The sequence below is a fragment of the Pseudomonas sp. 10S4 genome, assembly GCF_034344865.1.
Lineage (GTDB): Bacteria > Pseudomonadota > Gammaproteobacteria > Pseudomonadales > Pseudomonadaceae > Aquipseudomonas.
Map to the genome: position 1 here is coordinate 3,506,037 of NZ_CP133774.1, position 57,421 is coordinate 3,563,457.

The 57,421-nt window shown below is 59.4% G+C and carries 48 protein-coding genes, 1 tRNA gene and 6 pseudogenes (2 of these 55 only partly in view); 33 read left to right on the top strand and 22 right to left on the bottom strand.

Annotation, left to right across the window (positions count from 1 at the left end; genetic code table 11):
- Positions 1 to 738, top strand: a pseudogene (locus RHM58_RS16265) (DegQ family serine endoprotease); it begins 688 nt to the left of the window's first position.
- Between the two features lie 78 nt (positions 739 to 816).
- Here RHM58_RS16265 and RHM58_RS16270 read toward each other — a convergent pair.
- Positions 817 to 2,250 carry a M48 family metalloprotease gene (locus RHM58_RS16270; protein WP_201201492.1) on the bottom strand — a complete coding sequence of 478 codons (1,434 nt, stop codon included), beginning with the start codon at positions 2,248 to 2,250 and terminating at the stop codon, positions 817 to 819.
- A 98-nt stretch (positions 2,251 to 2,348) separates the two neighbouring features.
- Between RHM58_RS16270 and RHM58_RS16275 the strand changes: the two genes are divergently transcribed.
- Together RHM58_RS16275 and RHM58_RS16280 are read left to right on the top strand one after the other, a co-directional pair.
- Positions 2,349 to 2,588 (top strand): sulfurtransferase TusA family protein, encoded by a 240-nt coding sequence (locus RHM58_RS16275; RefSeq protein WP_201201494.1) that lies wholly within the window; start codon positions 2,349 to 2,351, stop codon positions 2,586 to 2,588.
- A gap of 31 nt (positions 2,589 to 2,619) precedes the next feature.
- On the top strand, positions 2,620 to 3,690 hold the full coding sequence (locus RHM58_RS16280) for an AI-2E family transporter (RefSeq protein ID WP_201195256.1): 1,071 nt from the start codon (positions 2,620 to 2,622) through the stop codon (positions 3,688 to 3,690).
- A gap of 93 nt (positions 3,691 to 3,783) precedes the next feature.
- Here RHM58_RS16280 and RHM58_RS16285 read toward each other — a convergent pair whose 3' ends face one another.
- Together RHM58_RS16285 and RHM58_RS16290 are read right to left on the bottom strand one after the other, a co-directional pair.
- Entirely contained in the window at positions 3,784 to 4,257 is a 474-nt protein-coding gene (locus tag RHM58_RS16285; protein ID WP_201201496.1) for a peroxiredoxin, read from the bottom strand.
- Between the two features lie 10 nt (positions 4,258 to 4,267).
- A complete protein-coding gene (locus tag RHM58_RS16290) occupies positions 4,268 to 4,828 on the bottom strand; it encodes a glycine cleavage system protein R (protein WP_017336973.1) in 561 nt (186 codons plus the stop codon).
- A gap of 328 nt (positions 4,829 to 5,156) precedes the next feature.
- On the opposite strand from RHM58_RS16290, the gene dapA reads away from it, so the two are divergent.
- From dapA to RHM58_RS16315, 5 genes are all read left to right on the top strand, one after another.
- On the top strand, positions 5,157 to 6,035 hold the full coding sequence (gene dapA, locus RHM58_RS16295; RefSeq protein ID WP_201201498.1) for a 4-hydroxy-tetrahydrodipicolinate synthase: 879 nt from the start codon (positions 5,157 to 5,159) through the stop codon (positions 6,033 to 6,035).
- A gap of 17 nt (positions 6,036 to 6,052) precedes the next feature.
- Positions 6,053 to 7,168, top strand: a complete 1,116-nt coding sequence (gene bamC / locus RHM58_RS16300) for an outer membrane protein assembly factor BamC (RefSeq protein ID WP_201201505.1) — start codon at positions 6,053 to 6,055, stop codon at positions 7,166 to 7,168.
- Positions 7,169 to 7,172: 4 nt separating this feature from the next.
- Positions 7,173 to 7,931, top strand: coding sequence for an MBL fold metallo-hydrolase (locus RHM58_RS16305; RefSeq protein WP_123406244.1), 759 nt, complete (start codon positions 7,173 to 7,175; stop codon positions 7,929 to 7,931).
- 28 nt (positions 7,932 to 7,959) lie between these two features.
- The gene (gene purC, locus RHM58_RS16310; RefSeq protein ID WP_123507616.1) at positions 7,960 to 8,673 is read left to right on the top strand and encodes a phosphoribosylaminoimidazolesuccinocarboxamide synthase; all 714 of its coding nucleotides are present in this window, start codon (positions 7,960 to 7,962) and stop codon (positions 8,671 to 8,673) included.
- Between the two features lie 84 nt (positions 8,674 to 8,757).
- A tRNA-Ser gene (locus RHM58_RS16315) sits at positions 8,758 to 8,847 on the top strand.
- Positions 8,848 to 9,070: 223 nt separating this feature from the next.
- Here RHM58_RS16315 and RHM58_RS16320 read toward each other — a convergent pair.
- The 3 genes from RHM58_RS16320 to RHM58_RS16330 form a co-directional block, all read right to left on the bottom strand.
- Positions 9,071 to 9,808, bottom strand: a complete 738-nt coding sequence (locus RHM58_RS16320) for an SGNH/GDSL hydrolase family protein (protein WP_322270752.1) — start codon at positions 9,806 to 9,808, stop codon at positions 9,071 to 9,073.
- Positions 9,809 to 10,003: 195 nt separating this feature from the next.
- Entirely contained in the window at positions 10,004 to 12,142 is a 2,139-nt protein-coding gene (gene mtlD, locus RHM58_RS16325) for a bifunctional mannitol-1-phosphate dehydrogenase/phosphatase (RefSeq protein ID WP_322270753.1), read from the bottom strand.
- A 679-nt stretch (positions 12,143 to 12,821) separates the two neighbouring features.
- Positions 12,822 to 13,013 carry a YegP family protein gene (locus tag RHM58_RS16330; RefSeq protein WP_201255769.1) on the bottom strand — a complete coding sequence of 64 codons (192 nt, stop codon included), beginning with the start codon at positions 13,011 to 13,013 and terminating at the stop codon, positions 12,822 to 12,824.
- 278 nt (positions 13,014 to 13,291) lie between these two features.
- Between RHM58_RS16330 and RHM58_RS16335 the strand changes: the two genes are divergently transcribed.
- The 7 genes and pseudogenes from RHM58_RS16335 (at position 13,292) to RHM58_RS16365 (ending at position 20,117) form a co-directional block, all read left to right on the top strand.
- A complete protein-coding gene (locus tag RHM58_RS16335) occupies positions 13,292 to 14,260 on the top strand; it encodes a glycosyltransferase family 2 protein (protein WP_201255768.1) in 969 nt (322 codons plus the stop codon).
- 3 nt (positions 14,261 to 14,263) lie between these two features.
- Positions 14,264 to 14,973: pseudogene (locus tag RHM58_RS16340) on the top strand (class I SAM-dependent methyltransferase).
- Positions 14,970 to 15,356, top strand: a complete 387-nt coding sequence (locus RHM58_RS16345; RefSeq protein WP_322270754.1) for a GtrA family protein — start codon at positions 14,970 to 14,972, stop codon at positions 15,354 to 15,356. Before RHM58_RS16340 ends, RHM58_RS16345 begins: the two are co-directional and overlap by 4 nt.
- Positions 15,353 to 17,449, top strand: a complete 2,097-nt coding sequence (locus RHM58_RS16350; RefSeq protein WP_322270755.1) for a DUF6311 domain-containing protein — start codon at positions 15,353 to 15,355, stop codon at positions 17,447 to 17,449. Before RHM58_RS16345 ends, RHM58_RS16350 begins: the two co-directional genes overlap by 4 nt.
- Before the next feature lie 86 nt (positions 17,450 to 17,535).
- Positions 17,536 to 18,474, top strand: coding sequence for a LysR substrate-binding domain-containing protein (locus RHM58_RS16355; protein ID WP_201255766.1), 939 nt, complete (start codon positions 17,536 to 17,538; stop codon positions 18,472 to 18,474).
- A 16-nt stretch (positions 18,475 to 18,490) separates the two neighbouring features.
- A complete protein-coding gene (locus tag RHM58_RS16360; protein WP_322270756.1) occupies positions 18,491 to 19,681 on the top strand; it encodes a low temperature requirement protein A in 1,191 nt (396 codons plus the stop codon).
- Positions 19,682 to 19,751: 70 nt separating this feature from the next.
- A complete protein-coding gene (locus tag RHM58_RS16365; protein WP_322270757.1) occupies positions 19,752 to 20,117 on the top strand; it encodes a 5-carboxymethyl-2-hydroxymuconate Delta-isomerase in 366 nt (121 codons plus the stop codon).
- 3 nt (positions 20,118 to 20,120) lie between these two features.
- Here RHM58_RS16365 and RHM58_RS16370 read toward each other — a convergent pair whose 3' ends face one another.
- Both RHM58_RS16370 and RHM58_RS16375 read right to left on the bottom strand, forming a co-directional pair.
- Positions 20,121 to 21,056 (bottom strand): LysR family transcriptional regulator, encoded by a 936-nt coding sequence (locus RHM58_RS16370; RefSeq protein WP_322270758.1) that lies wholly within the window; start codon positions 21,054 to 21,056, stop codon positions 20,121 to 20,123.
- Between the two features lie 268 nt (positions 21,057 to 21,324).
- Positions 21,325 to 22,260 carry a LysR family transcriptional regulator gene (locus tag RHM58_RS16375; RefSeq protein ID WP_322270759.1) on the bottom strand — a complete coding sequence of 312 codons (936 nt, stop codon included), beginning with the start codon at positions 22,258 to 22,260 and terminating at the stop codon, positions 21,325 to 21,327.
- Between the two features lie 173 nt (positions 22,261 to 22,433).
- Between RHM58_RS16375 and RHM58_RS16380 the strand changes: the two genes are divergently transcribed.
- The 6 genes from RHM58_RS16380 to RHM58_RS16405 are packed head-to-tail and all read left to right on the top strand — an operon-like array spanning position 22,434 to position 29,342.
- The gene (locus RHM58_RS16380) at positions 22,434 to 23,051 is read left to right on the top strand and encodes a thermostable hemolysin (protein ID WP_201255762.1); all 618 of its coding nucleotides are present in this window, start codon (positions 22,434 to 22,436) and stop codon (positions 23,049 to 23,051) included.
- Complete coding sequence (locus tag RHM58_RS16385; RefSeq protein ID WP_201255761.1) at positions 23,048 to 24,613, top strand: AMP-binding protein; 1,566 nt, start codon at positions 23,048 to 23,050, stop codon at positions 24,611 to 24,613. The genes RHM58_RS16380 and RHM58_RS16385 overlap by 4 nt, the downstream gene beginning before the upstream one ends.
- Positions 24,588 to 25,469, top strand: a complete 882-nt coding sequence (locus RHM58_RS16390; RefSeq protein ID WP_201255760.1) for a TauD/TfdA family dioxygenase — start codon at positions 24,588 to 24,590, stop codon at positions 25,467 to 25,469. The genes RHM58_RS16385 and RHM58_RS16390 overlap by 26 nt, the downstream gene beginning before the upstream one ends.
- A 9-nt stretch (positions 25,470 to 25,478) precedes the next feature.
- Positions 25,479 to 26,606, top strand: coding sequence for an aminotransferase class III-fold pyridoxal phosphate-dependent enzyme (locus RHM58_RS16395; protein WP_322270760.1), 1,128 nt, complete (start codon positions 25,479 to 25,481; stop codon positions 26,604 to 26,606).
- A complete protein-coding gene (locus tag RHM58_RS16400; protein WP_201255758.1) occupies positions 26,584 to 27,924 on the top strand; it encodes an aspartate aminotransferase family protein in 1,341 nt (446 codons plus the stop codon). The genes RHM58_RS16395 and RHM58_RS16400 overlap by 23 nt, the downstream gene beginning before the upstream one ends.
- A 2-nt stretch (positions 27,925 to 27,926) precedes the next feature.
- Positions 27,927 to 29,342 (top strand): amidase, encoded by a 1,416-nt coding sequence (locus RHM58_RS16405; protein WP_201255757.1) that lies wholly within the window; start codon positions 27,927 to 27,929, stop codon positions 29,340 to 29,342.
- 100 nt (positions 29,343 to 29,442) lie between these two features.
- Here RHM58_RS16405 and RHM58_RS16410 read toward each other — a convergent pair.
- Positions 29,443 to 30,352, bottom strand: a pseudogene (locus RHM58_RS16410) (DMT family transporter).
- Positions 30,353 to 30,546: 194 nt separating this feature from the next.
- Complete coding sequence (locus RHM58_RS16415) at positions 30,547 to 31,734, bottom strand: cyanate transporter (protein WP_322270761.1); 1,188 nt, start codon at positions 31,732 to 31,734, stop codon at positions 30,547 to 30,549.
- 695 nt (positions 31,735 to 32,429) lie between these two features.
- Between RHM58_RS16415 and RHM58_RS16420 the strand changes: the two are divergent.
- From RHM58_RS16420 to RHM58_RS16445, 6 genes and pseudogenes are all read left to right on the top strand, one after another.
- A pseudogene (locus RHM58_RS16420) lies at positions 32,430 to 33,813 on the top strand (glutamine synthetase family protein).
- A 168-nt stretch (positions 33,814 to 33,981) separates the two neighbouring features.
- Entirely contained in the window at positions 33,982 to 35,631 is a 1,650-nt protein-coding gene (locus tag RHM58_RS16425) for a phosphoethanolamine transferase (RefSeq protein ID WP_201255753.1), read from the top strand.
- A 73-nt stretch (positions 35,632 to 35,704) separates the two neighbouring features.
- A complete protein-coding gene (locus RHM58_RS16430; RefSeq protein ID WP_201255752.1) occupies positions 35,705 to 36,367 on the top strand; it encodes a class I SAM-dependent methyltransferase in 663 nt (220 codons plus the stop codon).
- 123 nt (positions 36,368 to 36,490) lie between these two features.
- Positions 36,491 to 37,624, top strand: coding sequence for a ribonuclease D (gene rnd / locus RHM58_RS16435; protein WP_201201528.1), 1,134 nt, complete (start codon positions 36,491 to 36,493; stop codon positions 37,622 to 37,624).
- A complete protein-coding gene (locus RHM58_RS16440) occupies positions 37,621 to 37,914 on the top strand; it encodes a YcgL domain-containing protein (RefSeq protein WP_007898694.1) in 294 nt (97 codons plus the stop codon). Before rnd ends, RHM58_RS16440 begins: the two co-directional genes overlap by 4 nt.
- Positions 37,915 to 38,035: 121 nt before the next feature.
- Positions 38,036 to 38,968, top strand: a complete 933-nt coding sequence (locus RHM58_RS16445) for a D-2-hydroxyacid dehydrogenase (RefSeq protein WP_322270762.1) — start codon at positions 38,036 to 38,038, stop codon at positions 38,966 to 38,968.
- A 90-nt stretch (positions 38,969 to 39,058) separates the two neighbouring features.
- Here RHM58_RS16445 and RHM58_RS16450 read toward each other — a convergent pair whose 3' ends face one another.
- Complete coding sequence (locus RHM58_RS16450) at positions 39,059 to 39,652, bottom strand: nitroreductase family protein (RefSeq protein WP_201201530.1); 594 nt, start codon at positions 39,650 to 39,652, stop codon at positions 39,059 to 39,061.
- Positions 39,653 to 39,931: 279 nt separating this feature from the next.
- Between RHM58_RS16450 and RHM58_RS16455 the strand changes: the two genes are divergently transcribed.
- Positions 39,932 to 40,381 (top strand): YcgN family cysteine cluster protein, encoded by a 450-nt coding sequence (locus tag RHM58_RS16455; protein ID WP_201201531.1) that lies wholly within the window; start codon positions 39,932 to 39,934, stop codon positions 40,379 to 40,381.
- Positions 40,382 to 40,496: 115 nt separating this feature from the next.
- Complete coding sequence (locus RHM58_RS16460; RefSeq protein WP_322270763.1) at positions 40,497 to 41,726, top strand: hypothetical protein; 1,230 nt, start codon at positions 40,497 to 40,499, stop codon at positions 41,724 to 41,726.
- Positions 41,727 to 41,843: 117 nt separating this feature from the next.
- On the opposite strand, the gene RHM58_RS16465 is transcribed toward RHM58_RS16460, so the two are convergent.
- The 5 genes from RHM58_RS16465 to RHM58_RS16485 all read right to left on the bottom strand — a co-directional run bounded on the left by RHM58_RS16465 (position 41,844) and on the right by RHM58_RS16485 (position 48,767).
- Entirely contained in the window at positions 41,844 to 42,221 is a 378-nt protein-coding gene (locus RHM58_RS16465; protein WP_322270764.1) for a DUF2892 domain-containing protein, read from the bottom strand.
- Positions 42,222 to 42,298: 77 nt separating this feature from the next.
- A complete protein-coding gene (locus tag RHM58_RS16470; protein ID WP_201195200.1) occupies positions 42,299 to 42,769 on the bottom strand; it encodes an RNA methyltransferase in 471 nt (156 codons plus the stop codon).
- Between the two features lie 212 nt (positions 42,770 to 42,981).
- Positions 42,982 to 44,394, bottom strand: a complete 1,413-nt coding sequence (locus RHM58_RS16475) for an efflux transporter outer membrane subunit (protein WP_322270765.1) — start codon at positions 44,392 to 44,394, stop codon at positions 42,982 to 42,984.
- Positions 44,378 to 45,544, bottom strand: coding sequence for an efflux RND transporter periplasmic adaptor subunit (locus RHM58_RS16480; RefSeq protein ID WP_201255748.1), 1,167 nt, complete (start codon positions 45,542 to 45,544; stop codon positions 44,378 to 44,380). The genes RHM58_RS16475 and RHM58_RS16480 overlap by 17 nt, the downstream gene beginning before the upstream one ends.
- The gene (locus tag RHM58_RS16485; RefSeq protein WP_322270855.1) at positions 45,534 to 48,767 is read right to left on the bottom strand and encodes an efflux RND transporter permease subunit; all 3,234 of its coding nucleotides are present in this window, start codon (positions 48,765 to 48,767) and stop codon (positions 45,534 to 45,536) included. The genes RHM58_RS16480 and RHM58_RS16485 overlap by 11 nt, the downstream gene beginning before the upstream one ends.
- A 225-nt stretch (positions 48,768 to 48,992) precedes the next feature.
- Between RHM58_RS16485 and RHM58_RS16490 the strand changes: the two genes are divergently transcribed.
- Positions 48,993 to 49,397, top strand: a complete 405-nt coding sequence (locus RHM58_RS16490) for a hypothetical protein (protein WP_322270766.1) — start codon at positions 48,993 to 48,995, stop codon at positions 49,395 to 49,397.
- A gap of 154 nt (positions 49,398 to 49,551) precedes the next feature.
- Complete coding sequence (locus RHM58_RS16495) at positions 49,552 to 49,962, top strand: hypothetical protein (protein WP_201255746.1); 411 nt, start codon at positions 49,552 to 49,554, stop codon at positions 49,960 to 49,962.
- Between the two features lie 205 nt (positions 49,963 to 50,167).
- On the opposite strand, the gene RHM58_RS16500 is transcribed toward RHM58_RS16495, so the two are convergent.
- The 4 genes and pseudogenes from RHM58_RS16500 to RHM58_RS16520 form a co-directional block, all read right to left on the bottom strand.
- Positions 50,168 to 50,851 (bottom strand): response regulator transcription factor, encoded by a 684-nt coding sequence (locus tag RHM58_RS16500; protein ID WP_201255745.1) that lies wholly within the window; start codon positions 50,849 to 50,851, stop codon positions 50,168 to 50,170.
- Between the two features lie 373 nt (positions 50,852 to 51,224).
- Complete coding sequence (locus tag RHM58_RS16510) at positions 51,225 to 51,977, bottom strand: hypothetical protein (protein WP_322270767.1); 753 nt, start codon at positions 51,975 to 51,977, stop codon at positions 51,225 to 51,227.
- Positions 51,978 to 52,310: 333 nt separating this feature from the next.
- Positions 52,311 to 52,676 (bottom strand): annotated as a pseudogene (locus tag RHM58_RS16515) (YajD family HNH nuclease); the annotation flags it as partial.
- Positions 52,677 to 52,725: 49 nt separating this feature from the next.
- Positions 52,726 to 53,412, bottom strand: coding sequence for a spermidine synthase (locus RHM58_RS16520; protein WP_027925870.1), 687 nt, complete (start codon positions 53,410 to 53,412; stop codon positions 52,726 to 52,728).
- A gap of 88 nt (positions 53,413 to 53,500) precedes the next feature.
- On the opposite strand from RHM58_RS16520, the gene RHM58_RS16525 reads away from it, so the two are divergent.
- Positions 53,501 to 53,788 (top strand): hypothetical protein, encoded by a 288-nt coding sequence (locus RHM58_RS16525; protein ID WP_201201535.1) that lies wholly within the window; start codon positions 53,501 to 53,503, stop codon positions 53,786 to 53,788.
- A gap of 66 nt (positions 53,789 to 53,854) precedes the next feature.
- Here the strand turns inward: RHM58_RS16525 and RHM58_RS16530 are convergent, their stop codons facing one another.
- Positions 53,855 to 54,328 carry a cyclic nucleotide-binding domain-containing protein gene (locus tag RHM58_RS16530; RefSeq protein ID WP_201201537.1) on the bottom strand — a complete coding sequence of 158 codons (474 nt, stop codon included), beginning with the start codon at positions 54,326 to 54,328 and terminating at the stop codon, positions 53,855 to 53,857.
- Positions 54,329 to 54,635: 307 nt separating this feature from the next.
- Positions 54,636 to 56,691, bottom strand: a pseudogene (locus RHM58_RS16535) (S9 family peptidase).
- 316 nt (positions 56,692 to 57,007) lie between these two features.
- Here RHM58_RS16535 and RHM58_RS16540 point away from each other — a divergent pair.
- Positions 57,008 to 57,421, top strand: partial view of an MFS transporter gene (locus RHM58_RS16540; RefSeq protein WP_201195182.1) — the 5' portion only. Its footprint extends 84 nt past the window's final position; 414 of the gene's 498 nt are visible here — the first part of the coding sequence; its start codon is at positions 57,008 to 57,010; its stop codon lies beyond the right edge, outside the window.

Sequence of the window (57,421 nt, forward strand, 5' to 3'; positions counted from 1 at the left end):
GGGATCAACTCACAAATCTACACCCGTTCGGGCGGCTTCATGGGTGTGTCGTTCGCGATCCCGATCGATGTCGCGATGGACGTATCCAATCAACTGAAAAGCGGCGGCAAAGTCAGCCGAGGCTGGTTGGGTGTCGTGATTCAGGAGGTGAACAAGGACCTGGCTGAGTCGTTCGGTCTGGAGAAGCCGGCCGGTGCGCTGGTGGCTCAGATCCAGGATGACGGCCCGGCGGCCAAGGGTGGCCTGCAGGTAGGCGACGTGATCTTGAGCATGAACGGTCAACCGATCGTCATGTCTGCTGATCTGCCACACCTGGTTGGCGCGCTCAAGGCAGGCGCCAAGGCTAATCTTGAAGTGATCCGCGAGGGTAAGCGCAAGAACGTCGAGCTGACCGTCGGCGCAATCCCGGAGGAAGGCAAAGAGCTGGGTGCGCAGGCGAAATCCGGGGTTGAGGGCAGCAGCAACCGCTTGGGTGTTTCCGTTGCCGAGCTGACCGATGAGCAGAAGAAAGCCAACGACCTCAAGGGCGGCGTGGTGATCAAGGACATCCAGGACGGTCCTGCTTCGCTGATCGGCTTGCAGCCAGGTGATGTGATTACTCACCTGAACAACCAGGCGATCGGCTCCACCAAGGAGTTCACCGAGATCGCCAAGGCACTGCCGAAGAACCGCTCGGTGTCGATGCGGGTTCTGCGTCAAGGTCGTGCCAGCTTCATCACCTTCAAACTGGCTGAATAAACCGGTTGTTGGCCGAATAAAAAACCGCCTCGAAAGAGGCGGTTTTTTTGTGTCTGAAGTTTTTGTTCCAGGAGCAGATCAGCCCATCATGTCCTTGACCATGCGCTCCTGCTCCATCAGCTCTCGTTGCCGTGCATCGATCCGTGACGACAATGGGAAGTTGCTTCCGGCCTTGCGCTTGGCAAAGTCCAGTTGCTGAATGGCCTGGCGGTAATCGCCGACCAGAGCGAAGTACTCGGCGCGAGCCTGGTGCAAGCCAATGATGTTGCCCGACAGGCCGCGAGTCTCCGCCACCATGTACCAGACATCCGGATCGTCCGGACGAGATTTGAGCAAACTTTCCAGGGCTTTTTCCGCGTCCGCAGTACGGTTTTGTTTGAGTAGCAAGTCGACACGGACCTGGTTCAGCGGGTAGTTGCCCGGATACTGAGTCAACAGTCGATCAACCCGCGTTTGGGCCTCCGGCAGGCGATTGTTGGTGATGTCCAGATCGACCTGAGCCAGGTTGTAGATAATCTCGTTCGGCGCCGTGGCCAGCAGTAGCTTGAGATTCTCCCGTGCCTCGTTCAATTGGCCACCCTTGATCTGGGCAATGGCCAAGCCGTAGCGCGCGACGTCGTTTTTCGGGTTCTCATCCAATTGGGCGCGGAAGCGTTTGGCGCCCAGGCCGGGGGTTTCTTCGTAGATCAGTTGCACCCGTGCGCGAATCAGCTGGTAACGCATGCTGTCTTCGATGCCGCCCGGTTTGGACTGTTCGGCACGGTTACGGGTGTCGGCGATCCGTGATTCGGTCACCGGGTGAGTCAGCAGGAATTCCGGTGGCTTGGCATCGAAGCGGTACTGACGCATCAAGCGCTCGAACATGTTCGGCATCGAGCGCGGATCGTAACCGGCCTTTTCCAGATTGAGGATGCCGATCCGGTCGGCTTCCTGTTCGTTCTGGCGCGAGAAGCGCCGTTGTTCCTGGATCGCTGCTGCCTGGGTACCGGCAATGGTGGCGATCCCGGCATCACCGGCGCCAGCGGCGGCAATCACGATCCCGGCCAACAGAGCGGCCATCATCGGCACTTGCATGCGTTGCGAGGCTTCGACGCCTCGGGCGAAGTGGCGTTGCGACAAGTGAGCCAATTCGTGAGCCAGCACCGAAGCATATTCACCTTCGGTCTGGGCATTGAGGAACAAGCCGCCGTTGACCCCGATGATCCCGCCCGGCGCGGCAAAGGCGTTGAGCTGCGGGCTGTTGATCAGGATGAACTCCAGGCGTCGGTCAGTGACCTGACTGGTTTCCACCAGTTTGTAGACGCTGGATTCGACATAATCCTTGAGCTGCGGATCATTGAGCTGCAATACCTGGCTGCGCAACATTGCCAGCCACGCGCGGCCCAATTGGTATTCCTGTTGCGGCGAGACAATGGCAGAACTGGCGTCACCGAGTGATGGCAGGTCGTCGGCGAAGCCTGGTGAGGCAAGCAGGCAAGCGAGCGTCAGCAGGGTAGGGCGCAAAAAAGTCATGCACAAAGCCTTAGTCGACAAAGACCTTACTGTAGCCGGACACTGGCCTTCGGACCAGATATTCTAGGCCGCTCAACCACCTGATCCGGAGTGATGCAATGACCGACGCTGTAGCCCATGACGTGGAACTGGACGCCAGTGGCCTGAATTGTCCGTTGCCGTTGCTCAAGGCCAAACTTGAGCTTAATCGCATGGCCAGCGGTGCGGTACTCAAGGTCATCGCCACGGACGCGGGTTCTCAGCGCGACTTCCGCACCTTTGCCCGATTGGCCGGTCATACGCTGCTGCTCGAAGAAGACGAGGCGGGTGTTTACCGCTATTGGTTGAAAAAAGCCTGAAACCGGCTGCGTTCGTTCTTAAGGATTATTGATGTTCAAAGTGTTACGGGACTGGATTCAGCGCTACTTCTCCGACGAAGAGGCCGTGGTGCTGGCGGTGCTGTTGATTCTGGGGTTTACCGCGGTGCTCACGTTGGGCGGCATGCTCGCGCCAGTGCTGGCCGGGATGGTGCTGGCGTATCTGATGCAGGGGCTGGTCGTCACCCTTGAGCGCCTGCGCGTTCCCGGTGGTGTGGCCGTGGGGCTGGTCTTCGCGTTGTTCATGGGGTTGTTGCTGGTGTTCATCGTAGTGGTGGTGCCGTTGCTCTGGCATCAGTTGATCACCTTGTTCAACGAACTGCCCGGCATGCTCGCCAAGTGGCAGTCGCTATTGTTGCTGTTACCCGAGCGCTATCCGCATCTGGTGTCCGACGAGCAGGTGCTGCAAGCCATTGAAGTGGCCCGGGGCGAAATCGGCAAGTTCGGTCAGTGGGCGCTGACATTCTCGCTGTCGAGCCTGCCGCTGCTGGTCAACATCATGATCTATTTGGTGTTGGTGCCAATCCTGGTGTTTTTCTTCCTGAAAGACCGGGAAATGATCGGGCAGTGGGTGCGCGGCTACCTGCCGCGTGAGCGGGCGCTGATCACTCGGGTTGCGCAAGAGATGAATCGGCAGATCGCCAACTACATTCGCGGCAAGGTCATTGAAATCATCATTTGCGGTGGCGTGACCTACATCGCGTTCGTCGCTTTGGGGCTCAATTACGCGGCGCTGCTGGCGTTGCTGGTGGGCGTTTCGGTGGTGGTGCCTTACGTCGGGGCGGTGGTGGTGACGGTGCCGGTGCTGCTGATCGCGTTGTTCCAGTGGGGCTGGAGTGATCAGTTCATCTACCTGATGGCGGTCTACGGAATCATTCAGACGCTGGATGGCAACGTGCTGGTACCGCTGCTGTTCTCGGAGGCGGTCAACCTGCACCCGGTGGCGATCATCTGCGCGGTGCTGTTGTTTGGCGGGTTGTGGGGCTTCTGGGGGGTATTCTTTGCGATTCCCCTGGCGACACTGTTCAAGGCCGTGCTGGATGCCTGGCCGCGCAAGGAGCCGGTGGTGGCTCCGTTGCTCTAGAACGATGGTGATCAAAAAGATCGCAGCCTGCGGCAGCTCCTACAGAAGCTCCGCGATCGGCGTAGCTGCCGAAGGCTGCGATCTTTTTCGGTATCAAGCCTTGTTCAAGGTCTGAGCCGCAGCCAATACCGCATCCACATGCCCCGGCACCTTCACGCCGCGCCATTCCTGACGCAACACACCGTCCTTGTCGATCAGGAAAGTGCTGCGATCAACGCCCATGTATTCCTTGCCGTAGAGCTTTTTCAGCTTGATCACGTCGAACAGCTGGCAGAGCGCTTCTTCCTTGTCGCTGATCAGCTCGAAGGTGAATGCCTGCTTGGCTTTGAAATTTTCGTGGGATTTCAGGCTGTCACGGGACACACCGAAGACTTCGGTGTTGGCAGCCTTAAAGGCCTCAAGCTGATCGCGAAAGCCCTGGCCTTGGGTCGTGCAGCCCGGGGTGCTGTCCTTCGGATAGAAGTAAATCACCACTTGCTTGCCTTTGAGGCTCGCGAGGCTGACGGTCTGCCCGCTGGTGGCGGGTGCTTCGAAGTCGGTAACCGGTTGGTCGATAGCAACGGCCATGAAAGCTTCCTTACATTGGGTTTTGTGGGCGCCACGGTTCGATCAGGGCGTCCAGGTTCAGCGCATCGGCGAAATCCAGGAACTGATCGCGCAGCCAGCTGATTTGCACGCCGGCCGGCAGCGTCACGGTAAACGTGGCGTTGAGCATGGTGCCGCCGGTTTGCGGCGCCTGATACGTGTCGCAGGTCAGGTTTTCCAGCTCGACGTTGTGGTCCATGAAGAACTGGCACAACTCGTTGATGATGTCCGAGCGGTAAGCGGAACTGACATAGGCAACGTAAGGCAGGGCTTGAGGACGGTTCTCCAGTGCCGCACTGCGCACCACGTTGACCGTGAAGGCGTGCTTCTTGGCGAGGGTTGGCAGGCTGCCTTCCAGGCGGGCCAGAGCGTCCCAGCTGCCGGAGATCTCGAGGATCAGGGCACTGCACTCGCCATGACGGGTCAGGCGAGAGGTGACCACGGCGCAGCGGTTTTCATGGCTGGCGCGGCACAGGACGTTAGTCAGCTCCATGGGGTTGGCGCCGAGGGCACTGATGACAAGGAATTGTTCGCGAACTGTGGGGGTGGACATGCAGCATTCCTAAAGCGATGAGCGGTCGATACTTCTACGGGCTTTTTTAGCCGGGGGCGACCCTGCGCAGACGAATTCAGAAAACCCGGGCCGAAGGTTGCAACGTGCTCCAGAGTGGCCGGAGCGAGGGGTGGCAACGCTGGATCGGGGCTTGTGATGCCGAAAATGGAGGCTGGAACCCGGCGTACGAGCTTATCAGTACCGATCAAAGTCTGAAGGGTAGCGAAAAGCAGCGCCAAGGGGAATGGCAGCAGCGCAGTACTTCGCTTGTACAAGCATCTTGGCGCCAGTACCATTACGGCTCTCTTTTTCCGGCAGGAGCGGTTGCATGATTGCGGGCAGTATGGTGGCACTGGTCACACCCATGGATGCACAAGGTCGTCTCGACTGGGACAGCCTGAGCAAACTGGTGGACTTTCACCTGCAAAACGGCACCCACGCCATCGTGGCGGTCGGCACTACAGGTGAATCGGCCACGCTAGACGTGAACGAACACATCGAAGTGATTCGTTACGTGGTCAAGCAGGTTGCAGGGCGCATCCCGGTCATCGCCGGTACCGGTGCCAACTCGACGCGCGAAGCCATCGAGCTGACCACTAATGCCAAGGTCGCTGGCGCCGATGCCTGCCTGCTGGTCACGCCTTACTACAACAAGCCGACCCAGGAAGGCTTGTACCAGCACTTCAAGGCCATCGCCGAAGCGGTCGATATCCCGCAGATCCTTTACAACGTGCCTGGCCGCACCGCGTGCGACATGCAGGCCGAGACTGTGATCCGCCTGTCGACCGTGAAAAATATCATCGGTATCAAGGAAGCCACTGGCGACCTGGACCGTGCCAAGGCGATCATCGACGGTGTCAGCAAAGACTTCCTGGTGATCTCCGGTGACGATGCCACCGCTGTCGAGCTGATCCTGCTGGGCGGCAAAGGCAACATCTCGGTGACCGCCAACGTCGCCCCGCGTGACATGGCCGATCTGTGCAACGCCGCTCTCAAGGGCGACGCCGTGACTGCTCGTGCCATCCACGAAAAGCTGATGCCGCTCAATAAAACCCTGTTTATCGAATCCAACCCTATCCCCGTGAAATGGGCGCTGCATGAAATGGGCTTGATGCCGGACGGTATCCGTCTGCCGCTCACCTGGCTCAGTGCTGCCTGTCACGAACCGCTGCGGCAGGCCATGCGCCAGTCCGGCGTCCTGGTTTAATTGAGGAAGTACAACGCATGAAGCGAATGGCCGGACTTTCCGCACTTGCCTTGATTATCTCCAGCACCAGTGGCTGCGGATGGATCTGGGGCCCGGAAGGTTACTTCCGTGACCGTGGTAGCGATTACCTGGAAGCGCAACAGACTGCACCGATGCAACTGCCCCCGAATGTCAGCACCTCCAAACGTCTGGATCCGCTGTTGCCGATCCCGCGTAACGTGGCCGATGACACCACCAAGGGCGAATACATCGTGCCGCGTCCGCAGCCGCTGTCGGCGATTGCTGATGCCAGCGACTACACGCTGCAAAAAAGCGCTGGTTCGAGCTGGGTCATGGGTCAGCACCCACCGGCCGAAGTCTGGCCAGTGGCTGTCCAGTTCTTCCAGGACAACGGTTTCCGTCTGGACGAACAACGCCCGCAAACCGGTGAGTTCACGACCACCTGGCAGCATTCCGACGAGCTCTCCGCTGCCATGGCCAAGCGCCTGAGCGCGGCTGGCATCGCCGCCGACAGCGAAACCCGCGTGCGGGTCCGCATCGAGCCAGGCGTGCAGCGCAACACCAGTGAAATCTACGTGGTCAGCGCCCAGCGTCCTGCTGGCAGCACCTCCGACGTCGATTTCACCAACCGTTCGGTCAACACTGGCCTGGACGCGGCACTGGTGGACGACATGCTTGCGAGCATGAGCCGCATCTCCGAGAAGGGCGGTTCGGTCTCCATGCTGGCTTCCCAGGACTCCGACAAGCCAAACCGCGTCAGCCTGAGCGAAGACGGCAGCGGCAACCCGATCCTGAACGTCGGTCCGGACCTGGACCGCGCCTGGTCGAGTGTCGGTCGTGCGCTGGAACAGGGCGAATGGCGTGTTGAAGACATCAACCGCAGCCTGGGCCTGTACTACATCAACTTGTCGGAAAAAGCCGAGAAGAAAGACGAGAAGCCTGGTTTCTTCAGCAGCCTGTTCGGCAGTGCGCCGACCAAGGAAGAAGTTGAAGCCCGTGCCGACCGTTATCAGGTTCGTCTGAGCAAGGTGGGCGAGAACGTCCAGGTCACCGTCGAGAAAAACATCAACACCGTGGCGCCGGCAGAAGTGGCTCGCAAAGTGTTGAGCGTGATTCAGGACAACCTGGGCTGATCACATGCGTTTTGCCGTTCTCGGCAGCGGTAGCCAAGGGAACGGCACGCTGATAGCCAGCGCTGACACGTATGTGCTGGTGGATTGTGGTTTCTCCCTGCGGGAAACCGAAAAACGCCTGCTGCGCCTGGGTGTAAACCCGGCGCAGTTGAGCGCGATACTCGTGACCCACGAACATGCCGACCACGTGCATGGCGTGGGTTTGCTGTCTCGGCGCTACAATCTGCCTGTCTACCTCAGTCGCGGCACCCTGCGCGGGATGCGCAAACCGATTGAACCCGCGGGCTTCCTGGCCGGCGGCGAGCAATTGCAAATCGGCGCCCTGAACATCGAAGTCATTGCCGTGGCCCACGATGCACAGGAACCGACGCAATACGTCTTCAATGACGGTGAGCGGCGCTTCGGCCTGTTGACCGACCTGGGCTCGTATTGCAACAAGGTGCTGGACGGCTATCGAGACCTCGATGCGTTGATGATCGAGTCCAACCATTGCCGTGACATGCTGGCTCGCGGTCACTACCCGTACTTCCTGAAGCAACGGGTGGGCGGTGAACTGGGACATTTGAACAACCACCAGGCGGCATTCCTGGTGTCCGAGTTGGGCTGGCAAGGCCTGCAACACCTGGTCCTGGCCCATCTGAGCAGCAAGAACAACCTGCCGCAGCTGGCCCGGCAATGTTTTGTCGACACCCTCGGGTGCGACCCGGACTGGCTGCAACTGGCCGATCAAGATTCAGGGCTCGACTGGCGACACATCGCCTAGCCCACCTACTTAGCAAGCGGAGCCCATCATGGAAAAACGTGAAGAACTCTACCGCGGCAAAGCCAAATCGGTTTTCAAGACCGATGACGCTGACCGCTTGATCCTGCTGTTTCGCAACGACACCTCGGCGTTCGACGGCAAGCGTATCGAGCAGCTCGACCGCAAAGGCATGGTGAACAACAAGTTCAACGCCTTCATCATGCAGAAACTCGAAGCGGCCGGCGTGCCGACCCAATTCGACAAACTGCTGGGCGACAACGAGTGCCTGGTGAAGAAGCTCGACATGATCCCGGTCGAGTGCGTCGTGCGTAACTACGCCGCCGGCAGCCTGGTCAAGCGTCTGGGCGTCGAAGAAGGCCTGAAGCTCAACCCTTACACCTTCGAACTGTTCCTGAAGGACGACGCCAAGGGCGACCCATTCATCAACGAATCCCACGTCGTGGCGTTCGGTTGGGGTACCGCCGAGCAACTGGTTCGCATGAAAGAACTGTCGCTCAAGGTCAACGAAGTCCTGAGCAAACTGTTCGACGACGCCGGCCTGCTGCTGGTCGACTTCAAACTCGAGTTCGGCGTGTTCTCCGACGGCTCCATCGTCCTGGGCGACGAATTCAGCCCGGACGGCTGCCGTCTGTGGGACAAGGCTACTGGCAAGAAAATGGACAAAGACCGCTTCCGCCAGGGCCTCGGTGACGTCATCGAAGCCTACGAAGAAGTCGCCAATCGTCTGGGCGTACCGCTTTAATCGACGCAAGCATCTGATAGCACGGAAAAAATTTCGCTTAGGGGGTTCGCTTCCGGCAAAAGTGTTGTTATGATGCGCGCCGTTGGAGAGATGCCAGAGTGGCCGAATGGGACGGATTCGAAATCCGTTGTACCTTCACCGGTACCTAGGGTTCGAATCCCTATCTCTCCGCCATTATTGAACAAGACGAAGCCCCCGTAATCATTGCTGATTACGGGGGTTTTTTCGTTTCTGGCGTTTTGTTTAGGGCATTTCCAAGAGCTAAACCGCACCGTTCCAGTCCGCTCTAAAGCCCCTCATTTTTGACACGATACCCGTCGCCATATTTTTGGTGGCCTTCGGCATCACCTTCCGAAACGATCCGCTGAAAATCCTCGTACATCCAGGTATCCCTTGATTACTTAAGGGGATTGCGCGCTACAAGACGGGAAATAAATTTCCCCAGCTGTTTTATTTTTCCTTCCTGTTTGGAGGGTCCATATTGAGCGTGAAGCGCTTCTAGCAAGGGTGCCGCTAGCAGTTTTACGTGCTCAGCCGGATTGTAATGATGGTCGAGTTTGTTGGGGTTTAGCAGGGACTCTCTTAATTTGCCATCTGGCGTTGTTGAGCCGGCATCAAGTGCAATGTAGGTAATGCCAGCTTCAGCACAAAAAGCATTCATGAACTTATTAAAGCTGATCGTCAGGGCTGTGCGTTCTGCCTGTGTTGCCTTGACTTCTTTTCTTAAGTTGGCAACCTCGCCCCATTGCATGTCATCTTGTATGGTCGGCAGCGGGGTGCTTATACAGATCGCGTTAAACTTTTCAGAGATTTTAGATAGAAAACTTTGGTAGTTCTCTAATGCCAGGTTCAGCATGTCGTCTACCGAGATTCCGTGTTTTTGAGCTCGGTACCAAATGACAAAGCCGGTGTCGACTTCGCCCAGCATTACAACGACTGTTTCAGCCGAGGTGGCATCAAGAGCTTCGACGTACCGGGGCATTGCCTTTGTGACTGAATTTGGGTTTTCCAAGCCGGAAACCGTTGCGCCACCCACCGAAACAATCTCGAATTCAAACTCTGGAAATGCTTCTTTCATAGGCGGGGCGTTGAACACTTCGACATGCGAATCGCCTAGTACCAATACTTTCTTCATGAGATCCAGGTCGTTCCTTTCCGAGTTGCCCGCTGTGAATGTCGGATTTGCGTGTTTGAAGATTGCAAAAACGGATGATATCGAAAATCCACGAGATCGGTCATGTCAATCAAAACGCAGCAACATGCTTGATCCTGGAACAGGCTTACACCTGTTTCGGGGCTGGACATGTTGCTGCGACTAGTCCTCTTCCAGTTATTCCTGCACCGGCCATCCCCAATGCCCGGAGTCGGGCTGCACCAGCCGCTCGAAGTGCCCGGCAACGCCCTCGATCAACCCTGCATCCCTGATCGGGTCCAGTCCCGGATATGGCTTGCCGTTATAACTCCCCGTGTACGTCAATACCGCCTCTACACTCCCGCTCTCCTCGTAAAGCGTTCTCATCAACTGGCTCTCCTGATCCTTGCTGTCCGTCGAGCGCAGGGCGTAGTGCAGCGCCAGTGCTGTGCCGAATTCCAGGCCGGTGGAGTCGATCCCGTGTTTGCGGGCCAGGTCGATGCTGCGCAGGATGCGTTCGTTGCGTTGAAGTTTGCGCAAAGGATCGCGGCCGACTCGCGCACATGGGTCCTTGAAGGACGTGTTGCAGCGCTCGAGAAAGGTTTTGGCGAAGCCCGCGACGGCTTCGCTCATTTGTGGGTTCTCGGCGACCAGGGCCGGGCCGACTTCTTCTCGGATCAGGCGTTCGGCCAGGGCGCTGACGCGTGGATCGCCCATGCCCTGGCCCAGCCATGAATAGCCCAACAGACTGGCGTACCAGGCAATGATCGCGTGGGGGCCATTCCACAGGAGGTTTTTGATCACCTGGGTCTGGGTGATGTCCTCCACGGTTTTCACTTGGCGCAGTCGCTCAAGCAGGTTGCTACCGCGCTCGACGTACAGGGGCATGTCCGGTTCGCTGTTGAACAGGATCAGGTGCATCTGGCTAAGGGCGTTACTGGACTGGGCAAAGGGCCGGAAGCGACCGATCAACCGTTCATATTCGGGCGCCTTGGCGGTGGTCGGTACCTGTGGGGCGGCCGGTTCGTCGCTTAGGCTGTTTTGGAAGATCTTTGATTTGATCCGCAGCTGTCTGAGCAGGGCCTCGTTGGAGATCTTCGATACGATGCGGCTGACGACCGTTTCGGCAAAGTGGGTTTTTTCCAGGATCTGCTGGCAGGTCTCGGGTGAAACCAGGAGCAGCAGTTGCGCTTCGACATGGCGGCGCACGAAAGCAGCGCCGCCAACCTTGTTTAGCACGATCAGGATGGTCAGCTCGCGTCGACGGCGTTCAAAGCGGCGAATGAGGCCCTTGGCGATCACGTCGGCCTGTTTGCGGATCGCGGGTTCAGGCAGGCTCAGACCGACGATCTCCGCGACGTCGTACATATAGATCACTGCTTCGGCGTCGTCCATGTCGATCATCCGCAGGTTTTCGATGGTCTGGTCGAAGGACGTTGCGCCGTAGCGCACGCTGAAGCGGCCGAAGGCCTCGACCGTTTCGCGCAGCATGCGTGAGCGGGTGGCGCCGATGATTTCGCAGGGGCGGGTGTAGCCGTCCCAGTGGGAGAAAATCTGCGTCAGGTAGCCACCGCCCATCGCGCCGAAGCCGTGGATGCCCACGCGAAACTGGTTGAGCGCCTGGGGGAAGGTTTCGGTCAGCTCGGGCGTGCCGAGGTCGGGCATGCATTCGGTCAGGTCACCGAGAAACTCCTGCATGTTGCCGTAAGCCTTGAGCGCGCCGGCCTTGACCTCGGGCGCAGGAGGCTTGATGTCCTCGATCAGGATCGGCTGCCCTTCGGCACGGATGGCTGAGAGCAGGCCGTTTTCCGAATCTTCGACCATGAAGCAATGGCCCGGCTCGCAATTGAGCGCACTGGCGGCCCGCAGGAAGATCTCTGGATGAGGCTTGCCCTGGCTGACTTCGTCGCCACACACGGTGATGTCGAAATACTTGAGCACGTTGGCATTGATCAGGTATTCCTCGGCGATCGCCCGACGGCTTGAGGTCGCGACCGCCATGGTCAGGCCGTACTTGCGCAAGCGCTCCAGCACTTCCAGCAGGCCTGGCTTGATGGGGACGCCTTCATTGCGCACAAACGCCAGCTCCAGTTCATCGGCACGCTGGCGGATCTCGGCATAGGGGAAGTCTTCACCGTTGTGGGCCTTCGCCAAGGCTTCGGCCTTCTTGGCGCTCAAGCCCAGCGAGCCGATCAGGGTTTCCTCGCTCAATGGCTTGCCGAAAATCTCGCTGGAAGCCTGCTTGAGGGTTTTGAAACGCAGGCGTTCGGTGTCAAACATGGTGCCATCCATGTCGAAGATGGCGCTGAATATTCTTTTTCCCTGGAAAAAAATCATCGATTGATACTCCTTGTACCGTGGGGTGGCTCGACGCAAAGCCGCCTCATGAGGGGCACTGCGCCTGCAAAATCGGGTGACCTGGAGCTGACGGGCACGGTTCGAGGCGTGAAGGCCGACCGGCGATGTCTCGCTCAGGAAATGAAGGGTTCAGAAAGAAAAGCCAGGCGAGCACAAACTCCGCGAAAAAACGGGAGAAGGACGCATCGGTTCAGTGGCTGGCGATCAGAAACAGGCGGGCGGAGGGATGGAACGATGGCGCCGATAAGCGCAGCGGCCGAAACAGGGTCGCAAGAGGTGTAAAGCGAGGAGTGCAAAGAGGCGGGAAACAAGCCCTGTGGCTGCGCCAGCGCAGCGTTTGATGTGAGGCCCACAGTGCGCAATCAGGGATGCGGAAGGTGGGCCGGCAAGGCGATCGATACGTGTGATTCCATGCATAAGGCGGTGTTATTTCCTGCGGTGTGGCTTAGTGTCTTTTTAGGTATACAGCATGGGAAGTGTCTAGATCAAGGTTGGGGGGCGGGGGTGTTTGGCGTTTGGATGGGGCGGGTTGATCGCTGATAACGGTGTGAATGTGGGTTGCCATGCCCTTGAATTGAGATAAAACATGCCGTCATTGAAAAGCCTCGTAGCGTAACGTTACGAGGCTTTTTTTAGGCCGAGATGTTCGCCTTGTTCCTTAAATCTCCTTAACCGGCGTCCCTTCCTGCACGCCCTTTATCAACTCAATCACATGCAAACAATCAGACTTGTTCACATACGACTCGCCACTGGCAACCGTCTCGTGATTCCCCGCCCTTAGCCGCCAGCGCCACTGACCCTTGCCAGTATTCGGGGTGCCTTTCGATTGCCTGTAAATCTCAAAATACATTCAGCTCGCTCCATGCGATTCGTCAATTGCGACAACCTGTGTGCCGCATGTCAGCAAGCCTAGCGGAGCTGGGTTTTTTGACCATCGGGCATTTGTTTCCAATGATTTGAGGGTTTTTCCTACAGTCAGGCGAGTGCTGGGAGAATGGCCAAAACCGCCGCAGTTTCGCTCTTGCATCACCTTCCTTGCTCCTGCTTAATACGACTCGGCTCATGACGCTGGATTACACCTCGGCGACCGAAGATTGTTGAACAATCACTATAAAAAAGAGCAGTCAATTGACTCATCAGCACGGAACGCAATTGGCCGGGCACGTGGCGCTTTCGCTCGTTATCCCGGTGTTCAATGAAGCGGCGACCATCGACTTGTTCATCGCGCGGATTACTGACGTCTTCAAAGCTGAGGCGCTGGTGAGTCTGGAGATGGTGTTCGTCAATGACGGCAGTACTGACACGACGCTGGACTTGCTGCTTGAGCATCAGCAGTCTGATCCGCGTGTGCGTGTCGTCGATCTGAGTCGCAATTTCGGCAAGGAGGCGGCGTTGACCGCTGGCTTGCAGACGGCCACTGGCCAGGTGGTGGTGCCGATTGATGTCGATTTGCAGGACCCACCTGAAGTGATCCTGCAAATGATTGCCCTGTGGCGGCAAGGTTATGAAGTGGTATTGGGTCATCGTGTGAGTCGTAATACCGACTCCTGGGCCAAGAAAACCTCGGCCAATTGGTTCTATCGCCTGCACAACAAAATCTCTGACCAACCATTGCCCAAGGATGTCGGTGACTTCCGGCTGATGGATCGCTGCGTGGTTGAGGCGTTGGAATCGTTGCCCGAGTCCCGGCGCTTCATGAAGGGCTTGTTCGCCTGGGTCGGGTTTCGCACCACGCATGTCGATTACGAGCGGCCGGAGCGGGTGGCAGGTGAAACCAAGTTCAACGGGTGGCGCCTGTGGAATTTTGCACTGGAAGGCATCACCAGTTTCAGTACCGACCCGCTCAAGGTCTGGACGTATCTGGGGTTGTTCGTATCGGTGGTGTCTTTTGCCTTCGCCATTTTCATTGTGGTGCGCACGTTGTTTACCGGGATTGACGTGCCGGGTTACGCCTCGCTGATGGTGGCGGTGACCTTTCTCGGTGGCCTGCAACTGATCGGCATCGGGGTGCTCGGCGAATACCTGGGCCGCACCTACATCGAATCAAAGCGCCGGCCGGTTTATCTGGTGCGTCGTGTCTATAACCCCAAGGACTGAACCATGGATCTCAAGGAAACCGACATCCTCGGTTCAAGCATTGACCAGCATTGGTATTACGCCTCAAAAGCAGCGGCCACCAAGCGTCTACTGGGCGATACACCGATCAAAAAGATTCTCGATGTGGGCGCCGGCTCCGGGTTTTTACCCATCACCTGCTGACCCACACCGCCGCGAACGAAGCCTGGTGCGTGGACATCAGTTACGACGCGGATTCCGACGCCAGCACCTGCGGGAAACCGGTGCATTACCGTCGCGGCATTGAGGCCGTGGATGCCGATCTGGTGCTGCTGATGGATGTGCTGGAGCATGTCGACGACGACGTCGGGCTGCTCAAGGCTTATGTCGATAAAGTGCCGTCCGGCAGCCGTTTCTTGATGACGGTGCCGGCGTTCCAGTTCCTCTGGAGCGGGCACGATGACTTCCTCGAACACAAACGTCGCTACACCCTGGCGCAATTTGAAAAAGTAGCCCGGGACGCTGGTTTGACGGTGAAGCAGGGCGCCTACTATTTTGGTGCGGTGTTCCCGATTGCGGCGACGTTGCGGCTATTGCCCAAAGGCGCGCAACCGTCGCCGCCGCGTTCGCAACTCAAACAGCATCATCGCGTGGTGAACTCAATCCTGAAGACCTTGTGCAGCATCGAATTACCGCTCATGGGCTTGAATCGTCTGGCCGGTCTGACGGTGTTTGTACTGGCGCAGAAGCCGTGACGTCAGCCGAAAAATCAGCGGTGATCAAAAGGGCGCTGAGGTTTGCCGTGACCGGATTATTTGTCACCGCGCTTCACGCAGTCGTCGCGGTGCTGTTCATCAACTTCGTGATGCCGATGCCGCCCCTGGCCAATGGCGTGGCATTTGCCGTGGCCACCATGGTGTCTTACGTGATCAACACCACCTGGAGCTTTTCCGCACGGCTGCATGGCCGCACATTACTGCGCTTCATGATGGTCTCCGGCGCAGGCTTTCTACTGGCGATGTTCGTGGCTTGGGCGGCGCAAATGGCCGGGCTCAATTATTTGCTGGGGATCGGCGCGGTGGCGTTGACCCTTCCGGCCTTCACCTTTGTATTGCATAACTTCTGGACGTATCGATGAAGGATTCAGGCAAGCAGAAGGCGCTCGCATTGCTGCCCCTTTTGATGGGCGTTTTCGCGTTTTTCATGGTGATCGGTCCACGAGCCCTGGACCCGCAAAATATCGCCTGGCTGGAAAGTGGCGACCCGGCGACTCATTACCTGGGCTGGGTATTTTTCCGACACTCGCCTTGGTCTTTTCCGCTTGGCCTCAACCCCTCTTACGGGTTGGAGTTGGGCAGCGCGATTATTTTCTCGGACTCTAACCCGCTGCTGGCCTTTATATTCAAACCCTTCAGCGCATGGCTGCCCGAGACATTCCAGTACTTCGGCATCTGGCTGTTGGCGTGTTTTGTCCTGCAAGCCTGGTTTGGCTGGAAGTTAATCGGCTTGGTGACGCCTAACGTTGCCCTGAAATTATTGGGAGCGGGCCTGTTCCTGTTTTCCCCACCGATGTTCCTGCGTATGGGCGGTCACCTGTCCCTGGCCGGGCATTTTTTGATCCTGGCTGCGCTCTATCTGGCGCTGCATCCCGGATTGCGCAAGCGCCGTCTGGCCTGGGGCGTGTTGTTGGCTGCGACGGCGCTGGTGCACGCTTACTTGTTGGCGATGGTGGCGTTGATCTGGATCGCCGACGTTGCCGGCCGAACCCTTAAAGGCCAGTTGACGCGCCGCACTGCTGTGATCGAGGTGGTACTGCTATTTCTGCTGGTGAGTGTGTGTTGCTGGCAAGCGGGCTATTTCAGTATTGGCGACGGCATGGCGTCCGGTGGCTTTGGTTTGTACCGCATGAATCTGTTGGCGCCGATTGATGCCAGCGGCTGGTCATTGGTATTGCCGGACCTGCCGGAAGCCAGTGGCGACTACGAAGGTTTCAATTACCTCGGAGCGGGGACGCTGTTGTTGGTGATCTGCGCTGCTGTCGTTCTGCTGCGAGGTAAAACCGGTTTCGGCAGCGCTGCACGCAGTTTGCCGATTCTGTTGTTGGCGCTGATCGGCCTGCTGCTGTTCGCGCTATCGAACGAGATCGGCATCGGTCTGCTTAACGTTCACTACCCGCTGCCGGGGAAAATCGTCAAATTGGCGAATATCTTCCGGGCGTCGGGGCGGATGTTCTGGCCTGTGTTCTACGTCATTGTGTTTGTGGCGATTTACCTCGTGGTGCGTGGCACCCGGCCACGTATAGCGGTGAGCCTGCTGGCGGTGGCGCTGTGTATTCAAGTTGTAGATACCCAAAATGGTTGGACGGGGTTGCGACAGGCCAGAATGATGGCGCCAGCCAGCGAGTGGTCGACCCCGCTGCGTGATCCATTCTGGGCCAGCGCCGCGCGCCACTACGCGAACGTCCGTTCGTTGCCGTCGCAGAACCAGTCGGACACTTGGCAACTACTGGCCAATTACGCGGCCAAGTATGGTTTGAACACTGACTCCGCCTATCTGGGCCGGATGAGTTCGAAGGCGTTGGACCAGGCCCAGAAAAAGACCCAGCGGATGCTGGAAACCGGGCAGTACGACGCTGACTCGCTGTACTTTCTTGATGAAAACTCCATACCTGCCGCCGTGAAAACCATCAACGGCGACACTGATCTGCTCGCTCGCATCGACGGGAGGGTGGTGCTGGCGCCGGGCTGGAAGCGATGCACTCAATGCCTTGCGGTCGCCGACGAAAGTCATTCGATGCAGTTGGTGCCGATGATCAAGACCGGGCAACAGCAACTGTTCAACTACAAGACTCACCACTTGAGCCAGGGCTGGGGAACTCCGGAAACCTGGGGCACCTGGTCTGAAGGCGGGGAGGCGGACATTCTGCTTCGTGTGCCGCCGCAGGCTCATTCCATTGTGATCGAGGCCCTGGCTTTCGTGCAGCCGACGCACCTTGGGCAAACGGTGATCTTCAGCATCAACGGCGTACTAGCCCTGTCGACACGTCTTACAGCGCTGCAAGGCAATCGCATTGAAATCCCGTTGACGGCGGCCATCCATGAAGCTGTTGTCAATGACAAACTGATGCGGATTCATGTGCAGCTACCTGACGCGATCAGCCCGAAGCAATTGGGGCTCGGGGTGGATCCGCGTGTCCTGGGGCTGGGCATGAAGTCGCTGACGGTGCAGTGATCCTGCGTACAACGGCGATCATGCCGATAGACGCCACCCCCGGGCCTTTCTAAACTGGCCCAAGTCTTGGGGACCGGGGGCAGTGGATGAATCGCAACGAACTACGCAAGGCCGACATCAACCTGATGGTGGTGTTCGAGACATTGATGCTCGAACGCAACGTGACGCGGGTGGCGGAGAAGCTGTTTCTCGGCCAGCCGACCATCAGCGCCGCACTCAACCGCTTGCGCACGATGTTCAACGATCCACTGTTCATTCGCGTCGGTCACCGCATGGAGCCGACGGCCCGGGCTGAGGAAATCATTCAGCACTTGTCGCCGGCGTTGGATTCGCTGTCGGTGGCCTTGAGCCTGACCCACAATTTCGACCCTGCCAGCAGCACCATGACCTTTCGTATCGGGCTGTCGGACGATGTCGAGTTCGGCTTGTTACCGCCGCTGCTGCGCGCCTTGCGCCAGGAAGCGCCGAAAGTGGTGTTCGTGGTTCAGCATGTCGATTACTGGCGGATTCCCGACCTGTTGGCCTCCGGCGATATCACCGTCGGCATCAGCCAGACGCGTGGGCTGCCGGCCAACGCCAAGCGCAAATTGCTGCGGCACATCCAGCCCAGTGTCTTGCGCGCCGATGCGTCCGACACGCCATTGACCCTCGATGAATATTGCTCACGGCCGCACGTGTTGGTGTCGCACACCGCCAACGTGGCCGGTTTCGCCGATGAGTGGCTGGCGGAGATTGGCCGCAAGCGTCATGTCGTGCTGTCCGTGCCGCAATACAGTGCCTTGCCGGCCCTGTTGGCCGGGACCGATCTGATTGCCAGCCTGCCGGACTACACCGCGATCGCCATGGCCGCCTCGGGTCATTTGTTCAATGAGCCGTTTCCGTTCAAGACGCCGACCCTGGACTTGTCGATGGTCTGGCTCAGCCACGTCGATACCGACCCCGCCGAACGCTGGTTGCGCTCGCGCCTGGAAGCGTTCATGAGCGAGCGCGGTCTGGCCGATCCCCAAAGTTCGGGTTCACACTGATAACGGAGACATTGCGATGAGCCAATCCCGTTCTTTGCTGCGTGGGCGCGGCAGCCATGACAGTGGCAAGGTGGGCATGGTCGAGTTATTTTTCGATCTGGTGTTCGTGTTTGCGGTGACCCAGCTCTCGCATTCCCTGCTGGCGCATTTGTCGGTTGGCGGCGCGGTGCAGGTCGCGTTGTTGATGGTGGCGGTGTGGTGGGTGTGGATCTTCACCTCGTGGATCACCAATTGGCTCGATCCGGAAAAATTGCCAATCCGTCTCGGGCTGTTTGGCCTGATGATCGCCGGTTTGCTGCTCTCGTCATCGATTCCCAAAGCCTTCACCGATCACGGGCTGATGTTTGCCGGGGCGTTCGTGTTCATGCAGGTCGGACGCACGCTGTTTGCGATCTGGGCAGTGCGTGGCGAACCGCTGAACATGACCCGCAACTTCCAACGCATCCTTGCATGGCTGGTACTGTCCGGGGTGTTCTGGATCGCTGGCGCGTTTGTGCAAGGTGATCAGCGCCTGGCCTTGTGGGCACTGGCGCTGTTGATCGAACTGGTCTCGCCTTCCCTGTATTTCTGGGTGCCGGGGCTCGGGCGTTCGACGCTGCAGGACTGGAATGTGGAAGGCAATCACATGGCCGAGCGCTGCGGGCTGTTCGTGATCATTGCCCTGGGCGAGTCGCTGCTGGTGACAGGCGCGACCTTTGCCGAACAGGCGTTGAGCGTGCAAGGCGTGACGGCGTTTGTGGTGGCGGTGCTCGGCAGCATTGCCATGTGGTGGGTGTATTTCGACACCGGCGCCGAGCGTGCCCACCATCGCATCGTTCATTCCTCCGACCCCGGCCGGCAAGCGCGGATTGCCTACACCTACCTGCATGTCTTGATTGTCGCCGGGGTCATCGTCAGTGCGGTGGCTGATGAGCTGGTACTGGTGCATCCGGATCACGCCAGTGACGCCGGCATCCTCGCGATCATCGCCGGGCCGTGGTTGTTTTTACTGGGTAACGCCCTGTTCAAATGGGTTATGGCTGATCGGCTATTGCCGCCGTTGTCCCATTTGGTCGGTCTGGGATTGTTGCTCGTGCTGCTGCCGCTGGCGTTGAATCATCTGTTTTCGGCGTTGGTGCTGGGCGCGTTGACCACGGCAGTGGTGATGTTGGTGGCGGCTTGGGAAACCATCGCGCTGCGCGAATCCCTGGGCGCACCGGAGCATTAAAAGCTGCCTGGGAGTAGGGCGGCTCTGTGTTATATGTAGGCCCTTTCTGCCAACTCCCAGGAGCACCGTCATGCCTCATCTGCACATGGAATACACCGCCAACCTGCCCGAGCTGAACGCCGACGTGGCGCTCATACGGCTCAACAATACGTTGGTGGCTTCCGGTCAGTTTGCGGCGGAGTTCGATATCAAGAGCCGCGCCATTAAGGTCGAGACCTTTAAAGTCGGCACCAGCCTGGGCGAGCGTGCGTTCGTGCATGTGAAGCTGGCGTTGCTGAGCGGCCGCTCGCCGCAGATCAAGAAGCAACTGTCCGAGAGCTTGTTGGCCGTGGTGCAGGAGTTGTGTGAATGGCCGAAGGATGTCGAAGTCCAGTTGTGCGTGGAAATCCTCGACATTGATCGCGAGTCCTACACCAAGACAGCCATCAGCCATTAAGTATCAGGCGGCCTGCTGCTCGGCGCAGGCCTTGACCACTTGCTCACGCAGCCACGTGTTGGCGCTGTCCTGATCGACGTTTTGGCTCCATTGCATATCGAGGCTGAACCCCGGCAAACCGTTGGGGGCTTCGCAATGATTGAACACCGCCCCGCTGGCCAGCAAACGCTGGATGCGCCGGGGCACGGTCAGGATGAAATCAGTGCCGGTGATCATTTTCAGTGCTGCGCTGTAGCTATTGGATCGCGTGACGATCTGGCGCTTTTGCGCCTGACGCTCCAGCCAGCCATCGACGATGTCGGTGGTGGAGGACCACGGTGTCGGGAACACATGCCGGCGTGCGGTGAAGGCTTGCAAGCTTAAACGCGGTTCCAGTGGTGTGGCGCGTTTGTCGAAGACGCAGACCAGATCGTCTTCGAGCAGCCTTAGGGATTTGAAGTCGTTGTGGTTGCGATGGAAGTTCGGGCCGAAACAGATCACTAGGTCGAGGCTGCCGTCACGCAAATCGTCGGCCGGTATATCGGTTTCGAATTTATGCAGGTTGACGTTCACTGGCAGGTCAGCGAAATCGAAGCGCTTCAACAAGCGCGGCAGGATCAACTGCTCGAAGTATTCCGGTGCGCAGATGTTGAAGGTGACTGGCTGTGCGGTCGGGTCGAACGCCTGGGCGCTGGCATGACACAGGTTGATGCATTCAAGGATCTTCAGCACATGGGTATACATGATGCTGGCCTTGTGGGTGGGGCGCATTCCGGTGCGAGTATTGATGAACAACTCGTCCTCGAAACTGGTGCGCAGTTTTTTCAGGCAGTAACTCACGGTGGACTGACTGACGAAGAGTGCCTCCGACACACCGGTGACGCTGCTTTGCTCATACACGGCGATAAACACCATGAGGTCCTGCATATCGAGCTTTCTAAGCAAGTTACTGTTCAGCATCCGTACTGTCTCGCTGTGCTCCTTGCGCTGACTGTGCGCAAACGTGTGCGAACGATCCTAACGGAACGATGGTGCCAAGAGAATGCCTCGTAGGAAACTTCAGTGTCAGATGTGGGACACATCGTGTAGGTAACACGACCTGCTGCTTGAAAGTGATCAGCGTCGAGCCCAGGGAGCGCTGGTTATCCAGTCACCAAGTGCCGGAGTGATGGCCGGGCACTTGGACCAGATCGCAAGTTCACTTTAACTTGTATCTTAATAATTCCTATTACAGCAAACCGTCCTGCGCGCAAACGCTGACAATCTGTTCGCGAAACCAGTTATTGGCGCTGTCATGGCCCGGTTTCTCGTTCCACAACATGTCCAGGGTAAAGTTGGGTAAACCGGTCGGTGGTTTGCAATGGCTGTATTTTTCTTCGTTACCGAGCAGCATCTGGATGCGCCGAGGCAGGGTGAGCACGAAATCGGTCCCGGTAATCATATTGAGTGCCGCCACGTAACTATTGGCCCGCGCGACAATTTGCCGGCTGTAGGCCCATTTGCTCAGCCAGCCATCCACCATGTTGGTGTCTGAAGTCCAAGGGGTCGGGAAGATGTGCTGGCGTGCGACAAAGGTATCCAGGCTGAACTCGTCCTCTGGCGGCGCGAAGTTTTTGTCGACGACGCACACCAGATCATCTTCCAGCAGTATTTGTGATTTAAGATTTTTAGAACTGCGATGAAAGTTTGGACCAAAACAAATAACCAGATCGAAGCGGCCATCCATAAGCTCTTCGGTTGGAATGTCTCTATGAAACTTCTGGATATTTACAATGACCGGGAAACTGCTGCCGATAAAGCGCTTTAATAAGTTTGGAAGAATCAGTAGTTCAAAATATTCGGGCGCGCAAATATTAAAAGTTATCTCTTTTTGCGTCGGGTCGAATGCATGCAGTCCGGAATGGCATATGTTTATGCTTTTAAGGATTTTAAGGACGTGACCGTACATGGTGGTGGCTTTGTTGGTTGGCCACATGCCATTGCGGGTATTGATGAATAGCTCGTCATCGAAGCTCGTGCGCAGCTTTTTCAAGCAGTAACTCACGGTGGACTGGCTGACACATAGGGTTTCGGAGACCTCGGTGACGCTGCTTTGCTCGTACACCGCCACGAACACCATCAGATCCTGCATATCCAGCTTTCTGAGCAAATTGCTATTAAGCATAAAATCCGTCTCGGTGAAAATCCATGTACGTCACTGTTCGTTGTATTTGTGACAGGGTTATTTATTTATATATTAGCGGAAGCAATTGGTTTTTTAAATAGTCTGTCGGACGTTTCCTCCATATATTCTCGCTCACTTTAAAAGGAGTCCTGAATAGGGACAGGGAGGTCAAAGTGTTGGTACGTGTCACGGAGAGTCAGACACCGTTGTGGGTTCAGGCGACTGAAGTTGTGAAGGAGAAGTTTCGCAGCTCTTATAACGCCTCCGTAGAGCCGAGCCCGCAGTATTTTGCGCTCACTCTAGACAGTGAGGAACGTATTCTTTCTTGCGCCGGTATAACGTTTGCGGATCACCGCACATTGTTCTCTGAACAATACCTGTCGCAACCGATAGAAACGATACTGTCCGAACGTTTTGAAAAGACGATCGATCGGTCAACTATCGCTGAGATCGGCAGTTTGATTTCTCATCACCTGACGGCCGGAATGATCATGGTCAACATGATTCCGCTGCTGGCCTGGTGCATGGGCGGCCACTATCTGTTGTGCACCGTCACGCCCCGGGTCCGGGAAATGATGGAAAGCTGCCAGATCGATTTCGAGCCGCTGCTCACCGCAGACCCCCAGCGCCTGGCCAATGATGGCGGCAAAAACTGGGGAAGTTACTACTCGAAAATGCCGGTCACCGGTTTTATCCGCGTCGACCCGAAACGCTCGCGATTCGCCGCCATGACCCTCGGCACCTTGTTCACCCAGTTGCCGACCGATCTGCCAGCGAGGGCGCAGCCATGAGTGCTCGCTTCATTGCCGACCTGCGGCAGGCGTTGCAGGTCAATCGCCAGAAAGTCTGTGCGATCGATTGCGCCCCGACGGGTCTGGAGCACGCCTCAGCCATGACCTACGGCGAACTGGAATCCCGGGCGTTGAACCTGGCGGCGGAACTGCAACGGCGTTTCGACACGCCCGCCCATGGCGACCACGTCGTGCTGGGCATCGCGACGCGCAACAGCAGCGACTGGCTGATTGCCGATCTGGCGTGCCTGTTCGCCGGGATCACCGCGTTGCCTTTGCCGCTGGCGTTCAGTCAGTCTCAGGCTGAGCACTTGGCCGAGCGCTGTGACGGGTTTCTGGTGGATGCCGCCGGGGAACGGACGCTGGCCGATCGCTGGATGCTCGACTTTCCTGACAGTCGCCTGCGCCGCATCAGCGAGCCGGCCCTGGAGCAATCGTTGCTGCGTGAGTCGGACGGCAGTGACTGGATCTGCAAAATCATTCACACCTCGGGCACGACCAGTCGGCCAAAAGGCGTGCGCCTGAGCACGGCGGCGGTGGGGGCGGTATTGACGTCGCTGCGGCAATGGATGCCGGTCGACGCCCATCGCAGTTACCTGTCGTTGGTACCTTTGAGCCTGCTGCTGGAACAAGTGACCGCTGCTTACTTGCCGCTGCTGGCCGGTGGGATCGTGTACTTCCTGCCCGAAGGTGAGCCGCTGCTCGGTGAGCCGGGGACTTCGCCACAGCGTTTGATCGAGTGGATTCTGCGGGTTGAGCCGACGGCCCTGACCGTGCCGCCGGTGATGCTCAATCGCTTTTACGAGCAACTGGCCCAAGGTGACGCGCCGGGCAAACGCCTGTCGCGTTACCTGCATTCGGGCGTGCACATCACCTGTGGCGGCGCGGCCGTCAGCCTCGATATCCTGAATGCCCTCGCCGAGGATGGAATCCCGGTGTTCCAGGGTTACGGGCTCTCCGAGAACGCTTCTGTGGTCAGCATGAACACCTTGGAGCACCAACGCCTGGGCAGTGTCGGCAAGCCGTTGCCGCATGTTCAAGTGCGTATCGGCGCCGACCAGACCATCGAGGTCAAGAGCAGCTCGTTGTTCAGCGGCTACTCGGGCAAGGACCCGAGCGCCTGTTCCATGTCTGACGATGGCTGGATGGACACCGGCGACCTGGGCGAACTGGATGCCGACGGCTATCTGTACGTTCGCGGCCGCAAGAAGAATGTGATCTGCCTGCCCAATGGCCGCAACGTCAGCCCGGAACAAGTCGAACTGGAATACCGTGAATACCCCGGCGTGCGCGATGCTGCCGTTTTTTTCGATGAAACCCATGGTCTGGTGGCATTGCTCTGTGTCGAGTCGGCACCGGATCGCGCTGACCTGTCCGCCTGGTCGACCCAACGCTTTTCCGACATCGAGCGACCGAGCCACCTGTGGTTACTGACCAAGGACGACCCGCTGCTCGAGCAACTCTATACCGTCACCGGCCGCCCAAAACGCGCCGATATCGCCACTGTTTTCTCCGACCTGCAAAGGACTGCATCTGATGAACACGCCTGCCTATCACTCTGAATGCCCCGACATCTCGATTATCGAGCCACATCATTTCGCCAGCCTGGGCAAGTCCGAGCTGTACCAATTGCTCGGGCAATACGGTGTCGTGCTGCTGCGCAACTGCATCCACAACGCTGAAGATTTCGGCACCTATGTGCGGCAGAACAGCTCGCGGCTGAGCCTCGACCCGGCGCGGATTATGGTCGGCGGCGCCGCGCAATTGGTGGATGCCGGTCGCCAGGCGATCGGCCTGCATTGCGAGAATGGCAACTCACCGTTCTGGCCGGACATCACCTGGTTCTATTGCCAGGAAGCGCCGCGCAAAGGCTCGCAAACCACGCTGTGCGACGGCGAGAAAGTGCTGGCGAAACTGTCACCGGCCTGCCGGACGTTTTTCGAAAGCAACCCGATTCGCTACAGCCGCACCGTGGCCGGCGACAAATGGCGGCGGCTGGTTTGTCACTATTCGCCGGCGCTCTCCGACCCGGCTGCGGTCAGCATCGACGATCTGCTGCAGATCATTGGCGATGATCCGCAGACGCTGATCACCTTCAATCCTGCCGATGATTCAATTCACTACGCCTTCAGCACCCCGGCGATTCTGGTCTCTGACTTCAGTCAGCGCCCGGCCTTCGCCAACAGCATTCTGGGGCCGTCCTTCAACTATGAAGTGCCGGTGATCGACACCGTGTCCGGGCAGCCGATTCCCCCGGAGTTCCTGGCCGAGATCGACAGGGTTTCTGCGCAATACACTTACCCGGTCGGCTGGCGTGACCATGACATGGTGATGATCGACAACCGTCGGGTGATGCATGGTCGCGAGGCCATCGTTGACGAGCGTCGCCGTATTTTCAACGCCTTGAGTTACCGCTGAGAACGATTGATGAAGACCAATAACAAACAAATAATCTCTGGTCAGTACGAGACGTATACCGACGGTAATGGCCGCCAGATCATCGATCTGGCCGGCGGATTTGGCTTTCAGGTACCTGCGGTGATCGAAGCGGTCAGCCATCAGGCGGACCGCATGGGATTGTCCAATCGCGTGTTGATGTCCGAACCCCTGATCGCCTTGTGCCGACGTTTGGCCGAGTTGCTGCCGCCACCGCTGGTCAGTTCTTATGTGTGCAGCTCCGGCGATGAAGCTTTTGAAGGGGCCTTGAAACTGTGCAAAGGCCTCAAGCCCAAGGGCAACACCCTCGTCTTCATCGAGGGCGGCGATTACGGCTCGCTGACTTACGGGCGTTGCCTGAACGCGCTGCAAAGCTATCAGGAGATCCGGCGTTTCCTCGGCTTCAAGCTCGTGGCGGTCAGGAATGTCCGCGACCTGGACGCGGTGGACTGGCACGACTGCTTTGCGGTTTGCCACACCAGCACGTTGCTGGATGAAGAGGGGCGCCTGCGACTGATCGACCCGGCGCTGCTCGATCAGTTGTATGCCGCGGCGGCCAAGGTTTCGGCGCCGGTCATCGCGGTCGATGTGCAAAGTTGCCTGGGCAGCCTGGGTACCTTGTTTGGTTTCCAGCGCTATCACAACTCTCCGGACATCGTGGTGTTGGGTGGAGCCTTGGGTGGCAGCGCGATTCCTATCGGCACCTACACCTGCAGCGAGCAGATGGCCTATCAGGTTTATGGTCGCAGCAGCCCGGCGAAACATGGCAGCACCACGGCCGGCAATCCGATGGCCTGCGTCGCTGCGATGGCGGCGCTGGATTACGTGCACGACAACAACTCGGCCCGCCAGTGTCTCGACAACGGCCAGATCCTGGCGCAAGCGCTCAATGCGTTCGGTGCCGTCGCGTGCGGTGCCTGGGTCAGTCTGCCGCTGGCCGTCGACGTCAACGCGGTCGACTTGTGCGAAGAGCTTTATCAGCGTGGCGTCTACGTCAGCCTACCCCGTGGTCGTGAATTGATTCTGCGTTGCCCGATCACCGCGCGAGCCGAACAGATCCAGCGTGCCTCGATGATCATTCAGGAGACTTTCAGCTATGTCCTTAGCCATGCCGCATGAACAACTGCTGGACGATTGCCAGCGGCATTGGAGTGCCTCGGCGGCCAAGCTCTATCGCCTGGGTAAAACCAGCGTCGAGAAGGAAACCGATGGCATCTTTGTCACCGATCATACCGGCAAGCGCTTCATCGACTGCGCCTGCAGTTATGGGGTGTTTATCGTCGGTCATCGTAATCCGGTGGTACGTGAGGCTGTGCATACACAACTGCACCAGATGGCCTGGGTTCCGGAAGGGCGGGTGCACCCGCAGCAAGATCTGTTAACCGAGCGCCTGCGGCAGTTGGTGCCGGGCGACTGGGGCGATGTGCAGTACATGGTGTCGGGCGCCGAAGCCATCGAACAGAGCATGCGTTATGTGCTCAAGGTGCAGAAGCACCGGCGCGGGATCGTGGTCATGAGCGATTCCTACCACGGCAAGACGCTGGCGGCGATGAGCATCCTCGGCCAGCAGCAACACCATCGCAGTTACGGCACCGGGGCGCCGGAGGTGACTTATGTGCCGTATGGCGATTTCGCCGCGTTGCAAAAAGCAGTGGGCGAGGGCGTGTGTGCGGTGTATGTCGAGCCGATTCTCGGCGGCGCGCACTTGCAGGTTCCACCCGTGGGCTACATGGCGAACATCCGTGCCCTATGCGATGCCACCCAGACCTTGCTGGTGGCCGACGAAATCCAGACTGGTTTCGGTCGCTGTGGCAAATGGTTCGCCGTGCAGTACGACGACGTCGTGCCGGACATCATGATCCTCTCCAAAGGCCTGACGGGCGGCTACACCTCGTTTGCCTGCGCGATGTACAGCCAGCGCCTGGCCGAGAAATACCCGCTGCACGTGATCGAGCCGGACCAGCGAACCAATGGCGGGCATCCGGTGGCATGCGCCTCGGCGCTGGCCGCTATCGATTACATCGAGCAGCACAACCTGGTCGAGCAATCGCGGATCAATGGCGGCTTGCTGCGTCACGGCCTGCAACGGCTGGCCCAGCGTTACCCGCAGATTATCGAGGATGTGCCCGGTGTCGGCCTGATGACGGGTTTGCGCTTGCGCGGCTCGGTCTACGAAGCGCTGATGAGCATGGAGTTGGGCAAGCGTGGCGTGCATGCCGGGCATTCGATGAATGAAAAAGCCGCACACCCGGTGCTGCGCTTTTACCCGCCACTGAGCATCACGCCCGAAGCGCTGCGGCATGTCCTGGCCATGACTGAAGAAGCCCTGGACGCCATCGCCCGGCGTCCGAAACTGGCGGTCAAGGCGTTTTCCCTGGTGGTCAGAAACATGTACCACATCCCCAACAAGCTGCTTCGCAGCAAAGCGGAGCATTGAGCATGTTCAATCCGGATACCTTGACCCTGCGCGAAATGGCCGGTCTGCTGCGACGCGGTGTGCTGACCAGCGCCAGCCTGGTGGATTTCTACCTTCAACGCATTGCCGAGCGTAACCCGCAGATCAATGCGCTGATTCAACTGGAGTCTGCCGAAGCACTGCGTCGGCAGGCTCGCGAGGCCGACGAGATGGCGCGCATCGGTAATATTCGTGGTCCGCTGCATGGCATTCCGATGACCATCAAGGATGTCTGTCATGTGCGCGGCTTCTGCATGTCGCGAGGGTTGGAGGAGTTGCTCGGCGAAGCCAGCGAAGAAGATGCCACGGTAGTCGCGCGGCTGCGGCAGGCGGGCGCGATCATCCTCGGGATCACCAATGTTCCGGAGCTGTGCATGGCGTTTGAAACCGACAACTTGTTGTACGGTCGCACGCTTAACCCCTACGACCCGCAACGTTCCGCCGGCGGTAGCAGTGGCGGTGAAGCGGCAGCCATCGCGGCCGGTTGCTCGCCAGCCGGGCTGGCCTCGGACGCCTGCGGCAGTGTGCGGATCCCGGCACATTTCAACGGCATTTGTGGCTTGAAACTGACCCAGGGACGGGTGCCGTTGACCGGCCAGTTTCCCAACGACCGCTCCGGGTTGTTTCATCTGACTTCGGCGTTTGGCGTGATGGGGCGTTATGTCGACGACTTGGCGCTGCTTGGGCCACTGATCAGCGGCGCTGATGGCCGCGACCCGGACACCGTCGATGTGCCGTTCACCGAAAGCAAACCCCTGTCCGGACTGCGTGTTGCATTGTCCTGGGAATCATCCCGAACCCAGGTTAGTTCGGCGGTGAAGCAGGTGCTGCAACGGGTCGAGTCGTGCCTGAGCAGCGTGGTTGAGCAGGTGACACTGACCGCTCCGCCAATGCTCGACGAGGCCAGCGATGTACTGTGGCGGGTGTTTATCACCGGCGCGGATGCCGGGCGAGGCTGGAAGAAGCTGTTTGCGTCGATGAACAAGCAGACCTACACGCCCGCCACCTCGGAATTGATCCGCTTGAGCGAAGAGGTCGAGTTGAGCGTGGATGAGATGAAGCGCGACTGGATCATGATCGATACGTTTCGCTATCAGTTGGCGAAGTTCTTCAATCAGCATGATCTGTTCATCTGCCCGGTGTTCCCGGACGTGGCGTTCGGTCACGGTGATTCGCTGCGCGAACGTGATCGCTATGCCTTCGTGTTCCCGTTCAGCCTCTCCGGTTCCCCGGCAGTGGTCATTCGCGCCGGGCATGACCCGGTCAGCGGGATGCCGATCGGCATCCAGATCGTCGGCCCGCATTGGCAGGAGGAACGCTTGCTGGCCGTGGCCAATTTCCTTGAACGGGAAATGACGCGCTGGAGCCCGGTAACCCCAAAGGCAACGACCCTTTACTGATTCCCCATGTGGGAACGGGCTTGCTCGCGAAAGCGGTGTGTTATTCAACAACGATGTCGACTGACACGGCCTCTTCGCGAGCACGCCCGCTCCCACAGTTTCAAGCAGTAACTGCTTTCACATTTCGACTACTCATCACCAGCGCCAACATCCCAACCCCCACCAGCAGCGCACCGCCGAGTTCCATCAGCGTCGGTTGCTGCCGCAGCCAGAACCAGTGGAACAGCGTGACAAACAGCGTGTTCAGGTAAACGTAGGAAATCACCGTCGACGGTGAAATCACCCCGATTGCCCGATGCAACAGCCAGAAGGTGGCGAGGGTGCCGAACACCGCCAGGTACACCAGCCACAACATATCGCGCACCGACAGCAGCGCACCACTGCGCCAGCCGCCGCTGAACAGGCAGAACACCAGCAAAAACACGGCGCCGAACAGCATGTTCCAGAAGGTCATCGCCACCGGGTCACGGCCCTTCAAGGTCTTGGCCTTGAAGCGCTGGCTCAATGGCGAATAGAGCGCCATCGCCAGGCAGCCGACGCCGAATACCAGCACCGGGTAGGGCGAGGGCAGTTCGCCTGGGGCCGAGCCCTTGAGGATCAGCAACACCGCACCGGTCGCCGCCATCAACATCGGCAGCAAGCGCGTCTTCAGGGTTGGGCTCGGCAGCAGGAACACCTCGAAAAACAGCGTCATCAATGGCACCAGCGTGTACAGCGTCGCGGTGTTGACCGCCGAGGTGTAGCGCAGCGCTTCAAACAGCGAACCAAAATACGTCGCCAGCAACAACCCGAGTACCGCATGAGCCAGCAAGCCTTTGGCCGAGATGGGTGCGGTGCTTTTCAACAACAGCAGCGGCAAGAACATCAAGGCTGAAAACAACAGGCGCAGCCCGGTCAGCAGGATCGGATCAATCGATTGGCCGACCTGCGCCGCTGCAAAAAGACGCGGCGATCAGCATCGCCCAAATCAGCATCCCCCAATGGGCTGCTGCAAAACCGACTTGCTTCATGAGTTCTTCCCTTGCGTCTGAATGCACGACGCCATGATCGGTAAGCCGGCCTGAAGGCTCTGGCAGTTTTTAAATACACGACCGCAAATACTTGCAGGCGATGTGGTGAAAGCGAGAGACGCTTTTGCGTGAAACGGTCCTTTCAAGGTCGGCTGATCAGCCACATAGGTGGGCCTTGAAAGAACCGTCGACGACTATTGGATATGCTGCGCGTAACGTTTCGGGTTGAAACGCAGCACCATCACGATCATCACCGCCATCACTGCCGTGAGTGACCACCAGGCCCATTCGAAGCTGCCCAACTGGTCGCGAATCATCCCGGCGATCAGCGGTGAAAGCCCGGCGATCAAGTAACCGATGCCTTGGACAAAAGCGGTCAGGCCACCGGCGCGGCGCGGGTTGTCGAGGTGATCAAGGGACACGATCAGGCTCATCGGGAACAGACCGCCAATGCCCAGGCCCAGCAAGCACGGCCAGAGCAGGCTGAAGCGTTCCGGGCTGAGGATCAGGCCGCAGAAACCGGCCATGATCAGCGCCAACAGCACCACCAGCACCAGACGTTTGTCCTGGCTGCGGTTGGCAATCGCGGGCGTGATCAACCCGGAGATCACTTCCATGGCCGTCAGAAACCCCAGCAGCAGACCTGCGTTCTGTTCGCTCCAGCCTTTTTCCACGTAATACGGCGCGAGCCAGGCCAATACGCAGGTGTAGGACTCCGTGCCCAAACCGAAGAAAATCGCCAGCAACCAGGCTCGTGAGTTACCGACGAAAGACTCTTGGCGACCCTGCGGTGCCGCCGGCAATTTCGGGATGGCCGAACGCTGGGCGAACCAGAAGCCCAGGGCCAGCAGTGCCAGCAACGCCCAGATCGCCAGGCCCATGCGCCAACTGCCGGTCTGCGCCAGGACGAAAGGCGAAAACGAGGCCGCAATGGCCGCGCCGCCCATGATCGAGGTGACGTACAAACCCATGAACAGCGAGACGTTGTCGCTGAAGCGCGACTTGATCAGTGCCGGCATCACCGCTTGGATAAGGGCAATCCCGACCCCGGCCAGCACCGCGCTGAGGATCAATTCAAGGGTGCTGTCGAGGTACAACCGCGAGACCGTGGCCACGCCGATGATCAACAACGACACGACGATGGTGCGGTGTTCGCCGAAGCGTTGGGCGACACGCATGCCGAGGAACATTGCCAGGCCCATCGCCATGACCGGCAGCATGGTCAGCAGCGACGCGGTACTGAAACTCAGCGGGATATCCCCGCGAATCGCCGACAGCAAGGGGCCGACAGCGGCCATGGACGGACGCAGGTTCAGTGCGACCAGAATGATGCTGGCTATTAACCAGAATGCGGGACGAGTAGTTGCGCGAACGTTTTCCATGAGCGGACCTTAAAGAGCTAGGACTCGATTAGGCGCGAGGGGTAGGGCAGCGGCAAACTAGAAAGTCTGGGGCGATATCTAGAAATTAAATAAACCGGTGTGCACCTGTAGGAGCAAGGCTTGCCCGCGATGGCGATTTCACGTTATGCGCAACCTGTGGCGAGGGGGCTTGCTTGTGGCGAGGGGGCTTGCCCCGTTGGGTTGCGAAGCAACCCCAAAAACTGTCGATGCATTTTTCCAATCAGGCAGCACCGTATCATTTACGACTGCTTCGCCGCCGAACGGGGGCAAGCCCCCTCGCCACAGGGATTGGTGGCGACCCTGCGAGTATGTTTAGCCAACCCACAACCAAACTTCTTCAAATCGCGATTTAACCCCCATCCACCCGTGTGACGCTGCGGCACATCTGTTTTCTGCGGTTTTCTCTATGGACGGTTGGCCAATCGCACTCCACCACCAGGCATCCAGCGGCGCTTGTGCGTCCAGCCTCGGTCGTCGGTTCCTGCCTGCCACCGCGCCAAACCTCTCAGCACTTCCGTCCGAACTGGCCTTCTGGGCGCTGTGGCATTGCCGTCATGCGCGCCCACCGGATTCCTGCGTTTCCCGTTGAATGTTCCTACAGGTCCCGGGCAATGCATCGGGATCAAATCGGCAGCGCCTGCGCGTTTGCCTGACACGGAAAAACGAGAATTCCCATGAGTAGTGCCATGACCGCCTTCGCCACGCAGCAAGAAGCCCTGACTTTTCTGGAACAGCACCCGGATATCGAGATGTTCGAGCTGTTCATCCTCGACAACAACGGCGTGCCACGCGGCAAGTTGCTGCATCGTGATGAACTGTTGGCGGTGTACGAAAGCGGCCGGCCACTGCCCAGCACCATTCTGGGCCTGACCATCAATGGCGATGACGTGGAAAACTCCGGGCTGGTGTGGGACGTCGGTGATATCGACTGCCGCGCCTATCCGGTCAGCGGCAGTTTGCAGCGCATGCCGTGGCGGCTGATTCCAACCGCGGCGGTGCAAGTCAGCATGCATCCCAAGGAAGGGCTACCGGCGACCATTGCCGACCCACGGCACTTGCTGGCAAAGGTTATCGAGGGCTTGCAGGCCGACGGCTATTACCCGGTGATGGCGGCGGAGCTGGAGTTTTATCTGCTGGATCAACAGCGCGATAGCAATGGTCGGCCGCAACCGGCGCGGGACGTTGATGGTGGGCGACCACGGGCCACCCAGGTTTATGGTTTACGCGAACTGGAGCAGATCGAACCGTTCTTGGCCGACCTCTACAGCGCCTGCAAACTCCAGGGCATTCCGGCGCGCACGGCGATTTCCGAATATGCGCCGGGCCAGGTCGAAATCACCCTCGAACATCGCACCGACGCCTTGCAGGCGATGGACGAAGCGGTGCGTTACAAACGGCTGGTCAAAGGTGTGGCCCACAAGCACGGGATGGCCGCTTGCTTCATGGCCAAACCCTTCGATGACCTGGCCGGCACCGGGATGCACATGCACGTCAGCCTGGCCGACAAGGACGGCAACAACCTGTTCGCCAGCGCAGCGCCCGACGGCACGCCGCTGCTCAGGCATGCAGTGGGCGGGATGCTCAGTACGTTGCTCGATTCGCTGCTGTTGTTCTGCCCGAACGCCAACTCCTATCGCCGTTTCCAGACCAACAGCTATGCGCCACTGGCCGCCACCTGGGGGGTGGACAACCGCACCGTGAGCCTGCGGGTGCCGGGCGGGCCGGCGTTCTCCCGGCATATCGAACACCGCATCTGCGGCGCCGACGCCAACCCTTACCTGGCAGCGGCCGCGATCCTGGCCGGTATTCACCGTGGCATTCGCGAGCAACTCGACCCCCGGTGCTCCGGTGGAAGGCAACGGTTATGCCCAGGCCACCGAACTGCTACCCACCGACTGGTTGACCACATTACGGGCGCTGGAAGGCTCGAGTTGGGCGCGGGATGCGTTCGGTACCGAGTTTTTGGGGGTGTACCTGGCGGTGAAACGCGCCGAGTATCGCCAATTTATGGGGGAGGTCGGGGAGCAGGACTGGCGCTGGTACCTGAATCAGGCCTGAGCATTTTGCAAATAATTTGAAAGATTTGCCCTAATACCTGAAGCCAACTATTCGTTGGCTTCTTTTTCACGAAAAATTGATGGTCGGCTGATTAAAGTTTGCGTTGTCGCGGAAAATGAAATTTTCACAATTACCGGCGACGCTTCTTTTCAGGAACAATCGACCTGCATGTTGAAATTAAAAGCCGTGCGCCCCGAGTGGGTGACACTGATTGCCAGTGCCTTTTTACTGGCCGGGTTCAATCTGGTCCTGTGGCAGCACCTCTTCGAAATCACCGCTTCCGACGCCAAAGGCATCGCCATGCGCGTGGCATTTGGCGTCATGGTGTTCGGCGCCTTCAACATCGTCCTGACCGTGCTGGCGTTCCGCCCCGTATTAAAACCGCTGCTGACGTTGGTCTTCATGGTCAGTGCCGGCGTGGCTTACTTTATGAGTCAATATGGCGTGCTAATCGATGCCGGCATGTTTCGTAACTTTGCCGAAACCAATGCCACGGAAGTTCGCGACTTACTGTCGATAAAGTTGTTTGTCTATATTGTCCTGCTCGGTGTTTTGCCTTCGTGGTTATTGTGGAAAACCCCGGTCAATTATCGCGCCTGGCACCGTGAGCTATTAAGTAAAGCCCTGGTGAGTGTCGTCTCTGTCGCGGTGATCGGTGGCGTGGCGCTGATGAATTATCAAGGCCTGTCGTCCCTGTTTCGCAATCACCATGAATTGCATTTGATGGTGGTGCCGAGCAACTACATCGGCGCCTCGGTCGGTTATCTGCGTGAGCAGGTGGTGTCCTCGCAACAACCCTTTGTCAAAATTGGCGAAGACGCCCGTAAAGACCAGGCCTGGCAGTCCCATGAGCGCAAATCCCTGACGGTGCTGGTGGTCGGCGAAAGTGCCCGGGCCGAGAACTTCGGCATCCTCGGCTACAACCGCGACACCACACCCAAACTGAGTAAAGAAACCGGGCTGATCGCTTTCACCGACGTGCATTCCTGCGGCACGGAAACTGCGGTATCGGTGCCTTGCATGTTCTCCAACATGGGCCGCAAGGATTACAACGCCAGCAAGGCAAAGAACGAAGAAGGTTTGCTGGACGTGCTCAAGCGGGCCGGTCTGGACGTGATCTGGCGCGACAATCAATCGGGCTGCAAAGGCACGTGCGATCGGGTCACCATCGAGGATGTCAGCAATCTGAAAGACCCGGTGTTGTGCTCCAGCAGCGAGTGCCGCGATGAAATTCTCCTGCAAGGTTTGCAGCACTTCATCGACACCCTCGACAAAGACACCGTGCTGGTCCTGCACCAGATGGGCAGCCACGGCCCGGAATACTTCAAGCGTTATCCCAAAGAATACGAACACTTCACACCCGTGTGTGAAAGCAATGCGCTGAACAATTGCAGCCGCGACAGTATCGTCAATGGTTACGACAACACCCTGGTGTATACCGACCACGTGCTGTCGACCCTGATCGATCTGTTGCGCAGCAACCAGGACAAAGTGGATACCGCGATGCTCTACCTGTCCGACCACGGAGAGTCCCTGGGCGAGTACAACCTGTTCCTCCATGGCACGCCTTACATGATGGCGCCGGAACAACAAAAGCATGTGGCAATGCTGGCGTGGTTTTCCGACAGTTATCAAAAGTCGTTCTCGGTAGACGCCCATTGCCTGCAACAAAGTCGCGACAAACCCTTGAGCCAGGACAACCTGTTCCATTCGATGCTCGGTCTGCTGGAAGTCGACAGCAAGGTCTACGACCCGAGTCTGGACATGTTCGCCGGCTGCCGGGGGCCTGTAGGCGACGGCGTGCTGGCTAAAAAGTGAGTGCTTCGACTTATTTTTCACGGGCCGACCGCTAATCTGCGGTCGGTAGATCTTCCAACAAGAGCCCCTACACATGTCTTCGCTGCCCCCATCCGCCATCGAGCTTGAGTTCGCCCGGCGCTACGACCAGGAACACGCTCGCGTCTGTTTGCAGCCGCAACCGCGTGGCATGGCGGGCCGCCTGGCGTTTCGGCGCGAAGAGCAGTTGGTGCGCAACGCGCTCAAGGCCGCCGGCGAGCCGGGTCTGATCCTCGACGTGGCCTGCGGGGCCGGGCGTTTCTGGCCGGTGCTGGCCGAACATGGGAATCGGGTGATCCTTGCATCAGACCCGTCCCAGGACATGCTTGATCATGCCCGTACCCATCACCCGAAGCCGTTGCTCAAGCGGATCAAGACCTTTCAGAGCTCGGCGTTCACCATTGGTTTGTCGGTGAACGCGGTGGATTGCATTATTTGCATGCAACTGTTTCAGCATCTTTCTCGTCCCGAGCACCGGTTGGCCATGCTCGGGGAGTTCCACCGCGTCAGTCGTGACACAGTGATTGTCGCGGTTCAGCTTGAAAGCCGCCTCCGGCGCCAGCCCGCTGCTGCCGAAGGCGTTCAAGCGCAAACGCTGGTGAACAAGGCCGAGGTCGAAGCCGAGTTCAGGCAAGCGGGTTTCAGCCTGCTCAGTCACCAGGACTTCTTTCCCGGTTGCTCGCGGATGCGGGTCTACGTGCTGCGTAAGACCGGTTAGTCTCCCTTCGTCAGACATTTCTTGCCTTCCGGCAGGCATTTTCGCTAAAGCTCTTGTTCAGTGCATGCGCGGAAATCGTCAGGGGCGATATATACTGCGCGCCATTCTTCAAGGGAGAGCCGTGTGGCCATCGATATTCACTGGATTCGCGACAACGATAGCCTCGGTCAGTTTTGCGCCGAGTGGCAGCAGTTGCCATTCGTTGCCCTCGACACCGAATTCATGCGGGTCGACACCTTTTATCCGATTGCCGGCCTGCTGCAGATCGGCGATGGCGTACGCGCTTACCTGATTGACCCGCTGACCATCGACAACTGGCAACCCTTGGCCGCGTTGCTGGAAAACCCGGCCGTGGTGAAAGTCGTTCACGCGTGCAGCGAAGACCTCGAAGTTCTGTTGCGCCTGACCGGCAGCCTGCCGGCGCCGCTGTTCGACACTCAATTGGCCGCCGCCTATCTGAACCTGGGTTTCTCCATGGGTTACTCGCGGCTGGTACAGGAAGTGCTCGGCATCGACCTGCCGAAGGGCGAGACCCGTTCCGACTGGCTGCAACGTCCGCTGTCCGACACCCAGATCAGCTACGCCGCCGAAGATGCCCTGCACCTGGCGGAAGTTTTCGTACGCCTGCAACCGAAGTTGTCTGAAGACAAATACAACTGGGTCTTGGAGGATGGCGCCGAACTGGTGGCTAACCTGCGCCGTGAGGTCGATCCGTACGAGGTTTACCGCGAAGCCAAGCTGGCCTGGAAGCTGTCCCGCGCCCAACTCGTGGTGTTGCGTGAACTCTGCGCCTGGCGTGAGCACGAAGCCCGCGCTCGCGATCTGCCGCGTAACCGCATCGTCCGTGAGCACTCTTTGTGGCCGCTGGCGCGGACTCAACCGGACAACCTCGGCGCGTTGGCGAAAATCGAAGACATGCACCCGCGTACCGTGCGTCAGGACGGCGAATTTCTGCTTGATCTGATCAAGCGCTCTGGCAGTGTGTCGCCAGATCAATGGCCGCCCGCCGTGCCGGAGCCATTGCCGGTAGACGCCGCCGTGCTGGTCAAGCAACTGCGCGCCATCGGCCAGGCCGAAGCCGAGCGCTTGAACATTGCACCAGAGTTGATGCTACGCAAGAAAACCCTGGAAGCCTTGCTCAAGAGCGGCTACCCCAACGGTCCTTACCAATTGCCTGATTCGCTGCGTGGCTGGCGCCGCGAATTGATGGGCCAGGCGCTGCTCGACAGCCTGGCCACCGCCGGAGAACAGCCTTGAAACGTATTTGCTCCATCTATCGAAGCCTGAAGAAAAACGAGATGTACCTCTACGTGCTCAAAAGCGATGCACTGGAGCGCGTCCCGGAATCGCTGATGGCGGCGTTCGGCAAGCCACATCACGCCTTCGACCTGGTGCTGACCCCCGAGCGCAAACTGTCGCGCGAGGACATCACCGTGGTCCTGGAAAACCTCGAAAAGCAGGGCTACCACCTGCAAATGCCACCGGCCGAGGACGAGTACATCGAACACTTGCCCGAAGAATTGCTGCGCCGCAACGACCCGATGTGATTGGCAGACAGGCTCTGTTCAGAGCCTGTGTGAAAAACTGGAATAATTTTGACGATGGCCGCGACCGATGGAGCGATACTCCGTCCGCGGCTGTCTGCCCTGTTTTTGAAAGGTTTGAACCATGCGCGTTCTGATTGCTGAACACGATCACCCTGTGTACGCCCAACTGTTGCGTCAGGCTGTGCCTGAGCTGGAAGTGCTGACCAGCGGCGACTCCGCCGAACTGGCACGTCAAGCGGCCGATTGTCCGATCTGGCTTGGCCAGCCGGACTTGCTGGCGACCCTGCTGCGTCAGGGCCACCAGCCACAATGGCTGCAATCGACCTGGGCCGGCATCACGCCGCTGCTGGCCGACGGCTTGCCACGCCACTATCGCCTGACCCGGGCGGTGGGGATTTTCGGCCAGGTCATGGCTGAATACGTCCTGACTTACATGCTTGGCCACGAACGCGAAGTGCTGGCGCGACTGGTCAGCCAGGTCGAGCGCAAGTGGGACAATCGCCTGGGCCAGAGCCTGGCAGGGCGCAAGGTGTTGATCGTCGGCACTGGCGACATCGGCCAGACCGTGGCGAAATTCCTCGTGCCGTTTGGCGTCGAGTTGTATGGCATCGCCAGCGAAGCCCGCGAGCAGGTACCGTTTGTTGAAGTCGGCGCGCTGAGCGACTTGCCGCGGCTGGTCGGCGAAGTGGATTACGTGATCAATCTGCTGCCCAACACGCCGAACACCCACGACCTGTACGACGCGGCGCTGTTCAAGCAATTCAAGCCGACCGGCGTGTTCATCAACGTCGGGCGCGGTGTGGCGGTGGTTGATGCGGACTTGGTCGAAGCCTTGAAAGAAGGGCATCTGGCGGGCGCGGTGATCGACGTCTGCCGTCAGGAACCGTTGCCGCAACGGCATCCGTTCTGGACCGCCTGGGGCCTGTTGCTGACCGGCCACAGCTCGGCACCGACCTCGCCATCGATGATGGTCACCCTGTTCGTCGAAAACCTGCGGGCGTATGAGGCGGGCGAAGCATTGCGCGGCGAAGTGGACTTCAATCGCGGGTATTGAGGCGCGACCAAAAAGATCGCAGCCTTCGGCAGCTCCTACAGGGTTATGTGTACACCTGTAGGAGCTGCCGGCGGCTGCGATCTTTTGCTTTTAGAGGGTGAAGTCACCTTCAGCAGCGAGCTCGCTCAACGGACGACGCGGGCTCGGTTCTTCGCGCGATTGCAGGTAATCCGCCAGCGTCGCTTTATCTCCCAGCTTGCCCACGGCCACTGCTGCGTGCAGGGCGTAGCCCTCGGGGATGTTCAGTTCTTTGCGGGTCAGGTCCTGGTCGAAACCGGCCATGCCGTGGGTGTGCCAGCCGCTGATGCTCGCTTGCAGCGCCAGGTGGCCCCAGGCCGAACCGGTGTCGAAGGTGTGCCACAGCGCCGGGGTTTCTTCGGTGGCACCGGGCGCCGTGAAGGTGGTTTTCGAGATCACGATCACCAGCGCCGAGGCGTGTTGCGCCCAGCCGCGGTTGAACTCGTTCAGCAGGCCCAGGAAACGCTCCCAGTTCGGCGTGTCGCGGCGCGCGTAGAGAAACCGCCAAGGCTGCGAGTTGTAGGCCGACGGCGCCCAGCGCGCGGCTTCGAAGAAGCTCAGCAGGGTTTCTTCCGGGATGCTTTCGCCGGTAAAGGCCCGTGGCGACCAACGATTGGTGAACTGTGGGTGAATGGCATGATCGGCAACGCGTGGATTGGCACTCATTCAGAGATTCCTTACTACGTTTGGACAGGGAGTCAAATAAAAACCAGCGGCCGCAGTTGAGCTGAGGGATAAGGTTTTCTTGAGCCGTGGCAGTTCACCGGAATGCAACGCGGTTGCGCGTTAATGGCCTTCAGGTTTGGCTCGTTGCGACTGGCAAAGCTACTCGGCGGCGCAAAAACTGACAAGTGAAGTTCTACCGACAGTCGCCAGCGCTTGGCCCGCGAGGCCTTGGGCACTAGACTGGCGGCCTTTTCACCACCTGATGTTGATGCTCGAGCCATGGCCGCCAAAGTCGAACCGTTCTGGATACGCAAAACCCTCGATCAACTCGATCCAGAGGAATGGGAATCGCTGTGCGACGGCTGTGGTCTGTGCTGCCTGCAAAAGCTCGAGGATGAAGACGACAACAGCGTCTACTACACGCGCATCGCCTGCAAACTGCTGGACCTGAAAACCTGTCAGTGCACTGACTACCCGAACCGTCGGGACTTCGTGCCGGATTGCATTCAGCTCACGCCGGGCAAGGCTGAGGAGTTCCAGTGGCTGCCGCCGACCTGCGGTTATCGACTGGTCAGCGAAGGCAAGGACCTGCCGCTGTGGCATCACCTGGTGTGCGGCGACCGCGATGCGGTGCACCACGAACGTATTTCCCAGTCCGGGCGCATGCTCGCCGAAGGCAGCGTGGCCGAAGACGATTGGGAAGACCATCTGATTTTCCGCGCCGGCTGAATGCCGACTGCTTTTGTGGCGAGGGAGCTTGTCGGATCGCCGCACCGTCCCGCTTGAGTGCGCAGCACTCACAATGTCGTCAATGATTACTAGAACTTTGCCACAAGGAGTGTGTATGGCTGTGGGATTGCGGCTGGCGTTGGCCGTTGGGGCGTTGGCCCTGAGTTCGTCGGTGTGGGCGGCGAAAAAGGTCGATCTGGATTACCACGTGCGTCTGTTGCCGCAAAGCGAGCAGGCCGAAGTGCGCCTGACCCTGGCGCAGGGCTCGGCGGTGCGCAGCCTGGACTTTGATCTGGGCGACGGCAGCGACTACAGCGATTTCAAGGCCGATGGCCAATGGCAGCTCACGCCGGGCAAAGCGGCCCGTGGTGTCTGGCGCCCGGCCGCCGACAAGGCCAGCCTGACCTACCGCGTGCGCATCAGCCATGGACGCAAGAACGGCAGTTTTGACACGCGCATGACGCCAAACTGGGCGTTGTTGCGTGGCGACGATCTGGTGCCGGCGGCCAAGCTCGATCAACAGGACGGCACCGAGCTGGTGTCGCGCCTTGAGTTCGAATTACCCACCGGTTGGAAAAGCGTCGAAACCGCCTGGCCGCGCATCGGCAAGAATAAATTCCGGGTCAACAATGCTTCCCGACTGTTCGACCGGCCGACGGGCTGGATGCTCGCCGGCCACCTCGGCAGCCGCCGCACGCGGCTGGGCGAAACCGAGGTCACCGTCGCCTCGCCGCTGGGGCAGGGCATGCATCGCATGGATGTGCTGACACTGCTGACCTTTGTCTGGCCGCAAGCACAAGCGGTGTTCCCGCGTCACCCGAGCAAGTTGCTGATCGTCGGCGCCAGTGACCCGATGTGGCGTGGCAGTCTGGCGGCGCGGGAGTCGATCTACCTCAACAGCCGAATGCCGCTGGTCAGCGAAAGCGGCAGCAGTGCGCTGGTGCGGGAGATGGTCCAAGTGTTCGGGCGAATCAATGACCGTGAGCGCAACGACTGGATCCGTGAAGGGTTTGCCGAGTTCTACGCCATCGAACTGGTGCGCCGTGCCGGCGGCATGAGTGATGAACGGTACGAGAGCTTGCAGAAAAAGTTGGCCAAGGACAGCCAGCAGGTCACGACCTTGCGCGGTGAGAAGCTCAGCCCGGCGCAGGTGTCAAAAACAGTGATTTTGCTGGGGGAACTGGATCGCGAGATTCGCCTGAAGACCCGCAACAAACGCTCGCTCGATGATGTGTTGCGTGGGGCGATGCATCTGGGGAGTGTTGATACCAAGGAATTTGTTCAGCTTGCCGAGAGCGTCATTGGTGAGTCTTCCAAGGTGCTCGATACGGAGTTGCTTCAGTAACACCGCCATCGCGAGCAGGCTCGCTTCCACATTAGACCGCGGCCGTCTGGACAACGCGGTCAACTGTGGGAGCGAGCTTGCTCGCGATGAGGCCATAAGCCTCACCGCAATATCGGATCAGCCCCCGGCTTTGGGCGAATTCAAAGAATCATTGCCGGTCACGGTCGCGGTGTTGGTCGCCGCCTCGGCATTCGCCTTCAACTGGCTCAACTCTTCCCCCGCCCGCTGAATCTTCGCCCGCACGTTGTTCATGTCCTGACGGCTTTTTTCCAGCAGGCTTTTCACCGAGCTGTGCCCGGTGATGCCACGGGCCAACGCCACGCCGCCAATCGCCACTTGAATCAAACCGAACACGCCGCCGCGACGCAGGCCCTTGCCGACCATTACCACGCCGCCGGCCAGGGAGCCGATGCGTTCCCAGCCCTCGACGTTCTGGTCAGGGGACGTCTGGAATGGCGTGGATTGAATGCGCTCTACGCGTTTGAGTTCGCTCATGATCTGTCTCCAGGCAGTAATGGATAGTTAAGCTGACTGCCGGGGCGGGCAGCTTGTTCCATCAGATGTGCGGTGAATCAGCGGAATTTCGGACCGGAGCGAGTGTTCAGGCCCTTGGCCATGCGGTCGTAGAGCACGACGTTGACCGTGGCCGCGAGGTTCATGCAACCGGTGGTCGGGATGTAGATCACGTCTTCACACCAGTCACGGATGTCTTGATCCAGTGAACCGTCTTCCGGACCGAAAATGTAGAGGGCACGGTCCGGGTGGGTGTATTCCGGCAGCGAACGAGCGCCTTCCACCAGTTCCACGGCAACTGGTGTGCAGCCCAGCGGCAGGATCTTTTTCAGGTCATCGATGCCGATCAGCGGAATGTCGTAGTGCACACGCTTGGTGTCGGTGACGAAGTCGGCGGCGCGTTCATAGCGCTTGCCGGTGTAGAACACTGACGCCGCGCCATAACAGCCAGCGGCGCGCATCACCGAACCGACGTTCTCCGGTGACTTGGGGTTATACAAACCAATGCAGCTGTACCGTTTATCTGCCACGAGCGGGGTGCCTTCGGGGAAAAAGCGCGATTATACGGGGATTGGACGGGAGCGGTCAGTTTCGGGATTGGCGGTGCCTGGGCAACCGCCATCGCGAGCAAGCTCGCTCCCACATGGGTTCAGCGTCAGGCGCAATTTTTGTGAACGACTCAAGTCCCCTGTCGGAGCGAGCTTGCTCGCGATGGGGCCCACGCAGACAACCTCAATGTCAGTCAGCTACCGCTATTCCAACCCCCACCCAACGCCACAACCAACCCGACACTCGCCTGCAACTGCCGTGTCTGCAACGTCTGCAACCGCCGCTGGGCCTGAAGCGCCGAGGTTTGTGCGGTCACTACATCCAGATAATTCACCGCCCCGGCTTCATAGCTGTTTATTGCCAGGGCCTGAGTTTGTTGCGCCGCATTGACGGCCGCCTGTTCATCCTCCGCCTCCCGTTGCAGATCGCGCAGTTGCGCAAGGTTGTCTTCGACTTCACGCACCGCCCGCAGCACCTGGCTGCGGTAATGGGCGGCGGCTTCTTCGAATTCGGCCTTGGCCTGGCGTTCGTTGGCGTCGAGGCGACCGCCGTCGAAGATCGGCAGATTGACCAACGGTCCCAGCGCCCAATAGCGATTACCGGCGGCCAACAGATTGCCGCTGCCGGCGGTTTGCCCGCCGAGCAGGCCGGTCAGGCTGAAGTCCGGGTACCACGCGGCGCGGGCGACGCCGATGTTGGCGTTGGCGGCAAATACCCGGCGTTCGGCGGCCGAGATGTCCGGGCGGCGTTGCAGCAGGGTGCTGGGCAATGCGCCGGGGACCGACGGTAACCCCAGCGCCTGGTTGCTCGCACTCAGTTGGAAAACACTGGCCGGTTGGCCCACCAGTTCCCCAATCGCATGTTCGGCCAGATCCCGCTGCGCCCGCACATCGTCCAGTTGCGCCCGTGCCTCGGCCAGTTGGCTTTGCGCGCGGGTCAGGTCCAGTTCCGAGGCGATGGCGCCTTCATAGCGGTCGCGGGTCAGTTGCAGTGCCTGGGTGTAATCATCCAGAGAACTGGCGAGAATCGTCTGCTGGGCATCCAGGCCGTTAAGCTGGATGTACAGCGTTGCCAGTTGCTGTTGCAGGCTCAACCGGGCCGCTGCCAAATCGTCCGCAGAGGCTTGGGCCTGGGCATCTCCTGCGGCCACCTGATTACGAATCTTGCCCCACAGATCAGGGTCGAAGTTCAGCGCAAAACCGGCGGTATTGCTGTTGTACACCGAAGGCTGATTGCTGCCGCGCAACGGCTTGTCTTCCGACTGACGCTGGCGCAACGGCTGCGCGCTGGCGGTGATTTGCGGGAATAGCCCGGCATGCAATTGACCGGCATAAGCCTGCGCCGCATCAAAGTGCGCGAGGGCCGCCGCCAGGTCCGGGTTGGCCTTGAGCAATTGCTGTTGCAGGTCGTTCAGGCGGGAGTCCTGATACAGCGTCCACCATTGCGTCGACAGCTGCTGCGCCGGGTCCGCCAAATGCCAGGGCCCATCGCTGGTCTGCTCGCGATACTGCGCAGGCAAGTCGATGGCTGGCGCCTTGTACACCGGCGCCATGGAACACCCTTGCAGGGCCAGCGCCATCACCAGCAGCTCAAGCCTTGGGCGCATGGGCACCTCCGGCGTCGGCCAGTTGCACGGCATCGCCTTCGCGCAGGGCATCCGGTGGGTTGTCGACCACACGGTCCGCAGGCTTCAAACCCTGATCGATGACCAGACGCTCGCCCAGATCCAGCCCGATATGAATATCGCGCAAGTGCACGTGGTTATCCGGGTCAAGCACTGCCACCTGAGTGCCCTGAGCGCGGAAGATCAGCGAGCTGGCGGGAATGCTCACGCCATGTGTATCGGCCGGAATCTGCAACGTCGCCTCCGCATAGTCGCCGGGCAACAAGGCACCGTCCGGGTTATCGGCGACAAACTGCGCAAGCAAGGTCCCTGAGCGTCGGTCGACGGCCGTAGAGTCACCAATCAGCCGGGCTGTGAAATGCTGTCCAGGGTGCTCCGGCACGATCAGTTCGGCCTGCATGCCGGGGCGAATCACGCTGGCGTAATTCTGCGGCACCGGTACGTACAGGCGCAGCTGATGAGTGTCGGCGATGTCGAACAGTTCGGGATCGCTGTCGCTGTCAGCCTTGATCAACTGGCCGATGTCGGTGTTGCGCGCGGTGATGGTCCCGGCGAACGGCGCGCGAATGGTCTTGTAGTCTTCCAGCGCCGAGAGCCGCGCGTAATCGGCGGCCGCCGCTTGGGCGTTAGCCTTGGCAGCGGCGGCGTTGGACAGTTTTTCATCGGCTTCCTGGCGCGACACCGAATGCGTCGCCAACAGGTTCTGCCAACGGGTCGCGGTGGTCTCGGCGAGGCGTGCGTTGGCCTGTTCCTGAATCAACCGGGCGTGGGTTTGCGCGACTTGTTGATCAAGGTCCGGACTGTCGATTTCCCCGAGAATTTGCCCGGCCTTCACTTGAGTGCCAATGTCGGTTTTCCAGTCCTTGAGGTAGCCGCTGACCCGCGCATGGATCGGCGCCTTGCTCCACGCCTCCAGGTGCGCCGGCAAGCGCAGGCTGTCGCCGTGCACGTTCTGTTGCGGCTGGAACACACTGACCAATGGCATGGCGGCGGTTTCAGTCCAGGCCGCCACGGCTTTTTCATGGCGAGTACGGGCGGCCAGACCGTTGGCCACCAGCAACGCGGCCAGGGTCAGGCCGCCGACCCCCACCCACATCAGGCGTTTGCGCGACGGTTTTTGATCAGGCGACATGAGAGCTTTCTCCATCAAGTTTTTCTTCCGCTAGAGCGCGAGATTGGCGTCCGTGGACCAGGCTGAACACCACCGGGACGAACAGCAGAGTGGCGGTGGTGGCGAGGATCAGGCCGCCGATCACAGCACGGCCCAACGGCGCGTTCTGTTCTTCGGACAAGGCCAGCGGCAACATGCCGATGATCATCGCCAGGGCGGTCATGCACACCGGGCGGAAACGTGTGTAGCCGCCTTCGAGCGCAGCCTTCAGGGCATCGCCGTGTTCCGCCAGGCGTTCACGGCAGAAACTCACCACCAGAATCGAGTTGGCCGTGGCCACGCCCATGCAGAGGATGGCCCCGGTCAGGGCCGGCACCGACAGTGAGGTGCCACTGAGAAACAGCATCCAGACAATCCCGGCAAGCGCGGCGGGCAGGGCGGTGATGATTACGAACGGATCGACCCAGGACTGGAAGTTGACCACGATCAGCAAGTAGATCAGCACCACCGCACCGAGCAGGCCGAAGCTCAAACCGCTGAAGGCTTCGTGCAACGCGTCGATCTGCCCGTGCAGGCTGATCACCGCGCCTTTGGGCCGCATCGAGGCGGTGTCATCGAGGACTTTTTGAATGTCCTTGGCCACGCCGCCGAGGTCGCGACCCTGCACGTTGGCGTACAAATCCAGGGTCGGCATGATGTTGTAGTGGCTGACCACCGCCGGGCTCTGGACTCGGGAAATACTCGCCAGACCACCAAGGATCTGCGATTGCCCGTCGCTACCGGTGACCGGCAAAGCTTCCAGCGACGGCAGGCTGTCGAGGCGATATTGCGGCGTGGCCGCGACCACGCCGTAAGACACGCCGTTGGCCGGGTTGAGCCAGAAGGTCGGTGCGGTTTGCGAACTACCGGCCAGGGACGCGACCATACTGTTAGTCACGTCACGCTCGGTGATGCCCAGGCCATTGGCCCGTAGACGATCGACGTTGACCTGCAGCGACGGATAACCGGTGGACTGCTGGATTCGCAGGTCGGCAATCCCGGCCACGTGTTGCAGGCGTCGTTCCAGCTCGACGGCGTAGGCGCGGTTTTCATCGCCATTGGGCCCGGAAATTTTCACGTCCAGCGGTGCCGGTGCGCCGAAGTTGAGGATCTGGCTGCTGATGTCCGCTGGAAGAAAGGCAAAGTGGCTGCCAGGAAAACTTTCCGGCAAGGCTTCGCGCAAGCGTTTCACGTAATCGGCGGTGGGGCTGTGGTCGGCTTTGAGGCTGACTTGAATGTCACCGTCCTGCGGGCCGATGGTGCCGCTGTTGCTGTACGCCATGTCGATGCCGCTCAGCGGGATGCCGATGTTGTCGACGATGGTGTCCAGTTGTTCGGCCGGAATGATCTCGCGAATTCGTGCTTCGATACGGTCGAACGCCGCCGCGCTTTCCTCGATCCGCGTGCCGAGCGGCAAGCGCACATGCAGCGACAATGCGCCGGCGTCGGTGGCCGGGAAAAAGTCCTGGCCGAGGCTCGGCAGCAGTGCAAACGACGCCAGCACACAGGCAAGGAAGCCCAGCAGGAAGCGCTTGCGGTATTCCAGCGCCAGCTCCAGCAGGCCGAAGTAGCGGTCCCGCAGGTTGGAGAAATGCCGTTCGAAACCCTGCTGGAAATTCAGCACCCGTTGCAGCAACGGATGGTGCGGTTTGCGTTGCTGCTCGCCCTCGTGATGGTTGATGAATTCATCTTCCGGGTGATGCCCCGGACCTTGCTCGGGCACGTGGGGTTTGAGCAGAAACATCGCCAGGGTCGGCACCAGTGTCCGCGACAGGATGAAGGAGCTGGCCATGGCGAAGATCACCGCCAGCGCCATCGGCCGGAACAGGTAACCGGCGATACCCTGCAACAGGAACATCGGCACGAACACGATGCAGATGCACAGCAGTGAGACGAAGGCCGGGCCGACGATCTGTTTCGCGCCGTCAAGGATCGCGGTGTTCACCGCTTTGCCTTGCTCCAGGTGCCAGTTGATGTTCTCGATGGTCACCGTCGCATCGTCCACCAGAATCCCCACCGCCAACGCCAGCCCGCCGAGGGTCATGACGTTCAGGGTCTGGCCGCTGGCGGCGAGCAGGGCGATGGCCGACAACACGGCCAACGGAATCGAGGCGGCGATGATCAGGGTCGAACGCCAGCTGCCGAGGAACAGCAGGATCATCGCGCTGGTCAGCAACGCGGCGATGATGCCTTCCTTGGCCACACTGCCGACCGACTGTTTGACGAACACCGAAGCGTCGCCCAGCAGCGAAGTCTTCAGCGACGGCGGCAAGGTTTCATTGATGCGCGGCAGCATCTGGCGAATGCCGTCGATGATCGACAGCGTGGAGATATTGCCGTTCTTCAACGCCGGCATCAGCACCGCGCGGCGACCGTCGACCCGCACGATATTGGTCTGCGGCGGCGAGCCGTCACGCACGTGGGCGACCTGGCCGATAGTGATCAACGCGCCGTCGACGGTTTTGATCGGCAGGTCGTTGAGCTCGTCGATGGCTTTCGGGCTGTTGTTCAACAGCACCGTGTATTCGTTGGGTCCGAGTTTGGCGGTACCCACTGGAATGATCTGGTTTTGCGCCGCCAACGCATTGCCCACGTCTTGGGCCGACAGGCCTTTGGCAGCCAGCGCTTGCGGGTCGAGGTCGAGGGTGATCTGGCGCTGCTTGCCGCCCATTGGCGTCGGGATCGCCAGGCCCGGTACCGAGGTCAACGGCAGGCGGATGTTGTTCTGCACCAGGTCGCGGATCTTCGCTTCCGACAGCGTCGGGCTGGAAAACGCCATCTGCAGAATCGGCACGGTCGAGGCGCTGTAGTTGAGGATCAGCGGCGGGGTGATGCCAGGCGGCATCTGTTTCAGCACAGTCTGCGACACCGCCGTGACCTGGGCGTTGGCGGTACGAATGTCGACGCCCGGCTGGAAGAAAATCTTGACGATGCCCATGCCCGGAAGCGATTGCGACTCGATGTGTTCGATGTCGTTGACCGTGGTGCTCAGCGAACGCTCATAGGTGTAGATCACCCGCCCGGCCATGTCTTGCGGCGCGAGGCCGTTGTACTGCCAAACCACTGCGATCACTGGAATGCCGATGTCGGGAAACACATCGGTGGGTGTGCGCAGGGCCGCCATGGGCCCAATGATGCAGATGAAAATTGCCAGCACGATAAACGTGTAGGGCTTGAGCAGTGCAGTCTTTACCAGCCCGAGCATGCCGTAAACCTCCGAGGTCTTGAATTGCAATTCTCGGCAGTCTTGCGCTTGCTACTTAAAGATTTGCCTTCCGCGGGATGAAGAAATTTTTAACGATTACCTGAAAATCCTTTCATGCGGATTCATTTGTCCGAACCGCTCTGGCTCGCCACTCTTCACCTCAAGCCGAGAGCCCACCGTCACACCTGACGGCGGCATCGGCGTCCACTTGCGAGGTGTTTTTTAATGACGCTTAAACCCCTGTTACTGATCCCGACCCTGAGCCTGGTATGCCTGTTGTCGGCGTGCGCCGGGCCGATGCCCAAGGCTGACCCGAGCGAAGCCTGGATCGGCATGGACCAACCGGCGAGCGCCGATTTGCTGGCGGAGCGCATCGATGGGAAGGAGGTCCATGACGCTCGTTATTTCGAGGTCAAGCCGGGCGCTCATCGTCTGGACATGACCCTGCTTAGCGGCGCGGATGGCAACTCGACAGACCTCAATTGCATGGGCCGCCTCGACTACAGCGAGTTCAAGGCCGGTGAGCACTATCAGATCAATGCCTCGAGCGAGGGGTTGAAGGCGGCCGTCAGCCTGGTGGATTCCCACGGCAATCAGGTCGCGCAGAGCCACAGCTTCAAGTGCTCGTAAGACCGCACATAACCTGTGGGAGCGAGCTTGCTCGCAATGGCGGCGGGTCAGTCAATGTTGATTTTGAATGTAATGACCCTATCGCGAGAAAGCTCGCTCCCACATGGATTTGTGGGGCTTCAAGGTTGTTTTTTTAGGTAGGAAGGTCATTGCAATGACACTTAAACATCTGCTGTTGATTCCGGGCTTGAGCGTGGTCTGTCTGTTGTCTGCGTGTGCCGGCCCGATGCCCAAAGCCGATCCGGGCATGGCCTGGATCGGGCTGCAGGAAGAAGCGCCCAATGACCTGCTGGCCGAACGGGTGGATGGCAAACGTATCGATGACGGGCGATTCTTTGAAGTAAGCCCTGGCGCTCATGACTTGGCGGTGACGTTGTTCGAGATCCCGAGTGGCGATTCGAATCAGCAGGATTGCGAAGGCAAGGTCCATTACACCCAGTTCAAGGCCGGCGAACACTACCAACTGGTGGAATCGAGCCTGGGCCAGGAAGTCAGCGCTCGGCTTGAGGATTCCCACGGCAAGCAAGTGGCGCAGACTGGCGACTTCCAGTGCATGCCGGGTTAAGTATCCACTGCTTGCTGGGTTAAATACCTGTGGCGAGGGAGCTTGCTGTGGCGAGGGAGCTTGCTGTGGCGAGGGAGCTTGCTGTGGCGAGGGAGCTTGCTCCCGCTGGACTGCGCAGCAGGCCCCTTCTTTCTGAGGAATAAGAGGGGGCGCTTCGCACCCCAACGGGGGCAAGCCCCCTCGCCACAGGGGACCGCGCCAGTCTTTAGAGCGGTTCAGCAATCACATACCCCGAGCCGCGCATGGTGCGGATCAACGGTGTCATGCCGGACGGGTCGACTTTTTTGCGCAGCCGGCCGATGTGTACATCGATGAGGTTGGTGCCGGGGTCGAAGTGATAACCCCAGACCTCTTCGAAGATCATCATCCGCGACAGAATCTGCCCCGGATTGCGCATCATGAATTCCAGCAGTTTGTACTCGGTGGGCAGCAAGTTCAGCGGCTGATCGGCACGCGTGGCCTGGTGGCTGATCAGGTCGAGTTCCAGATCGGCGACGTGCAGGGTGGTTTCGGTGGCCCGGACCGGACTTTTGCGCCGCAGCAGCACCTCGACGCGCGCCGCCATCTCGTCGGTGGCGAACGGCTTGGCCAGGTAATCATCGCCACCGGCACGCAGGCCACGCACGCGTTCATCGACGTCGGAGAGGGCGCTGATCATCAGGATCGGCGTCGCCACCCCAATGGCGCGCAGCGTGGTGACAATGGCCAGGCCATCGAGCTCGGGGAGCATGCGGTCGAGGGTGATCAAGTCGTAATTGCCACTGACCGCGCTCACCAGCCCTTCGCGGCCGTTGCTCACCCAGTCCACTTCAAAACCGTGGCTTTGCAACTCGGCGACGATTTCCGTAGCCGTCACGGCATCGTCTTCGATGGTCAAAATACGGGGCATGTCGGTTTCCTGATGGAAATGGCGGATGCCCGATTTTGCCAACAAACGACGCTCGACTTGCTGATGAAAGTTTCATGTGCGTTACAAACGAAATGCGCTAAGGGTCTAGCGCTATTCATGGACTGCACAATCCCCGGTGGGAGCGGGCTTGCTCGCGAAAGCAATCGGTCAGCCGACATTGATGTTGGCTGATACACCGCTTTCGCGAGCAAGCCCGCTCCCACATGGGTTCTGCATTCTCAGGTCGAGATTGACGGCGCTTACTGCGTCGAAGGCAACATCGCTTTGATCTTGGCCATCATGGCGGCAGGCGCATCGGTGATCTTCGCGCTTTCCGGGTTTTTACTCCCGGTGCCACTGGTGTCTACGCCCGCTAGGATTTCCGCAAGATTGTTGAAGTGCCCGTCTTTTTCTTGTCCGTGCTGGCGGAATTGCCCTTGTCGTATTTATTCAACGCATCCTGCAAGGTCTGGTGCTGGGACAACCATTCAGGCTTGGCCTTTTCCTCCGGGGTCATTTTGTCGAGGAAATTCAGCGCAGCCTTGGCGCGACCCACCGGATCATTGGCAAACGGGTCTTTCCAGTTTTTCTTTTGATCCTCGGGGCCGCTGTAGTGACCCGACGCCAACCGGGCCTGTTGTTGCATCAACGCTTTGGCCGCGACTTGCTCATCGTTCGAGAACTTGCCGCCTTCATTGGTGGCCACGGCGTTCAGCGAGCGTCGATCCAGATCGCCCATCAACGCATTCTTGTCTTCAACGCTGCCGCTGTAAGGCTTTTCGCCGGCCTTCATCTGCACGTATTTTTCATCCATGCGCTTACGGGCGTCGGCGGCCACGTCCGGGAATGTCTTGTCCTTGGAACTGGACACCGCACCGGGTTGGGTGACGCCCAGCACCAGAGCGTCAGCGTTCATGCCCTTGCGTACCGGAAAAAACGGCGCGTTGTTGGTAATCGAACCGCTGTAGTCGGTGGATTTTTTCGAGAGGCTGACCGCGTCACCTGTCTTGGCGTTTTTGGCCGCCTGCTCGGTGTCATTGGCACTGGCTTTCGCCTTGGATTCGGCAGCAGCGCTATAAGCCACCATCGCAGGACTGTTGAAGGTTGAGGTTGAGGTGACGTTCATCGGCTATCCCTGCCCAGGGTTGGCGCAGTTTTCGACGCGATGTGAGGGATCATCATCGTTTACTGCCTTGAATGTATTTATGCTGATACATGGCAAGAACAGTGCCAGCAGTGGCTGGCGGCAGCAGTAGGGCTGGTTTGTATCGGTTTGGACATGTTTATGGCGCGGCAAAAAGCGGGTTGCCTTGCCGGAAGCGGCAGATTTTTGCCGCCATGCACAAAACAAATGTGGGAGCGGGCTTGCTCGCGAAAGCGGTGGGTCAGTCAATATTAATGTCGACTGACACTCCCTCTTCGCGAGCAAGCCCGCTCCCACAGGGAAGACTTCAGTCTTCTTCTTTTTCATCAGCCCGGCCAACGCCGCGAACGGGTTGTGCGTAGCCTTGGCGACTTTCGGCGTGCTGAGGGAGCCTTCGCTGAAGTACTGCTGGTCGGTGTAACGGGAGTGTTCGTTGTCGTGGCAATACAGGCACAACAGTTCCCAGTTCGAGCCGTCCTGCGGGTTGTTGTCGTGGTTGTGGTCGCGGTGGTGCACGGTCAGTTCGCTGAGGCGCTTGCCGGCGAACTCACGGGCGCAGCGGCCGCACACGTGCGGGTACATCTTCAGGGCCTTGTCGCGGTAACCCATTTCCTTGTCGCGCTGGTTGTCGGCGAGGATACGGTCCAGCTTCGAGGTGTTGGTCGGGGTGGACGAACTCATGGGTTCACCTTTGTAAAAAGACTAATGACGGTTATGCAGTGAGTTTAGCTCAGCCCTTGAGCTTCTCGGCAATCCAGATGGTGTGGCGCGTGCCTTTGTTGCCGTGGGCGAAGACTTGCACTTCCTCGGCCTTGAAACCGGCCTTCTTCAACTTGTCGGAAAACTGCTTGTCGGCACTGGCCGACCAGACGGCCAGCACGCCTTTGGGGCGCAGGGCTTTGGCGCAGGCGCTCAGGCCACCGGCGGAGTAGAGCCAGCTGTTGGCGCGCTGGGTCAGGCCTTCGGGGCCGTTGTCGACGTCGAGCATGATCGCATCGAAACCCTGCGGTTCGGCTTGCAGCACCTTGGCGACGTCTTCCATGCGGATCACGGTGCGCGGGTCGAGCAGCGGGTTGCCGGCCTTTTCGCCCAGCGGCCCACGATTCCACTCGACCACGCCCGGTACCAGTTCGGCGACCACCACCTCAGCGGTCTTGCCCAAATGCTTGAGGGCCGAGGCGAGAGTGAAGCCCATGCCCAGGCCACCGATCAAAACGCGTGAGTTCGGGCGGCCGGCAACCTTGCGGCACGGGATCTCGGCCAGGGCGTCTTCGGAGCCGTGCATGCGGGTGTTCATCAACTGCCCGCCGTCGCCACCCTGGATCTTGATGACGAAATCTTCACCGTATTCGAACAGGCACAGGGCACCGCCGTTTTCAGGGATAGGGGCGGTGTCGAGCAGAACGAAACGTTTCATGGGAGGCTCTTGAGGAAAATTGGCATAAGGCAAACGGACGCAGTTGGGAGTAGCCTGCAAGCAGACAACAAGGCCAACGGAGCCATTGATGAAGCGCACTATTCTAACGGTCATTGCCTTGGCCGCGCTCTCGATTACTGCAGTGCAGGCCCAGGAGCAGCAAACCATCCCCACCAGTCCCGCGCCGATGCCCGGATCACCCGGTACTGCGACACCCACGCCGTACCCGCAGATCACCCCCACCAACGTACCCCGTGCCGGTTCGGGCAGCGGCAGCCAGCCGTTGGAGCCGATCGAAATGCCGAGCCCACCCAAGGACCAGACCTTGCCGGGCCTTGAGCAGAACAGCACCAAAATCAAATCGCCGGGTGGGTAGTGTCCTGTCTCACAAATACGTTCCTCTTTTGACGAGTGGCTGTTGTCGTCAGGCGAGGAGCGACACTTACACTTGCTGTGACAGCAGTTGCCCATCCGCCATGCGCAGGCGTTTGGAAAGGGAGACGGCGAGGGCGCGGATGATTTTCGCCGCGATCTTTGGCGCATCGTTGAGCATTTTTTCCAGCGAGTCCTTGCCCAGGTTGAGCAACTGACAATTGCTCGCTGCGACACAACTGGCCGAGCGCCGCTCGCCATCGAGCACGGCCATCTCGCCGAACGCCCGACCGCTGCGCAGGGTGGCCATGATCACCGTTTGCCCGTCGCCGTTGGTCTTTTGCACCGACACCTGGCCGGTGTGGATGATGCACATGAAACTGCCGGCATCGCCCTCGTGGAAGATCTCTTTGCCCTGGGCGATGGTGCTGATGCTGAAATAGCCGGAAGCGGCGGCGAAGTCGGCTGGCAGCAGTTGATCGAACAGGCCGCAGTCCATCAGCCAGTCGCGAATTTCGTTGTTCAGTAAGGTCGGTTCTGACATGTCGTCACGGTCTTTTTCTTGTGGTGTGTTGCGGGTTCGGGCTTGGGCTCGCTGCAAACCCCTTGTGGTAGCGGACTTTGTGGCGAGGGGGCTTGTCGGAACGCCGCATCGTCCCGTTCGGCTGCGAAGCAGTCGTAAAACCAGCGCATGCGGTGTGTCTGATGCATTGCGGTTGCAGGTTTTGGGGCCGCTTCGCGACCCAACGGGGACAAGCCCCCTCGCCACAAAAGCCCGGTTCCCACAAGGGGATGTGTGTGGCAAAGGCCCGGCGTTCTGGTCTTAAGACCGGAACCCCGGGCCAAGTTCCTCAGGCGATGCCCAAAACCTTGAAAACAAATGCGTATTCGAGGGCTACGTCACGTAATCCCTGATATCGACCGCTCATTCCACCATGCCCGGCGCCCAATTCGGTCTTGAGCAGCAGGGGATTGTTGTCGGTTTTGGTCGCGCGCAATTTCGCCACCCACTTGGCCGCTTCCCAATACTGCACGCGACTGTCGTTGTAGCCGGCGATCACCAGGGTCGCCGGATACGCCTGGGCGGTGACGTTTTCGTACGGGGCGTAGGCCTTGATCCGATCATAGACGTCTGGCTCTTCCGGATTGCCCCATTCGTCGTATTCGGTGACGGTCAGCGGCAGGTCCGGGTCGAGCATGGTGTTCAGGACGTCGACGAACGGCACCTCGGCAATCGCCGCCGCGAACAACTCCGGACGCTGATTGAGCACCGCGCCGATCAGCAATCCACCGGCACTGCCACCGCTGATCACCAACTGCTGTGGCGTGGTGAATCCGTTGGCAATCAAATGCTCGGCACAAGCGATGAAGTCGCTGAAGGTGTTGTGCTTGTGCTCCTGCTTGCCGGCGCGGTACCAGGCTTCGCCCAGCTCACCGCCGCCACGCACGTGAGCGATGGCAAACGCCACGCCGCGATCCAGCAGACTCAAACGGGCATGGGAAAACCACGGGTCGAGGCTTTCGCCGTAAGCGCCGTAGCCATAGAGATACAGCGGTGTCGGTTTACCGAGCGCTTCGCGTTTGACTACAAGGCTGATCGGCACTTGCGTACCGTCCGGCGCGGTGGCCCACAGGCGTTGGCTGACGTAGGCGTCGGCGTCGAACGGGCCGAGCACCGGAGTTTCCTTCAGGACTTTCTGCTCGCCAGTGGCCAAGTCCAACTGACGAACCTGCGCCGGACGGTTCAACGCCTCGTAACGCAGACGAATCTTGTCGCTGACGAATTCCAGGCTGTTCTGCACATGCAGGCTGTAGGCTGCGTCCGGCAATTGCACGCGATAAGGCGCCAAGCCTTGCGGGCGAACCTCGATGATCGGCAAGCCACCCTCGCGCAGGCTCAGGGTCACCGCTTCGACGTTCAGGCTCAGGCCTTCGAGCATCACGCTGTCGTTGTGGGGAATCAGGTTCTGCCAGTCCGCCTCGGTCGGCGCGACGCCGGTATCGAGGGCGGTGTACAGGGCGAAGTTGATGCCGTCGCGGTTGGTGCGAATAAACCAGGTCCATTGGCCATCGAGCGCGCCGTGGTCGACGTCGTATTCGTGGTCCTCAACCCGTGGCGCCAGGCAGGTAAAAGCCTGCTGCGGCTGGAACGCATCGAGCACCCAGACTTCGCTGGTGGTCTTGCTGCCCAGGGACAGCAGCAATTGCTGTTCAGAACTGGAACGGTAGCAATGCAGGAAAAATCGGCCGTCCGGCTCATGAAACACTTCTTCGGCGGCCGTGCCGTCCAGTCGATAGCGCATCAGCTTGTGCGGGCGATGGGTGTCATCCAGTTCGCCGAAAAACAGCGTCAGGCTGTCGTTGGCCCAGGTCATGCTGCCGTCGCAGTCCTCGAATTCCAGTTCGCTGACCTTGCCGTTGGATAACTCCTTCACGAACAGCGTGTAAATCGTCATCGCCGGTGGCGTCGAGGCTGTAGGCCAGACGCTGGTGGTCCGGGCTGATGCTGAACGAGCCGAGGGAGAAGAAGCCGCCATTGGCCAGTACGTTCGGGTCCAGCAGCAATTGTTCCTGGTTTTCATCGATGAGCAGGCTGTCATCGGCCGGGCGCGGGCAGCGGTAATGGCGGGCGTATTCGTCGCCGGCCGTGGTGCGGGTGTAATACAGGTACGGCCCCCACGGCGAAGGCAGGGACAGGTCGGTTTCGAGAATCCGACCCTTGATCTCTTCGAACAGGGTTTCGCGCAGCCCGGCCTGATCAGCGGTTTGCGATTCTTGATAGCTGTTTTCAGCCTTCAGGTAATCGAGCACCGCGTCGGTGTCGCGCTCCTGGAGCCAGGCATACGGGTCAGAACCTTCAGCCTTGCGGGCAATCGGGGCGCTGGTGACGTTGACGGATAAGGGCATGAAGGGCTCTCGGACAATGTACGGAATAGGGGCTTCGCAGACGGTAGGCAATCTTGACGCCGTTGCTGAACCTGTGGGAGCGAGCCTGTGGCGAGGGGGCTTGCCCCCGTTGGGTCGCGAAGCGGCCCTAAAACCAGACACCGCAATCTTTATTCAAGAACGCGGTGCTTGGTTTACGACTGCTTCGCAGCCGAACGGGGGCAAGCCCCCTCGCCACAAGCTCGCTCCCACGGGTTCCATGTCTGACCGACTGGCATTGGGACAAGCCTGACGGGCGAAAAGTCGTTACTATAAGCGCCTCTTTGCCTGCCTTGCCATGGACACCATGACCGAGAACGACTATCTGATCGCTTGGGGCCTCTACGCCTTTGCCGCTTTAGGCTGCCTGTTGGTGTGGATGCGCTTGACCCGCTGGATGTGGCGCTACCTGCGCGAGCCACTGCGGCTGCTCGTGGCGGTGTTGCTGTTCAGCCCGACCATCATCGACCCGGTGAAGGAAAAAGTTGCCCCGGCCATCGCCATTACCGCCCTGGACCTGGCGTTCAAGGTGGGTAACAACGCCTGGCGGGCAATTTCCGATCTGTTCATGTACGGCATGATCGCGTTTGGCCTGTACCTGATTTTCGTACTGATCCGCTGGCCGATCGAGCGCGCGTCCAACGCCCGCAAAGAACAGGCTGCTGCGGCGAAGGCGGCGATCAAGGCTGAGGAACGCGATAACGATCAACCG

Bases quoted from the DNA above. Each gene is read 5' to 3' on its own strand.
- mtlD (WP_322270753.1), bottom strand. From the start codon at position 12,142: ATGATTTTTTTCCAGGGAAAAAGAATATTCAGCGCCATCTTCGACATG.
- purC (WP_123507616.1), top strand. From the start codon at position 7,960: ATGGAAAAACGTGAAGAACTCTACCGCGGCAAAGCCAAATCGGTTTTC.
- RHM58_RS16285 (WP_201201496.1), bottom strand. From the start codon at position 4,257: ATGGCCGTTGCTATCGACCAACCGGTTACCGACTTCGAAGCACCCGCC.
- RHM58_RS16405 (WP_201255757.1), top strand. From the start codon at position 27,927: ATGTTCAATCCGGATACCTTGACCCTGCGCGAAATGGCCGGTCTGCTG.
- RHM58_RS16370 (WP_322270758.1), bottom strand. From the start codon at position 21,056: ATGCTGAACAGTAACTTGCTTAGAAAGCTCGATATGCAGGACCTCATG.
- RHM58_RS16425 (WP_201255753.1), top strand. From the start codon at position 33,982: ATGTTGAAATTAAAAGCCGTGCGCCCCGAGTGGGTGACACTGATTGCC.
- RHM58_RS16430 (WP_201255752.1), top strand. From the start codon at position 35,705: ATGTCTTCGCTGCCCCCATCCGCCATCGAGCTTGAGTTCGCCCGGCGC.
- dapA (WP_201201498.1), top strand. From the start codon at position 5,157: ATGATTGCGGGCAGTATGGTGGCACTGGTCACACCCATGGATGCACAA.
- RHM58_RS16525 (WP_201201535.1), top strand. From the start codon at position 53,501: ATGAAGCGCACTATTCTAACGGTCATTGCCTTGGCCGCGCTCTCGATT.
- RHM58_RS16445 (WP_322270762.1), top strand. From the start codon at position 38,036: ATGCGCGTTCTGATTGCTGAACACGATCACCCTGTGTACGCCCAACTG.
- RHM58_RS16480 (WP_201255748.1), bottom strand. From the start codon at position 45,544: ATGTCGCCTGATCAAAAACCGTCGCGCAAACGCCTGATGTGGGTGGGG.
- RHM58_RS16400 (WP_201255758.1), top strand. From the start codon at position 26,584: ATGTCCTTAGCCATGCCGCATGAACAACTGCTGGACGATTGCCAGCGG.
- RHM58_RS16495 (WP_201255746.1), top strand. From the start codon at position 49,552: ATGACACTTAAACATCTGCTGTTGATTCCGGGCTTGAGCGTGGTCTGT.
- RHM58_RS16350 (WP_322270755.1), top strand. From the start codon at position 15,353: ATGAAGGATTCAGGCAAGCAGAAGGCGCTCGCATTGCTGCCCCTTTTG.
- RHM58_RS16275 (WP_201201494.1), top strand. From the start codon at position 2,349: ATGACCGACGCTGTAGCCCATGACGTGGAACTGGACGCCAGTGGCCTG.
- RHM58_RS16485 (WP_322270855.1), bottom strand. From the start codon at position 48,767: ATGCTCGGGCTGGTAAAGACTGCACTGCTCAAGCCCTACACGTTTATC.
- RHM58_RS16475 (WP_322270765.1), bottom strand. From the start codon at position 44,394: ATGCGCCCAAGGCTTGAGCTGCTGGTGATGGCGCTGGCCCTGCAAGGG.
- RHM58_RS16280 (WP_201195256.1), top strand. From the start codon at position 2,620: ATGTTCAAAGTGTTACGGGACTGGATTCAGCGCTACTTCTCCGACGAA.
- RHM58_RS16365 (WP_322270757.1), top strand. From the start codon at position 19,752: ATGCCTCATCTGCACATGGAATACACCGCCAACCTGCCCGAGCTGAAC.
- RHM58_RS16320 (WP_322270752.1), bottom strand. From the start codon at position 9,808: ATGAAGAAAGTATTGGTACTAGGCGATTCGCATGTCGAAGTGTTCAAC.
- RHM58_RS16455 (WP_201201531.1), top strand. From the start codon at position 39,932: ATGGCCGCCAAAGTCGAACCGTTCTGGATACGCAAAACCCTCGATCAA.
- RHM58_RS16460 (WP_322270763.1), top strand. From the start codon at position 40,497: ATGGCTGTGGGATTGCGGCTGGCGTTGGCCGTTGGGGCGTTGGCCCTG.
- RHM58_RS16465 (WP_322270764.1), bottom strand. From the start codon at position 42,221: ATGAGCGAACTCAAACGCGTAGAGCGCATTCAATCCACGCCATTCCAG.
- RHM58_RS16270 (WP_201201492.1), bottom strand. From the start codon at position 2,250: ATGACTTTTTTGCGCCCTACCCTGCTGACGCTCGCTTGCCTGCTTGCC.
- RHM58_RS16390 (WP_201255760.1), top strand. From the start codon at position 24,588: ATGAACACGCCTGCCTATCACTCTGAATGCCCCGACATCTCGATTATC.
- RHM58_RS16355 (WP_201255766.1), top strand. From the start codon at position 17,536: ATGAATCGCAACGAACTACGCAAGGCCGACATCAACCTGATGGTGGTG.
- bamC (WP_201201505.1), top strand. From the start codon at position 6,053: ATGAAGCGAATGGCCGGACTTTCCGCACTTGCCTTGATTATCTCCAGC.
- RHM58_RS16490 (WP_322270766.1), top strand. From the start codon at position 48,993: ATGACGCTTAAACCCCTGTTACTGATCCCGACCCTGAGCCTGGTATGC.
- RHM58_RS16385 (WP_201255761.1), top strand. From the start codon at position 23,048: ATGAGTGCTCGCTTCATTGCCGACCTGCGGCAGGCGTTGCAGGTCAAT.
- RHM58_RS16375 (WP_322270759.1), bottom strand. From the start codon at position 22,260: ATGCTTAATAGCAATTTGCTCAGAAAGCTGGATATGCAGGATCTGATG.
- RHM58_RS16330 (WP_201255769.1), bottom strand. From the start codon at position 13,013: ATGTATTTTGAGATTTACAGGCAATCGAAAGGCACCCCGAATACTGGC.
- RHM58_RS16530 (WP_201201537.1), bottom strand. From the start codon at position 54,328: ATGTCAGAACCGACCTTACTGAACAACGAAATTCGCGACTGGCTGATG.
- RHM58_RS16290 (WP_017336973.1), bottom strand. From the start codon at position 4,828: ATGTCCACCCCCACAGTTCGCGAACAATTCCTTGTCATCAGTGCCCTC.
- RHM58_RS16500 (WP_201255745.1), bottom strand. From the start codon at position 50,851: ATGCCCCGTATTTTGACCATCGAAGACGATGCCGTGACGGCTACGGAA.
- RHM58_RS16415 (WP_322270761.1), bottom strand. From the start codon at position 31,734: ATGGAAAACGTTCGCGCAACTACTCGTCCCGCATTCTGGTTAATAGCC.
- RHM58_RS16360 (WP_322270756.1), top strand. From the start codon at position 18,491: ATGAGCCAATCCCGTTCTTTGCTGCGTGGGCGCGGCAGCCATGACAGT.
- RHM58_RS16305 (WP_123406244.1), top strand. From the start codon at position 7,173: ATGCGTTTTGCCGTTCTCGGCAGCGGTAGCCAAGGGAACGGCACGCTG.
- RHM58_RS16520 (WP_027925870.1), bottom strand. From the start codon at position 53,412: ATGAAACGTTTCGTTCTGCTCGACACCGCCCCTATCCCTGAAAACGGC.
- RHM58_RS16450 (WP_201201530.1), bottom strand. From the start codon at position 39,652: ATGAGTGCCAATCCACGCGTTGCCGATCATGCCATTCACCCACAGTTC.
- RHM58_RS16510 (WP_322270767.1), bottom strand. From the start codon at position 51,977: ATGAACGTCACCTCAACCTCAACCTTCAACAGTCCTGCGATGGTGGCT.
- RHM58_RS16395 (WP_322270760.1), top strand. From the start codon at position 25,479: ATGAAGACCAATAACAAACAAATAATCTCTGGTCAGTACGAGACGTAT.